A 55,072-nucleotide genomic window follows, 5' to 3' on the forward strand; every position below is an offset into this window, starting at 1 on the left:
TGGGTGGCATCCTCGGCGGCGATGGCGGCCTGCTGGGGGGCGTGCTCGGCGATGACGGCCTGGTCAACGGCCTCCTCGGCGACGAAGGCATCCTGGGCGGCGTGCTCGGCGGCGACGGCGCACTGGCCGGCCTGATCGGCAGCGAAGGCCTCACCGGTGGGCTGCTCGGCGGCGATGGTCTTGTCGACAGCCTGCTCGGCCCTGACGGCGCAGTCGGCTCCCTGCTGAACGCGACCCCGTTGGCCGGCCTGCTCGGCGGCGAGGACGGGCTGCTCGGTGGCTTGCTGGGCGATGACGGCCTCCTGGGTGGCGTGCTCGGCGACGACGGCCTGCTCGGCGGTGTCCTGGGCGACGACGGCATCCTCGGTGCCGAAGGCCCGGTCGGCAGTGTGTTGAACGGCGTTCTTGGCGGCGACGGTGGCGGCCTGCTGGGCGGTGTGCTGGGTGACGACGGCCTGCTGGGTGGCGTCCTCGGCGGCGAAGGCAATCTGCTCGGTGGCTTGCTAGGCGATGAGGGCCTGCTGGGCAGCCTGCTCGGCGGCGGCGACGGTGGCTTGCTCGGCGGCGTGCTGGGTGACGACGGCCTGCTGGGCGGTGTCCTCGGCGGCGAAGGCGGTTTGCTCGGCGGCGTGCTGGGTGATGACGGCCTGCTGGGTGGCGTCCTCGGCGGCGACGGCGGCCTGCTCGGCGGCGTGCTGGGTGACGATGGCCTGCTTGGCGGCGTTCTCGGCGGCGATGGTGGCTTGCTCGGCGGTGTGCTGGGTGAAGACGGTCTCCTCGGCGGCGACGGCGGTCTGCTTGGCGGCGTGCTGGGTGAAGACGGTCTCCTGGGTGGCGTCCTCGGCGGCGACGGCGGTTTGCTGGGCGGCGTGCTCGGTGACGATGGCCTGCTGGGCGGCGTCCTCGGTGGCGACGGCGGCCTGCTGGGCGGCGTGCTCGGTGACGACGGCCTGCTGGGCGGCGACGGCGGTTTGCTCGGCGGCATCGTCGGCGAAGACGGCCTCGTGGGCAGCCTGCTCGGTGGGCTGCTGGGAGGCTCGGGTCCGGCTGCGGCCATCCTGGAGCCGGTGTCGTCGGTGCTCGGCGATGTGACCGGTGCCGCCGAACCCGTCGCGGCCGAAGCAACGCAGGCCGCCTCCAGCGCCACCGCGCCCGCAAGCGACATCCTGGCCGGCGCAGGCGCAGCGGTCGCGCCGGTGGTCACGGAGGTGGTGAGCACTGTCGAACATGCCGTGAGCGAGGTCGTGGCCCCGATCACCAGCCTGCTCGACCATGGCACCAGCGGCTCGCCGCTGGCGCCCGTGACGAACATCCTGCACGGCCTGCTGGGCTGATCCAGGACGACAGGGGCCCGCGACGGCCCCTGCCCGTTGTTCCTTGTCACGCACGTGAAGGCGCGGCGCACCGACCCCGGTGCGCCGCGCCTTCGCACGCTCGCCATGCACAATCGGCGCTCCCCGCGTCTTGAGAAGGTGTGAACGAACCCGTCATGTCCGCTCATGCCGCCCAGACACGCCCCCTCTGCGTTGCAAATGCTCGCCATAGCCCGGCTATGGCTGTGCCTTGCGCCCTGATGGGGGGCGCCTGAGCGGGCTGCTCGGCCACGCCGGATTCATTCACACCTTCTGAACCCTTTTGCCCCACGCCGCGCATGCGAATCCACGAACTGAAACGACGACTCCGCGAGGCCGGGGCCGGCCCGAGCCACGAGCAGCGCATCCTGCGGCTGTGGTCGCATGCACTGCCGCGCAACAGCGGCCGGCGCCTGCCAGCCACCTTCTTCCCGTCGTCGCTGATGGACGCGTTGCCGGCCATCGAAGCCGAGCTCGCGGGGCTGGCGCGCATCCACGCGGTTCATCCGGGCGCCGACGGGTCCGAGCGGCTGCTCGTCGCGCTGGCCGACGGCCAGACGGTGGAAAGCGTGCTGCTGCCGCGCGACGGCCTGTGCGTCTCGTCGCAGGTCGGTTGCGCGGTCGGCTGCCAGTTCTGCATGACGGGCCGCGACGGCCTGCTGCGGCAGGTCGAAAGCGCCGAGATCATTGCGCAGGTCGCGCTCGCGCGCCTGCGCCGGCCTGTGCGCAAGGTGGTGTTCATGGGCATGGGCGAGCCGGCCCACAACCTGGACAACGTGATCGAGGCGATCGAGTTGCTCGGCACGGTCGGCAACATCGGCCACAAGAACCTGGTGTTCTCCACCGTCGGCGATCCGCGCGTGTTCGAGCGCCTGCTGCAGGCGCGCGTGCGGCCCGCGCTGGCGCTCTCGCTGCACACGACCGACGCGGCGCTGCGCCGCAAGCTCCTGCCGCGCGCACCGAACCTGACGCCCGAAGCCCTCATTGACGCGGGCGAGCACTACGCCCGCACGACCGGCTACCCGATCCAGTACCAATGGACGCTGCTCGAAGGCGTGAACGACGGGCCTGAAGAAATCGAAGGCATCGTGCGGCTGCTCTCCGGCAAGTACGGGGTGCTGAACATGATCCCGTTCAACACGGTGGAGGGCGTGGACTTCGGCCGCCCCTCGCGCGAGCGCTGCGAGCAGATGGCCCGCACGCTGCACGAACGCGGCATCCTCACGAAGCTGCGCTATTCGGCCGGCCAGGACGTCGACGGCGGCTGCGGCCAGCTGCGGGCACGCGCGGCCCAGGTGCGGGTGACGGTACCGATCCGCCGCGCCGACGATCTGCTCAGCTGAGCGACATCACCCAGTCCCACACTGCGTCGGGCGCCTCGACCATCACGTTGTGGCCACGCGCGCCGAGGTCACGGGCTTCGGGGTCGAGGGAGCGGGTCTGCGCGAGGGTGACCAGTGCATCGTGGCGACCTTGGCCGAGGTGGATCGGGCAGCGCGCCAACCCGATGAGTTCGGACAGCGGCGGCTTGCCCACGGCATTGGCGTGCGGGTCCATCGCGAGGCGCCAGCCCTCGACGTCTTGCGCCACGCCGCGCGCCACGACGGGCGACGTCGCGTCGACGATTCCCGCCAGGCCCGAGACCTTCAGGTAGCGGTCCCGCGCCTCTTCTTCGGTCGCGAAACGCTTGGCGGACTGCGTCGCCAGCGTCTCCATGCGGCGGACCTCGTCATCGCTCCATGCGATCTTGATGCCCGCCGCGAACACCACATGCGGCACGACACCGAACCATCCCGTCGCCAGCGCAAGACCGATCACGCCGCCCAGCGAATGCCCGAGCACCACGAGCCGGCCTTCAGGCTTCAGATGCGGCAGCACCGCACGCGCCACGCTGGCCGCATGCTGGCCGATGGCATACGAGGCCTGCCGGTCCGATGCGCCATGCCCGGGCAGGTCGAGTGCCAGCCAACGGCCATGCCAGCGCGCACCCGCCTCGCCGCACAGCGGCGACCACACCGCGCCCGTCGCGCCCATGCCGTGCAGCAGCACCAGCAGGTCCGGGCCTTCGCCGCCTTGTTCCGTGTACATGTCCGTCGTCTCCAGGCACTTTCGATGGCGCGAGAATACCCGGCGACGCCCCTAAAAGGGCCTGATCGGCATGCACTGCCGCAACACCGCGGGGCCTTGTCCGGCCCCGTTTGCGCGGAATGGCTGACGCGTCGTACCCTGTGGCCCGGGGCATGCTTGACATTTTTCCGCGCCTCTCGCCCGCGCCTCTTTTCCCTTCTCCTTCAAAGGCTTTCGCCCCTCTCAAGAACCCATGCTTGATCGCCGATCCTTCCTCGCCGCCGGCAGTGCCGCCGCCGCACTCGCCGCCCTGGGACTGCCCGAAGAGGCGCTGGCCGCCAACGGCCTGCAACTGAGCCAGCCGGCGCCCTTCTCCTTCGATGCGCTCGTCGCGCAGGCCAAGCGCCTCGCGGCCCGCCCCTACACCGCCGCCGCGCCGCTGGCGCCGCAGGTGCTGGAACGCATCGACTACGACGCGCACGGCAAGATCCGCTTCGACCCCGCCAATGCCCTCTTCCGCGACGGGCCCGGCGCGTTTCCGGTCACCTTCTTCCACCTCGGCCGTTTCTTCCAGACGCCGGTGCGCATGCACGTGCTGGAGACCGCCGGTGGCGACAGCTTTGCGCGCGAAGTGCTCTACAGCCCTTCCTACTTTTCGATGCCCGCCGACAGCCCCGCGCGCGCGCTGCCCGAAGGCGCTGGCTTCGCAGGCTTTCGCCTGCAGGAAAGCCGCCTGGGCGACCAGGGCAAGCTCGACTGGCAGAAGAACGACTGGGTCGCTTTTCTCGGCGCCTCGTACTTCCGCGCCATCGGCGAGCTCTACCAGTACGGCCTGTCCGCGCGCGGCATCGCGCTGGACGTCGCGGTGCCCGACAAGCCCGAGGAGTTTCCGACCTTCACGCGCTTCTATTTCGAGACGCCCGCCGCGGGCAATACCACCTCGATGACCGTCTACGCGCTGCTCGAAGGACCGAGCGTCACGGGCGTGTTCAAGTTCATCATGCAGCGCGGCAAGGCCGTGATCATGGACATCGACGCGCGCGTGTTCCTGCGCCGCGACGTGACACGCCTGGGCCTGGTGCCTCTCACATCGATGTACTGGTACTCGGAAACCATCAAGCCCACCGCCATCGACTGGCGCCCCGAAGTGCATGACTCCGACGGCCTCGCGATCTGGAATGGTGCGGGCGAACGCATCTGGCGCCCGATCAACAACCCCACGCAGACGCGCGCCTCCGCGTTCGCCGACACGAAGCCGCGCGGCTTCGGCCTGCTGCAGCGCGACCGCAACTTCGACCACTACCAGGACGGCGTCAACTACGAGAAGCGCCCGAGCCTGTGGATCGAACCGCTGGGTGACTGGGGCGAGGGCTCGGTGCAGCTCATCGAGATTCCGACCGACGACGAGATCCACGACAACACCGTCGCCTTCTGGGTGCCCAAGGCGGATGCCAAGGCCGGTTCGAGCTACAGCCTGCAATACCGGCTGCACTGGACCGACCAGGAGCCTTTTCCGTCACCGCTCGCACGCTGCGTCGCCACCCGCATCGGCCGCGGCGGCCAACCGGGCCAGCCGCGCCCGCAAGGCGTGCGCAAGTTCATGGTGGAGTTCATCGGGCAGCCGCTCACCACGGTGCCCTTCGGCGTGAAACCGCAACTGGTGCTCACCGCGCCGCGCGGCAAGTTCTCCTACGTCTTCGCCGAGGCCGTCCCCAACGGCGTACCAGGCCACTGGCGTGCCCAGTTCGACTTCACGCCCGAAGGCACGGAACCGGTCGACATGCGGCTGTACCTGAAGAACGGAGACCAGACGTTGACGGAGACCTGGCTGTACCAGTACCAGCCAGGTTGAATTTCACGAAGCCTCAGCGCTTCGTGACCGACACCAGCTCAACCTCGAAATTCAGCGTTGCGTTCGGCGGAATCACACCGCCTGCGCCGCGCGCGCCATAAGCGATCGACGGCGGGCAGGTCAGCTTGGCCTTGCCGCCCGGCTTCATCTTTTGCACGCCTTCGGTCCAGCACGGGATCACGCCATTGAGCGGGAACTCGGTGGGCTCGCCGCGCTTGTAGGAGCTGTCGAATTCCTTGCCGCTGTCGGGGAAGGTGCCGCGGTAGTGGACCTTGACCACGTCGGTGGCGGCGGGCGATGCACCGGTGCCGTCCTTGAGCGACTGGTAGATCAGGCCGCTGGGCGTGGTCACGGGCGCGGATTGGGCCCACGCGGTGGACACGGCACAGATCGACACGAGCGCGGCACAAAAATAAGACTTCACGAAACACCTCGGTGGTTGAAAGCGCCCGATTATGGACAGCGCCCGCGACACCTTTGTAGGTCGATGTATCCGGCGGTGGCCCTTCTCTTGATCTGGCCGGTATGCACTGTCACCATTGTCTTGTCCGCATCCCGCACAGCCGCCGCCTCTTCCGGAAGACGATGTCCTACCGCACCACCATCGCCGCCCAGGTGTTCGCCTTCGACGACCTGCGCCAGGTGCTCGCCTGCGCCAGCCCTGCGCGCTCAGGCGACTACCTCGCGGGCCTCGGCGCGGCCACCGCGCAGCAGCGCATGGCCGCACGCCACGTGCTGGCCGACACGCCGCTCAAGCAGTTCCTCACCGAGGCGCTGATTCCCTACGAGCAGGACAACATCACGCGGCTCATCATCGACACGCACGACGCGCAGGCCTTCGCGCCGGTCGCGCACCTCACGGTCGGCGACTTCCGCAACTGGCTGCTGTCCGAGCAGGCCACCACCGAAGCACTCGGCGCGCTCGCACCCGGCCTCACGCCCGAGATGGTCGCGGCCGTGTCCAAGCTCATGCGCAACCAGGACCTCGTGGCGGTCGCGAAGAAATGCCATGTGGTCACGCGCTTTCGCGACACCATCGGCCTGCCCGGCCACCTGGCCGTGCGCCTTCAACCCAACCACCCCACCGACGACCTGCGCGGCGTGGCCGCCTCCACGCTCGACGGCCTGCTCTATGGCGCGGGCGACGCGGTGATCGGCATCAACCCCGTGTCCGACAGCCTGCCCGTTCTCGGGCGCCTGCTGCACATGCTCGACGAGGTCATCCAGCGCTTCGAGATCCCCACGCAGAGCTGCGTGCTCACGCACGTCACGAACACGCTGAAGCTCGCCGAGGCCGGCGCGCCGGTGGACCTCGTGTTCCAGTCGATCGCGGGCACCGAGCAGGCGAACCTGTCCTTCGGCGTGACGCCCGCGCTGCTCGACGAGGCCCACGCCGCTGCGCAATCACTCGCGCGCGGCACCGTCGGCAACAACCTCATGTACTTCGAGACCGGCCAGGGCAGCGCGCTCTCGGCCAACGCCAACTTCGGCGTCGACCAGCAGACCTGCGAGGTGCGCGCCTATGCGCTCGCGCGGCGCTACCAGCCGCTGCTCATCAACACGGTCGTCGGTTTCATTGGCCCCGAGTATTTGTACGACGGCAAGCAGATCATTCGCGCCGGCCTCGAGGATCACTTCAGCGGCAAGCTGATGGGCCTGCCGATCGGTTGCGACATCTGCTACACCAACCACGCCGAGGCCGACCAGGACGACATGGACACGCTGCTCGTGCTGCTGGGCACCGCGGGCATCAACTTCATCATGGGCATTCCGGGCGCCGACGACGTGATGCTCAACTACCAGAGCACCTCGTTCCACGACGCGCTGTTCCTGCGCGAGACGCTGGGCCTGAAGCGCGCGCCCGAGTTCGAGGCCTGGCTGCAACGCATGCAGATCACCGACGCCACCGGGCGCCTCGCACCGCCCTCGGCCAACCGGCTGCTGAGCGACATGGGCGGGTTGTCCGCGCTGGCACCATGAGCGATTCACCCGTCACGCCCAACCCCTGGGCACCATGGCGCGCTGCCACGCCCGCGCGGCTCGCCCTCGGCCGCGCGGGCGCCGGCATGCCCACCGACGAAACGCTGCGCTTCGGCTGGGCGCATGCGATGGCGCGCGACGCGATCCATGCGGCACTCGATGTCGACACGCTCGACGCTTCACTGCGCGCCGGCCAATGGGACGTGAACCGCGTGCGCAGCCAGGCCTCCGACCGCACCACCTACCTGCGCCGGCCCGACCTCGGTCGCCAGCTCGACACCGAAGACGCCGCGCGCCTGCGCGACGACCGGTCGGCGGGCGGCTGCGACGTCTGCCTCGTGATCGGCGACGGCCTTTCCTCCCTTGCGGTGGCGCGCCACGCGGTGCCGCTGCTCGCCGCGCTGCGCCCGCAGCTGCCGCCCGGCACGCGCCTGTCGCCCGTGTTCATTGCCACGCAGGCGCGCGTGGCACTGGCCGACGAACTGGGCGAAGCGGTCGGTGCCGCACTGTCGGTCATGCTGATCGGCGAACGCCCGGGCCTCAGCTCGCCCGACAGCCTCGGCATCTATCTGACCTACGCGCCACGGCGCGGCCGGCACGACGCCGAACGCAACTGCATCTCGAACGTGCGGCCCGAGGGGCTGTCCTATGCGCAGGCCGCCTTCAAGCTCGCGTGGCTGGTGCGCGAATCGCTGCGCCGGGGGCTGAGCGGCGTGGGGCTCAAGGACGAGAGCGATCTGGCGGTGCTGGAGCCACCCGAAGCAAAGCCGCCAGGCCTGACCGGACAAGACAGGCTTCCCGAATTCAAAAATACGCAATAAAATGACTTTTAACCAGCTTAAAAGTCACTTTATTGATGCCGAAGAGCAGCCGAAGCCTCTCAGCCCTGCCCTCGCAGACCGTCAAGCCCCTTGAGGGCCTGGGCCTGCGCCTGCGCGCGCACCGGGTGCACCGCGCATGGACGGTGGCCGAAATGGCCGAGCGGCTCATGTGCTCCCCCAACACGCTGCGGGCCCTCGAATCGGGCAAGCCCGGCACCAGCATCGGCCTGCTCGCCCATGCGCTGTGGCTGCTGGGCCAGATCGATTCGCTCGACAGCGTGGCCCCGGCTCCCGCGGAACTGGCGGCGAAGCGCCGCGTGCGTCGATCGGCCGCACAAGGCACTGCGGGTGTGATCGCGGAGGGTGAACGTGACTTCTGATCCGCTCGACGCCGAGCGCCGCATCTATGTCGGCCTCGCACACCGCACGGGCGCACCGGTGCAGCCCGCAGGCCTGATGAAGGTGGTTCGTCGCGGGGTTGTCGAGTCCGGCGAATTCGCCTATGGCCGGCGTTATCTCGAAAACCCGGCGGCCGTGCCGCTGAACCCCGAAACCCTGCCGCTGCGCGACGCCGCGTTCGTGCTGTCCGAGCAGCGCATCCGCGATGGCGGCGCGATGCCACTCACGCTGCGCGACGCGCTGCCCGACAGCTGGGGGCGCAAGGTGCTCGAAATACGCCAGGGCCGGCCGCTGTCCGACATCGACGCGCTGCTGCTGACCAACGAGGACCGCGTCGGCGCGATGGTGTTCTCCGAAGCGCTGCCCATCCGCACCGACGAACCGCCCGTCACGCTCTGGTCGCTGCAGGAACTTGCCGAGGCCTCCCGCCGGATCGAGGACGGCCTGGACATCGGCCCCGACATGCACCTGCTGCTGCGCGGCGGGAGCCTGGGCGGCGCACGCCCCAAGGCGGCCTTCGTGCACGAGGGCCGGCGCTGCATCGCCAAGTTCGCATCGCGCGGCGACGACCATGACGTGGAGGTGATCGAAGCGGCCACGCTTTGGCTCGCCGATGCCTGCGGCATCGCAGTGCCCCCGTTTCTGCTGCAGCCTCTGGCCGCGGGGCACGCCTTGCTGGTCGAGCGCTTCGACCGGTCCGGTCCGGTGACCGACGAGCGACGCTTTCACTACCTCTCGGCTTCGGCACTGCTCAACGTTCCCTACGAATCCAGCCGGGGCAGCTACATCGAGCTGGCACAACTGCTGCGGCGCATCTCGCGACAGCCGCAGGAAGACCTGTCCGAGCTGTTCCGGCGCCTGGTGTTCAACCTGGTGGTGGGCAACAGCGACGACCACGTCAAGAACCATGGCGCCGTGCAAGACGAAGACGGCCTCTGGCACCTGGCCCCGGCCTTCGATCTCGTCATGCAGCTGGGCGGCCACACCGGCTACCAGGAACTCGCCATCCTTCCGGGGCAACACGCGTCGAGTCTCGAATTGGCGCGCGCCGCAGCGCCCCATTTCGGCCTGTCGGCTGCGCAGGCGGACGATGTCATCCGCACCATCGAAGAAACCGTCGGCGTGCAAGCTGCGGCAAGTGTCGAGGCTGCCGGAGGCCATCACGACCTGGTGCGCCGTGTGGCAACGTTCATTGCGCAGCAGCACGAACGCATCCGCGCTTAGGCGCAGGGGCCGGCGCTTGCCTATGATCTTGTCATTCCATCCAGGAGACAAACAGATGTCCGCCCCCCGCTACCCCCTCGCCGAACTCAAGGACCTGCCCGACGACATCCGCACCGCGATCCTCGCCGTGCAGGAGAAGGCCGGCTTCGTGCCCAACGTGTTCCTCGGCCTTGCACGCCGTCCCGCCGAGTGGCGCGCGTTCTTCGCGTACCACGACGCGCTGATGCTGAAGGAAGAAGGCTCGCTCACCAAGGGCGACCGCGAGATGATCGTCACGGTCACCAGCGCGGCCAACCAATGCCTGTACTGCGTGGTGGCGCACGGCGCGCTGCTGCGCATCTACGAGAAGAAACCGCTGGTGGCCGACCAGGTGGCGGTGAACTACCGCAAGGCGGACATCACGCAGCGCCAGCGCGCGATGCTCGACTTTGCGATGAAGGTCTGCGAACGCTCGCACGAGATCGACGACCGCGACTTCGCGCCGCTGCACGCGCATGGCTTCGACGACGAGGACATCTGGGACATCGCAGCCATCACCGCCTTCTTCGGCCTGAGCAACCGGCTGGCCAGCTTCAGCGGCATGCAGCCGAACCCGGAGTTCTTCCTGATGGGCCGGCTGCCGCGCGAAAAGAAGTAAGCAGACGCGGCTATCGGCAACAGGCTCAGGCCTTGCCGCGGCACGAGGCCAGCGCGTCGAGCGCCGGCTTGTAGGTGGGCGTGGTCACGTCCATCAGGCCCAGCACCGTGTGGTACAGGTTGTCGTGGGTGAGCGGCGCATCCAGCCCCGCTTCCATGCACGAACGCGAGAGCTTGCGGCGCTCGCTCATGCCGTCGCCGAACCACGTGACCAGGGGCACGTGCTTTTGTGCATCGGGCGCGAAGCTGTAGGGCACGCCGTGCAGGAAGAGCCCGTATTCGCCCAGCGACTCGCCGTGGTCGCTCACGTAGAGCAGCGCCGGGTCGTACTGCTTCGATTGCGTCTTGAGCCAGTCGATGGTCTGGCCGAGGAAATGGTCGGTCTGGGCGATCGAGTTGTCGTAGACGTTCATCAGCTCGGCGTGCGCGCATTCGGCCAACGCGTTGGTCTTGCATTCGGGCGTGAAGCGCTTCAGTTCGGACGCCGAGCGCTTGTAGTAGGCCGGGCCGTGGCTGCCCATCTGGTGCATCACGAGCACGATGCCCTTGGCGCGGCGCTCGGCAGGCAGCGCGGCGATGCGTTCGTCGAGGCCCTTGAGCATCACGTTGTCCAGGCACTCCTCGCCATCGCACAGCGCCTTCTTGGTGGCGGCGTCGAGGCTGTCGAAGGCCGAGGCGTTCGGGATGCGCGCGCACACGCCCTTGCAGCCGGCCTGGTTGTCGAGCCAGAACACCGCCAGGCCCGAGGCCTGCAGCACGTCCATCAGGTTCTCGTACTCGTCCTTGCGCGACTCGTAGCCGCCCTTGCCCAGGGGCGAGAACATGCAGGGCACCGAGGCCAGCGTGTTGGTGCCGCACGAGCGCACCTCGCGGTAGCTCAACACGTCGCGTTTGGCGAGCTCGGGCGTGGTGTTGCGGGCATAGCCGTTCAGTCCGAAGTGATCGGCGCGCGCGGTCTCGCCCACCACCACCACGAACAGCGGCGGCCGCTTCTGCGCCGCGTAGCTCGCGCCCAGCGCGGTGCCGGCGGTGATCGGGATCAGCTTGCTGCTGCGCTTGAACATCGGCTTGAGCACCACGGCGCCGGCCGAGTAGAGGCTGGCGATGGGGTTCATCATGTAGCGCAGGTGCACGTTGTTGCGCATCAGCGGCGCCAGCTGCCGGTTCATCGCCACGCCCGTGACCACCGCCACGACGGCGGCCAGCACCAGCAGCAGCGCGTTGCGCCACGCGTGCGACAGCAGCCCCCTCGGCACGATGCGCACGCGCCAGATTGCCCAGGCCGCCGGCACCACCACCACGAGCACATTGAAGACCATGCGCCAGCTCAGCAGGTCGCGCGCCTCGTTGGGGTCGGTCTGGAACGCGTTCGCGATCATGCTCGGGTCCATCACCACGCGGTACTGGAGCATGTAGTGCTGCGCCACCGCGGCGATCACCACCACGAGCAGCCACAGCGGCTTCATCCAGCGCGACCAGGCCGTGAGCGACAGCATCGCGACGGTGCCGCAGAAGGTGAGCAATCCCAGCGCGACGATCGTCGGGAGGTAGGTGCTGGGCGCGCCGCCCAGGCGGGCCAGTTCGTTCAGCAACGGCCAGTTGGCCGTGAGGCCGAGGTACAGGCTGAGCCAGACGATCACCTGCCGGGTCGAGCGGGGCCGCGAGATCCGGCGGTCGATGCGTTGCCAGAGGCTGCCGGCGGCGCCTGAATCCGCCAGCGGCGCGGGACCGGATTCAGAGCGGGTGGCGGCGCGCGCTACCAGCGCGGATTCGAGACGCGAAACAGACATGCAGCCACTGTAGGCAGCGCGCCTGAAGAGAGCCTGAACAGTTCATTCAGCGCGCATTCAGGCTCGGCCGATGCGCGCCCGGCGCAGCAGCCGCAAATGCGGGCTGCGCGACACCGCGCGGCCGGCCGGACGGCTGATGCCGCGCTCCACCATGATCGAGACCAGCGCCGCCAGGATCGCGGCGGCCGTCACGTCGGTCGGGAAGTGCAGGCCCAGGTACAAGCGGCTCCACGCCACCACCACCGCCGCCACCAGCGCCAGCCGCATAGGCGTGCGCCACGGCAGGCACCACAGCGAAAAGGCCGCGGCAAAGGTGCCGGCCGCATGCAGGCTGGGAAATCCCGGCCGCACGCCCTGCGGCACCCACTGGATGCCCAGTCCGTAGAACGCGGGCCTCGGGAACGGCAGCAGCGAGCGGAAGGTGTTCACCACCAGCCACACCACGAGCACGCTGACCAGGGCCGTGAAGAAGGCATGGCGCCAGCGGCGGTCGACGGCTGCCGCGGCCGCGATCGACAGCGCCAGCAGCGTCGGCAAGACGTCGGACGCGAAGACCGCGAAGCGGATGCTCCACGCCGGCGCAGAGGCGGAGGCGTTGATCCAGCTGAACAGGGCGAAATCAAGGGCGTGCATGCAGGGGCGCAGTGCGTTGGGTGGGAAAAGGTTTCTGGCGGCGCGTCACTGCCAGATCGATGACGAAGCCCACCGTCCAGCAGACCCAGGCGGTCCACAGCGTGTGGCTCATGTAGTGCGCGCCGCGCATCTGCTGCGCCACGCCCAGCACAAGGCCGGCGAGCAGCGCCACGCCAAGCCAGAGGGCAGCCGCGCGCGGCGACACATGCCGCAGCACGAAATACCCGCCGAGGTAGGCGAACGCGGCCGAGGCATGGCCGGCCGGGAAGCAGCCCCCGGGCCCGCCGTCGCCCTGGCCCCAGGCCCAATGCGACACGTAGCGCGCCACGCCGCCGAACTCCTTCAGGTCCCACGGGCAGCTGGTGTCGCTCGCATGCTTGATCAGGCTCACGGCCAGCACCGAGGCCAGCACGGTCAGGGCGAGCTGCACGCGGGCACCCGTGCCCAGGCGCCGCAGCATGCCCACGGGCCAGCGGATGGCGGCAAACAGGCCGATCATCAGCAGCCAGCTGAGGTTTTTCGCGCCCTCGTGCATCACGTGGACCAGGAAGGGGTTGTCGCGCCACGGAAAGCCCATCGGCGTGCCGGCCAGGCGGGCCAGCGGCAGATCGCCGCCGAGTGCATCCCAGATCATCAACAAGGCCAGAGCAAGCAAGGTCAGGATTCCGGGACGGAGGTTCGGGGAACGGCGGGTCATGAAGAAAGCAGGCCTCGGAACAGACTGGGCGTGAGCCTACGCACGCAGGATGAACCCCGTCTGAAGCAACCTGAACGATTCCTGACGCAACGGCCAGGGGGCGACGCTAGACTTCGAGTTTTTGTAAGGGCACCGCGTGCGGATCTTGCTGGTCGAAGATGACAGTTCCTTGGCAGACGCGGTCTGCAGCTACCTGGTCGCCAAGGCGTTCGTCGTCGACGTGGCCCCCAGCCTGGCCGAGGCGCGCGGCGCCCTCCTTTCAGTTCAGTACGCGGCGGTGCTGCTCGACCTGCACCTGGGCGACGGCGACGGCCTCTCTTTGCTGCCGCAGGTGCGCGCGCTGCGCGAGCCGCCCATCGTCATCGTGCTCACGGCGCGCGACCAGGTCACCGACCGCATCCGCGGCCTCGACGCCGGCGCCGACGACTACCTCATCAAGCCCTACGACCCGGCCGAGCTGCTCGCGCGGCTGCGCGCCGTGGAGCGCCGGCGCAGCGCCAATACGTCGCCGGTGCTGCAGCTGGGCACGCTGGAGATCGACCTGGCGCACGACCGCGTGCGCAAGGACGGCATACCTGTCGTGCTCACGCAGAAGGAATGGGCGCTGCTGCGCGTGATGGCGACGCGGCCCGAACGCATCCACACGCGCGACAACCTGGCCGACGCGCTCTACGGCTTCGGCGACGAGGCCGACAGCAACACGCTCGAGGTGTTCATCAGCCGGCTGCGCCGCAAGCTCGGGCGCAGCCACATCCAGACGCTGCGCGGCCTGGGCTACCGGCTGTCGTTCTCGGCGGACGACGAGGAATGAGCGGCGCCCTCCTTGGCGACCGCCGCGACTCTCTCGCGGGGCGCCTCACGCGCACGCTGATCCTGTGGGTCGGCGGTGTCTGGCTCGTGTGCGTGTTCGCCGTGGTCTGGTACGTGGACCGCGAGATCAACCACAACTTCGACAACGAGCTGGTGGAGGTGTCGCACCGCATGTTCGACATGGCGGTGCAAGAGCTCGACAAGCTGAAGCGGCATCGCGAGAGCAGCACGCAGGACGCACCGCTGATCGCGCCCAAGCAGCTGTTCTCCGAAGACGCCGTGATGTACCAGGTGGTCGATGTCCACGAACATGTGCTGCTGCGCTCGGCCGAAGCGCCCGACGACGCCTTCGACGTGCCGCTGGCCGCCGGCTTCGCCAACAACCAGACCTGGCGCATCTACACCGTGCGCCACCCGACGCTGGGCCTGTACTTCCAGGTGGCCGATCCGCTCGACGAGCGCCGCCACGCGCTGAACCGCACATTGTTCGGCCTGATCATCCCGCTGGGCGCGGTGCTGCCGCTGCTGGCGCTGGTGCTGCGCCGCGTGGCGCGCACCGAGCTGCGCGTGCTGCAGCAACTCGCCGCCGAGATCGAAAAGCGCAGCGGCACCGACCTGCGCCCGATCACCCTGCCCGGCCTGCCGCAGGAGCTGCGCGCCGTGGGCGACCATGTCAACCGGCTGCTGGAGCGGCTGTCGCAGTCGCTCGACGTGGAACGCGCATTGGCCGCCAACGCCGCGCACGAGCTGCGCACGCCGCTGGCCGCCGCGCGCCTGCGGCTGCAGACCGCGCTCGACCACGACCTGAAACGCACCGACGTCGAAGGCGCGCTGCAGGCGCTGCAGATGCTGAGCCACCGCGCTGAAAAGCTGCTGCAGCTGTCGCGCGCCGAATCGGGTGCGTCGCTCACGCGGGCGCGGGTCGACCTGGTGCAGCTGGCGGGCACGGTGGCGCAGGAGTTCTGGCAAGACCCGCAGACCAACGAACGCCTGAAGCTCAAGGTGCCCGACAGCGCGGCGCCCGTGGCCTTCGGCGACGTCGACGCTCTGGCGATCGCGCTGCGCAACCTCGTCGAGAACGCGCTGCGCTACAGCGGCGACGGCCGCGTGACGGTCGAAGTCGCGGCGCCGTGTGTGCTCGTGGTGCGCGATGTCGGCCCCGGCGTCAGCGCCGAACAGCTTCAGTCGCTGCACCAGCGCCATGTGCGCCACGGCTCGGACCGCGCGGGCTATGGCCTGGGCATGTCGATCGTGGGCACGATCGTCGAGAAGCACAACGCGACGCTGGAACTGGCCTCGCCGCCGCCTGGCATGGCGCGCGGCTTCGAGGCGCGCATCGTGCTGCAGCCGGCCTGAGCCTTTTGCGCCGACGCGCCAGCGCGCCTTCAGTCGCTGACGATCTCACGCAGCCAGTCGGGCAACGCCAGCGCCTTCTGCTTCGGGAAGTCGACCCAGATGGTGGTGGCGCCGCCGGCCGCGCAGACCACGTCGGGCGCGTCTTCACGGACCATCGTGGCCCAGCTTTCGAAGGTGGTGCGGCCCGGGTCGCTCACGTACATCCTGATCCGCACGTTGCCCGGGTACTCGATCTGCCGGTAGAAGTTGCAGAAGGCGTTGACGATGACCATGCCCTCGCCGCCCGGCGTGGGCTCGACGCCGAGCGAACGGATCCAGTCGATGCGCGCAGTTTCCAGGTAGCGAAAGTAGGTGCCGTTGTTCAGGTGGCCCATGGCGTCCATGTCGCCCCAGCGGATGGGGATCGACATTTCATACACGAGCTTCTTCTTTTCGGGGATTTCAATTCTCATCGGTGGGCCTTGATGGATGCGAGGATGCCCAGGACGAACAGCATCGCCGCCAGCCATTCGGTGGCCTGCGGCCAGCGGCCGTCCCAGAGGAAGGAATAGAGCAAGGCGAACAGCGTCTCGCTCACGATCAGTTGGCCGCACAGGCTGGCCGACAGCCGCTGGCTGGCGACGTTCCAGAGGATGGTTGCGAGCCACGACGAGCCGAAACCGCTCGCCAACGCGATCCAGATGAACAGCATGCCGTCGGGCTGCGACTGCAGCGTGGCGACGTCGCTGCCCGCCACCGCCCACAGCAGCAAGGCGCCAAGGCCTGTGGCAATGCCGAGCCAGTTGGCCCAATCGGCGGCGTGCACCTCGCGGTGCCGTTGCAGCCAGGCGGCGTTGAGCAGGCCGTAGACCGTCCAGCTCACCATCGAACACAGCGCCAGCGCAATGCCCCAGCCAAAGCGCGCGCCACCGCCATGCTGCGCCGACCACTCGCCCCAGATCATCAGCGCGATGCCCGCGCCCGTCAGCAACAGGCCGGGCAGCAAAGCCCGCATGTGCAGGCCCGCCGGTCGGCCCAGCAGCATCATCCAGACGGGGATGGTGCCGATGATGAGGCTGGGCACCTCGGTGCCCGCCGCCGCGATGCCGAAGGCCAGCAGCAGGTAGTAGCCGCTGAAGCCCAGCACGCTGAGGCCGAGCGCTGCCAGCGCCTGCCGGCCGGTGGGCCAGCGCACGGCCGCGGGCCGCGCGAACACCGCCAGCGCCGACACGGCGCCGAACACCGCGAAACGCGCCGCCGTGATGTCGACCATGCCGAAGTGGCCGACCATGCGCGGGGCCACGAACACCAGGCCCCAGAGCGCGCCCGCGCCCAGGCCGGCGGCAATGCCGATCCAGGCCCGGGGGCTCAGATCGCGAACCCGTCGTCGGCCGCGATGACGGCGCCGTTCACGAAATGGCTCTGCCCGCTGGCCAGCAGCACGATCAGGCCGTCGAGGTCTTCGGGCTTGCCCACGCGCTTGCGCGGCAGCATGCTGACCAGCTTGGCGCCACCCTCGGTGCGCCAGTGTTCCTCGTTGAGCTCGGTCGAGATGTAGCCCGGGCACAGCGCGTTCACGTTGATGCCGAAGCGGCCCCATTCGAGCGCCATGGCCCTGGTCATCTGCACCACCGCGGCCTTGCTCATGCAATAAGCGCCGATCTGCGGCATGACCTTGAGCGCCGCTGACGACGCGATGTTGATGATGCGTCCGCCGATGTAGGTGCCCGGCGCCGTGCCCTGGGCGCGCGCCAGCATGCGCTTGCCGACCTCTTGCGCCACGAAGAAGGAACCCTTCACGTTGGTGTCGAAGATGTAGTCGTAGTCGTCGGGCGTGACGTCCTGCAGACGCTGCGTGGTGCTCACGCCCGAGTTGTTGACCAGAACGTCGATGGGCCCCACTTCGGTTTCGGCGCGCGCCACGGCAGCCTTGATGCTGCCGAAGTCGGTCACGTCGAGCTCGACCACGTGGGCGTCGCCGCCTTCGCCTTCGATGCGCGCACGCAATTCCTTGAGCTTGTCGACGCGGCGGCTGGCCAGCACCACGGCGGCACCGGCACGGGCCAGCGTTTTCGCGAACTGGGCGCCCAGTCCGCTGGAGGCGCCGGTGACGAAGGCCACGCGGCCGGAGAGATCGATGCTGTAAGCCATGGGCAGAATCCTGTGGAGTCGCGCAGGTGACGCAGGGCGCCTCGCCTGCAGGCGACAAGGCCACGGCCGGACGCCGCATAAAATGCCCGGCGAACCGGGACGCCCCCGCGCCTCTAAAAATCATTATCGACCCAACCCACATGACGCACGACGAAATCCTCGCCCAGTTCGGCCCTCGCGAAGCCATGGAATACGACGTGGTCGTGGTCGGCGGCGGCCCCGCCGGCCTCTCGACCGCGATCCGCCTCAAGCAGCTCGCCGCCCAGCAGGAGAAAGAGATCTCCGTCGTCGTGCTCGAGAAAGGTTCCGAGCCCGGCGCGCACATCCTGTCGGGCGCCATCATGGACCCGCGCGCGCTCAACGAACTGCTGCCCGACTGGCAGGAACTCGGCGCGCCGCTGAACCAGCCCGTGACCGACGACGCCATGGTGTTCCTCGGCGAGAAGTCAGGCCTGCGCACGCCCAACGCGTTCCTGCCGGCCTGTTTCCAGAACCACGGCAACTACATCATCAGCCTGGGCGCCTTCACCAAGTGGCTGGCGCAACAGGCCGAGAACCTCGGCGTGGAAATCTTCCCCGGCTTCCCGGCCGCCGAAGTGCTCTACAACGAGAACGGCTCGGTGCGCGGCGTGGCCACCGGCAACATGGGCGTCGGCAAGGACGGCGAACCCACCGAGAACTTCCAGCTGGGCATGGAGCTGCTGGGCAAGTACACGGTGTTCGCCGAAGGCGCGCGCGGCCACCTGGGCCGCCAGCTCATCGCCAAGTTCAAGCTCGACGAAGGCCGCGACCCGCAGACCTACGGCCTGGGCGTCAAGGAAGTCTGGGAAATCGATCCCAAGCGCCACCAGCCCGGCTTCGTGCTGCACACAGCCGGCTGGCCAATGAAGAGCGACACCTACGGCGGCGCGTTCCTCTATCACATGGAGGACAACAAGGTCACGATGGGCTTCATCACGGGCCTGGACTACAGCAACCCGTACCTGAGCCCGTTCGAGGAAATGCAGCGCTGGAAGCTGCACCCCAACATCCGCTGGTACCTCGAGGGTGACGAAGCCAAGGGCATCAAGCCCGCCAAGCGCATCGGCTACGGCGCGCGCGCGATCACGGCCGGCGGCCTGATGTCGCTGCCCAAGACGGTGTTCCCGGGCGGCGCACTGGTCGGCTGCGAGGCCGGCTACCTCAACGTGAGCCGCATCAAGGGCAGCCACGCCGCCATCAAGACCGGCATGCTGTGCGCCGAGGCCGCATTCGACGCGGTCATGGCCGGCCGCCAGCACGACGAACTCACGGCCTACCCGGCCGCGTTCGAGAAGAGCTGGCTCTACACCGAGCTGAACAAGGCCCGCAACTTCAAGGCCTGGTTCAAGAAGGGCCTGGGCATCGCGACGGTCATGAACGGCGTCGAGCAGTGGCTGCTCAAGGGCCACATCCCATGGACCCTGCGCCGCAACAAGCCTGACCACCAGTACCTGAAGCCGGCGGCCGAGTGCAAGCCCATCGCCTACCCGAAGCCGGACGGCAAGCTCACCTTCGACCGCCTGTCGAGCGTGTTCATCAGCAACACGAACCATGAAGAGCAGCAGCCCGCCCACCTGACGCTGAAAGACGCGTCGGTGCCGGTCAACGTCAACCTTGCCAAGTTCGCCGGCCCCGAGAGCCGCTACTGCCCGGCCGGCGTGTACGAGTTCGTGCCCGACGAAACCGGCGCCGGCAAGGAGCGCCTGCAGATCAACGCGCAGAACTGCGTGCACTGCAAGACCTGCGACATCAAGGACCCGACGCAGAACATCGTCTGGGTCACGCCCGAAGGCGGCGGCGGTCCGAACTACGTGGGCATGTAAGACGCCCGCCGCATCGATGCATGGAAGCCCTCTTCGGAGGGCTTTTTTCATGGCGCTTCAGGCGAGGTACGCGGCGACCTCGTCGGGCGTGAGGAAATGCACCAGCGACACCTGCGGGTTCTGCTCGGCGTGCAGCACGTGGGTGAACCCGTTCCAGCCGCGTGCGGGCTTGTCGTCCGTTTCCAGCGCAACGAGCACCAGCCGCCCCTGCCTGCGCGCGTTCTCGCGCAGCGTGCCTTCGCCCCAGGACCACGCCATGCGGTCCACCAGCTCGCCCTGGGCGTAGGCGGTCGCCTGCAGCCAGAGGAACGAGGCGGCATCACTGTCGCCGTCGCGGCGCGCGCGCGGCGGCTGCCGTATGCCCAGCGTCTGGGCGTGCGTTTCCATCAGGTCCTGCAGCAGGGAGAACGCGTGGAAGTTGTTGTTGAGGCCCTGGGCGCGAACGACCATGCCGGCGCCCGACGCCGGCAGCAGCACCACCAGCTCGTCCTCGTACGACAGCTGGGCCGCCGCGCGCAGGAAATGCAGCGCCTCGAAGGGCAGCGAGTCGTTGGCATACATGGCCTCGATGTGCGCGAGCAGGCCTTCGTCCGCCACCAGCGACTGGTGGTTGCGCACATCGCGCACCACCATGGTCATGAGCGGCAGCGCCAGCAGATCGACCGCGCGCTGGCGCGCATCGACCTCGAAGCGGGCCAGCGGCGACAGCGACGCGAGCGCGGCTTCGGCGGCCTGCCAGACGGCGAGTTCCTTCTCGTCCTGCGGTTCGTCGTCATCCTCGTCCGGCTCATGCGGCTGCGCCGCGCAGTACGGTGCCAACGACGCCAGCAGGCGCCCCGCCAGTTGCCGCACGGCGTCGAACATGAGCTGCGGATCGGCCCCGTTTTCCACCAGCGCGCCGCAGAACACCGCCAGCAAGGCGGCCCGATGCGGATGCACGTCGCCGAGCTGCGCGATGGCGGCGCGCAGCACCTCGTCCTTCGCAGAACTTTCCACGACCTCGAAGTAGAACGCGCGGACCTCGGGCCGCTGGAAGAAGGAAGCCTGGGTGTCGAGGTCGGCGTCCTGCAGCACAGGCAATCCCAGGGTGGCGAGGAGATCGGGAGGCAGCATGGGCATGCGCAAATTGTGCGATACCCGCCGACGCTATCCTCGCGACACACGGACACAAGGAGACAGGACTTCATGCACATCGTCATCACCGGCGGCGCCGGCTTCCTCGGCGCGCGCCTGGCGCGCACCCTGCTGGCGCGCGGCCGGCTTTCGCTCGCGGGCGCGCCCGAACGGGACATCGAACGCATCACCCTCGCGGACCGCGTGGCACCGCCCGCCGACCTGGCGGCCGACGCGCGCATCGCATCCGCCGTGGGCGACCTCAACGACCAGCTGCGCGGCGACGGCGCCGCCTTCTGGCGCGAGGCCGACGCGGTGTTCCACCTCGCGGCGGCCGTCAGCGGCGAATGCGAGGCCGACTTCGACCTCGGCATGCGCAGCAACTTCGCGGCCACGCACGGCCTGCTCGAAACGCTGCGCGCGCTCGGCACGCGCCCCGTGCTGGTGTTCTCCAGCTCGCTCGCCGTGTTCGGCGATTCGCCCGAGCAGCCGCTGCCCGCGCTCATCGACGACCACACGCTGCCCACGCCGCAGACCAGCTACGGCATCCAGAAATTCATCGGCGAGCAGCTGGTGGCCGACTACACGCGCAGGGGTTTCGTGCAGGGGCGCAGCGTGCGTCTCATGACGGTGAGCGTGCGCCCCGGCCAACCGAACGGCGCGGCCTCGGGCTTCTTCAGCGGCATGATCCGCGAGCCGCTCGCCGGCCTGCGCGCGGCCTGCCCGGTGCCCGACGAGACACCCGTGGCCATCGCCTCGCCGGCACGCACCATCGAAGGCATCGTGCGTGCCGCCGAGGCCGGCAATGCGGACTGGGGCGCGCGCACCGCGCTCAACCTGCCCTCGCTGGCCACCACCGTGGGCGAGATGGCCGCCGCGCTCGAACGCGTGGCCGGCCGCGCCGCCACCGACCTGCTCGACCGCACGCCCGACGCCACCATCGGCCGCATCGTGAAGACCTGGCCGGGCCGCTTCGACACGCCGCGCGCGCGGGCCCTGGGCCTCGTGGCCGACGAGCGATTCGACGACGTGATTCGCGCCTACGTCCGTGAAAGTCCCGACGCGGTGAAACTGGTTATTCGTGCATAGTCACCTCTTTGCGTGAAACCGGTCTCAGGCTGTTTTGCGCGCCCCTTTTTTCCAACCGAGGAGACAGACAAATGAAGTTGACCCGACTGGCCGCCGGCCTGGTTCTGGGCATGGGCATGGCCTGCGCCGCTTTTGCGCAGACGACCATGAAGATCAGCATTTCCACCGCGCAGAACTCGCACCAGGGCGTGGCCATCGACACCTTCGCCAAGGAAGTCGAAAAGCGCACGGGCGGCCGCTACAAGGTCCAGACCTTCTACAACGGCGCACTCGGCGGCGAACGCGAGTCGATCGAAGCGGTGCAGCTGGGCACGCAGGAACTGGCCTTTTCCTCGACCGGCCCGATCCCGAACTTCGTGCCCGAGACCAAAATCCTCGACGTGCCGTTCCTGTTCCGCGACAAGGCCCATGCGCGCGCCGTGCTCGACGGTCCCATCGGCCAGGAAATGCTGACCAAGTTCGACGCCAAGGGCTTCAAGGCGCTGGCGTGGGCCGAGAACGGCTTTCGCCACATGACCAACAGCAAGCGCGACGTGAAGGCCCCTGAAGATCTCAAGGGCCTGAAGATGCGCACGATGGAAAACCCGGTGCACATCGCCGCCTACAAGGGCTTCGGCATCGTGACCACGCCGATGGCCTTCCCCGAAGTGTTCACGGCGCTGCAGCAAGGCACGGTCGATGGCCAGGAGAACCCGCTGCCGGTGATCATCTCGGCCAAGTTCGACCAGGTGCAAAAGCACCTCTCGCTGACCGGCCACGTCTACTCGCCCTGCATCTTCGTGATGAACAAGGCCACCTTCGACAAGCTGAGCGCGGCCGACAAGCAGGCCTTCCTCGACGCCGCCAAGGAAGGCACCAAGGCCAACCGTGCACGCGTGGACGAAGACGACGCTAAGGGCGTCGCCGACCTGCGCGCCAAGGGCATGACCGTGATCGACAACGTCGACAAGGCCAAGTTCGTGGCGGCGCTGGCGCCGGTGAATGCCCAGTTCGAAAAGGACTTCGGCAAGGCCAACCTCGACAAGATCCGCAACTTCAAGTGATCACCCGGCGGCTGTCTCCTGACAGCGTCGATGCCCGCCCAGCTTTGTCTGGCGGGCTTTTTTCGTTCAGAACCCGAAGAAACCGAACCATGCGAGCTGTTGTGTATGAAAGATAAATTCCTCGGCATCGAGCGCTGGACCACCGGCGTGTCGATGGTCGCCGCCTGCCTGATGCTGGTGATCGCCTCGGCGCTGGGCGTGTTCCAGATCGTCACCCGCTTCGTGCTGGAGCAGCCCGCCGAATGGAGCGAGATCCTGATCCGCGTGAGCCTGATCTGGATGGTGTTCCTGGGCATCCCGATGGCCTTCCGCCAGGGTGCGATGGTCAGCGTCGACGTGCTCTACCGCTGGAGTTCGCCGCGCGTGCGCCGCGTACTCGACGCCGTGGTGGCACTGGCCGCGCTGGCGCTGATGCTGGTCATTCTCTGGTGGGGCTGGGACTATGCGATGCGCGGGCGCGTGCAGTCGATGGCCGGCCTCGAAAGCCTGTCGATGGTGTGGGCCTACCTGGCGCTGCCCGTCGGCTCCGTGTTCTGTCTGTTCGGCATTGCCGGCAATTTTCTCGATCCCAAGCGGCTTGAGCTGGAGACCGCGCAATGAGCGCCGCGCCGGGCCGCCCCAAGCAAGCGAACGGCCCCCTCGGGGGGCAGCGAGGACACGAAGTGCCGAGCGTGGGGGTCACACCATGAGCGTCGTGATGGTTGCAACGATGGTGCTGTGTTTTGCACTGTCGGTGTCGGTGGCCGTGTCCATCGGTCTGGCGTCGATCCTGGGCATCCAGGTGACCAACGCCAACATGCTGATCTCCGTGAAGGAGATGTTCAATTCGATCAACAAGTTTCCGCTGGCGGCCATTCCGTTCTTCATCCTGGCCGGCAACCTGATGGAAACCGGCGGCATCTCGCGCCGGCTGGTCGAGTTTGCCAAGAGCATCGTGGGCGGCGTGCAGGGCGGCCTGCCGATGACTTGCGTGCTCACCTGCATGATCTTCGCAGCGGTGTCGGGCTCGTCGGTGGCCACCACCTTCGCCATTGGCGCCATTCTGATCCCGGCGCTCATCAAGCACGGCTACCCGACGTCGTACGCGGCGGCGCTGCAGGCCACGAGCGCCGAGCTGGGCGTGATCATTCCGCCGTCGATCCCGATGATCCTGTACGGCGTGAGCGCCGAGGTGTCCATCGGCGAGCTGTTCATCGCAGGCTTCGGCCCCGGCATCCTGATCAGCGGGGCGCTCATGCTCTTCGTCTGGGTCTACTGCAAATGGAAGGGCTGGGGCAAGACCGACGGCGACGGCCGCATGCCTTTCGGGCGCGCGCTGTGGCAGGCCGGCTGGGCACTGCTGATGCCGGTGATCATCCTGGGTGGCATCTACGGCGGCATCTTCACGCCGACCGAGGCCTCTGCGGTGGCGGTGTTCTATGCGCTGGTCGTGGGCATGGTGATCTACCGCGAGATCAAGATCACCGACCTGTTCGTGATCCTGCGCAAGTCGGTGCTGTCGTCGGCGGTGATCATGTTCATCATCGCCAACGCCGGCCTGTTCGCGTTCCTGATCACGCGCGCCGGTGTGCCCGACGCCATCGGCCACTGGCTGCAGGACGTGCTGAAGTCGCCCACGATGTTCCTGCTGGGCGTGAACGCGGCGCTGTTCGTGATCGGCATGTTCATCGAGACCAGCGCGGCGATCATCGTGCTGGCCCCGATCCTCGCGCCGGTGGCGGTGCATTTCGGCGTCGACCCGGTGCACTTCGGCCTGATCATGGTGGTGAACCTGGCGCTGGGCATGATCACTCCGCCCTTCGGCGTGAACCTGTTCGCGGCCTGTACGGTGGCGCGCATCTCGCTCGACCGGATCGTGAGGCACCTGATCCCGTTCGTGCTGGTGATCCTGGGCTGCCTGCTCATCATCACGTACGTGCCCTGGGTCTCGCTGTCGCTGCGCGACCTGGTCTACAGCCGGTAGCCGCAGGCACCACGCCCACCCGCACACGGCGGGCGGCCTTCGCGGGCCGCCCGCCGTGTCGTTTCAGCGCTTCGGTTCGTGCTGCAGGTACTGGCTCGGCGGCACGCCCAGCGTGCGGCGGAACATCGCGGTGAAGGCGCTCGGGCTCTCGTAGCCGTGCGCCAGCGCCACCTCGAGGATCGACGCGCCCGCGGCCAAGCGCGGCAGGCTCAGCAGCAGCCGCGCCTGGCGGCACCATGCACCGAAAGTCATGCCGGTCTCGCGCTCGAACAGCCGCGCCAGCGTGCGCGCGTTCATGTGCAGCCGCGCGGCCCAACCATCGAGCGTGGCGGGCTGCGCGGGGTCGCGGATGAGCGCCTCGCACAGCGCGGCCAGGCGCGCGTGGCGCGGCATCGGCACATGCAGCGACAGCGCGGGCGCGGCCTCGATTTCGTCGAGGATCAGTTCCATCACGCGTTCGTCGCGGCCACCCGGCGCGTAGTCCAGCGGCAGCGACACGGCCGCGACGATCAGTTCACGTAACAGCGCCCCCACATGGATCACACGGCAGTCGGTGCCCAGGTCGGCGCGCGTGCCGGGCTCGACGAAGACGGTGCGCATCTTCACCTCTCCCGCCATGCGCAGCTGGTGCGTCATGCCGGGCGGCACCCAGACGCCGCGCCCCGGCGGCACCACCCAGCTGCCGGACGCGGCGCTGACCATCATCACGCCCGAGATCGCGTGGATGAGCTGGCCCCGACGGTGCGTGTGTGGCGGAATGAAGGCGTCGCCCGCCGGATCGGTGGCCAGCACGGCGACGACGCGCGGGGTCGATTCGCCTTCTTCGGGGCGCAGATTCAGTTTGTCCATTTCACGACGATGTTTGCACATTCGTAGCGAGAACATCTTTCCTTGTCTTCCTACGATGGCTTTTCCTCCCTTTTTCTCCCATCGGACATCGAAGAAAGAAGCCATCGCATGAACACGCGCCGACTCGGGCTGCTCACGGGCACCCATGCCGTCAACGACCTCTACCAGGGCCTCGTGCCCGCGCTGCTGCCCTTCATGGTGCTGGAGCGCGGCTACAGCTACACGGCCGTGAGCGGCCTGATGCTGGCGGCCACCGGGCTGTCGAGCGTGGTGCAGCCGCTGTTCGGCCTGTACGCCGACCGCCACCCGCGCGCCTGGCTGGTGCCCGTGGGCTTCCTGGTGGCGGCGCTGGGCGTGGTGCTGGCAGGCCTGAGCCAGAGCTACCTGCTGACCTGGATCGCGGTCGCGCTGTGCGGACTGGGCATCGCGGCCTACCACCCGCCCGCCACCGTGGCCGCGCGCACCGCCGGTGGAGCCTCGCAGAAGGCGATGAGCGTGTTCTCGGTGGGCGGCACCATCGGCGCCTCGTTCGCGCCCGTGCTGGCGGCCACGGTGGTCGGCGGCGGCAGCCTGTCGCGCAGCTACCTGCTGGGCATTCCCGCGGTGGCGATGGGCGTGGTGTGGGTCGCGGTGAACGCGCAGCGCGGTGCCGTCGCCAGCCACGCGGCAGCCGCGGCGGCGCGCGCCGCGCGGGCCCGCGCCCAGGTGCTCAAACCGCACAACGACTGGCGCGCCTTCAGCCTGCTGGTCGCGACCATCGTGGGCTGGTCGATCCCGTACGTCACCGTGCTGTCGATGCTCTCGCTGCGCATCACGCGCGACCTGCACGGCTCGACCTTCCAGGGCGCCGCGGCGCTCACCGCCTTCACCGCCGCCGGGGCCGTGGGCACACTGGCCGGCGGCTGGCTCGGCGACCGCATCGGGCGCATGGGCACGATCCGCTGCGGCTACGTGCTCGCGCTGCCGGCCATGGCGGGCCTCGTGCTCTCCGCCACGCCCGGCGCGGCGCTGGCCTGCACCGCGTGGCTCGGCATGAGCATGTTCCTGCCCTTCGCCGCGCAGGTGACGCTCGCGCAGGACTACCTGCCGCGCAACCCGGCCACCGCCAGCGGCATCACGCTCGGGCTCGCGCTCTCGGTCGGCGGGCTGGTGTCGCCGCTGTTCGGCCTGCTGTCGGATGCACGCGGGCTCGGCGTGACGCTCACGGTGGTACTGTGCGTGCTGTGCGTCGCGACCGTGCTGGCCTTGCGGCTGCGCAACCGCACGGTGCAGGTGATGGCGGGCGAGGCTGCGGCGGCCTGAGTTGAGTTCCGTTCCCGCGCAACGGCAGCGCCCACCGTGCACAGGGCACTGGGCGCTTCCCGCAGCGAAATCAAGGAGGAGCCGAAGGCGGGGGACATTCGCGGAGGGAAGCACCCGGTGTCCTGTGCACACGCCCTGATCCAAGAACCACCAAAATCCGTGGGCGATTCAACGCCACGCGCCCTCTCTTTCACTGCCAGAATCGACGCAAGCTTCGACGTCGAGCCTGACAGACAAGAAGAAGGAAAGAGAAGGACGCCATGCACCGAATCGTCGCCCAGGGCAGCAGCCTTGTCGCTGCCGGCTTGCTGGCCACCGCCGGTATCGCGGCCACGCCGGCCACCGCACCCGTTGCGCCCGTTGCAACCGTTGCACCAGCAGCAGCCGCCCCCGCCAACCCCACCAATCCCGTCACCCACCTCGCCGAAGTGGAAACCGCCGTGCGTGCCTGGGCCGCCGCCTGGTCCGCGCGCGACGTCGAGCGCTACCTCGCCGCCTACGCGAGCGACTTCACCCCCGCGCGCGGCCAGACCCGCGAGCGCTGGGAGGCCGACCGGCGCACCCGCATCACGGGCAAGTCGCGCATCAGCGTGGGCATCGAAGGGCTGGTGATCAGCATCCAGGGCACGTCGGCCAACGCACAGTTCCGGCAGATCTACAGCGCCGACGCGCTGACCGAAACCGACCGCAAGACCCTCGAACTGCAGCGCGTGGGCACGCGCTGGCTGATCCGCAAGGAAAGCAGCGCGGGCAACTGACGTGCACCAACGTGCCCGATGTAGGCCAATGGTTCACGAAAGTGTCACCACTTGCAACGATGCTGCAGCCTTCGACCTCCGAAAGCTGTGGCTGCCATGTTCCCCACCAAGACCGAGAAGGCACGCGACGAACTCCAGGCCGGGCAGCGCACGCTCAGCCAGCGTGAGCGCGCCCTGCTGCTCATGGCCGACGGCCGGCGCTCGCTGACCGACTTCAGCCCGCTGTTCCCGAGCCGCGTCGAGGCCGAGCAGGCGATCCAGGGGTTGATGCAGCGGGGCTATCTGCAAGACGCGCGGCCGGTCGTCGTGCAACCCGTTGCAGGCCCGTCTACCGAGCCGGTCTCGGTCGCCACGTCGGCCGACAGCTTCGACGGCAAGCGCTCGCTGGCCACCACGCGCATGTTCCTGTTCGACATCTGCGAGCGCATGTTCGTGCGCCGCGACCCGCGCTTCGCCAACCAGATGCGCGACGCCCTGCGCCAGGCGCGCGACCGCGAGGCCATGCTCACCATCGCCGCGCTGATGCTGTCTGAAGTCGAGAAGGCCGCCGGCCCCGAGCGCGCCGATTCGCTGCGCGAGCGCATCGACAAGCTGCTGCCGCCGGCCGAAACCGTGCACTGAGCCGCCAGCCCCGGCTTCGCGATCCACTACACTCGCCGGGTCAGGAGAGAGCCCCGCATGACGGGGCCGCCGAAGGCGCAGGGGTTCCCCGAACGCTCAGGCAAAAGGACTGACAAGACGCCGGCCACCACCGGCGTTTCCTTGCTGGAGAGAGGCCACTGCACCCCGGTGCAACGATGGCCCACCGAAGGAGCAAACCCCGATCGTGGGGCGAATCTCTCAGGTAAAGCGGACAGCAGGGGTGGCCCGTGGCGTTGCAGCCATGGATTTCGACTGCCCCTTTGGAGTGCCCCGTGGCTGCTTCCTCCGCTTCCGACGCCCAACTTCTCAAGACCCCGCTGTACGACCTCCACGTGGAGCTCGGCGCCCGCATGGTGCCCTTCGCCGGCTACTCCATGCCCGTGCAGTACCCCGCCGGCCTCATGGCCGAGCACAAGCACACGCGCGACGCGGCCGGCCTGTTCGACATCTCGCACATGGGCCAGTTGCGCCTGGTCGGCCCCGATGCCGCCGCCGCCTTCGAAACCCTGATGCCCGTCGACGTGATCGATCTGCCCGCCGGCAAGCAGCGCTACGGCCTGCTGCTGAACGACGAGGGCGGCATCCTCGACGACCTGATGTTCTTCAACGAAGGCCACGGTTCGCTCTTCGTGATCGTGAACGGCGCCTGCAAGGTGGCCGACATCGCCCACATCCAGGACAAGATCGGCGGGCGCTGCGAAGTGCAGCCCCTGCCCGACCACGCCTTGCTCGCACTGCAAGGCCCGCAGGCCGCGGCCACACTGGCGCGCCTGTCGCCCGGCATCGAGCGCTTCGTGTTCATGACCGGCGGCGCGGTGCAGATCGGCGGCATCGCGGCCTTCGTCACGCGCAGCGGCTACACCGGTGAAGACGGCTTCGAGATCTCGGTGGCCGCAAAAGACGCCGACGCCCTTGCCCGCCTGCTGCTCGCACAGCCCGAAGTGAAGCCCGTCGGCCTGGGCGCGCGCAATTCGCTGCGGCTGGAAGCCGGCCTGTGCCTGTACGGCAACGACATCGACACCACCACCACGCCGGTCGAAGCCTCGCTCAACTGGGCGATCCAGAAGGTGCGCCGCGCCGGTGGCGCCCGCGAGGGCGGCTTTCCGGGCGCGGCCAAGGTGCTGGCCCAGCTGGCCGCCGTCGCCTCGGGCGCGGCCGGCCACACCGACCACGACACGCTCACGCGCAAGCGCGTCGGCCTCGTCGCGCTGGAACGCATTCCGGTGCGCGACGGTACGCTGCTGCAGTCGCTCGAAGGCCAGGACATCGGCACCGTGACCAGCGGCCTGCTCGGCCCCACGGCCGACCGCTGCGTGGCCATGGGCTACGTGGCCGCCGCCTTTGCCGAGCCGGGCACGCGCGTGCAGGCCATCGTGCGCGGCAAGCCGGTGCCGATGGAGGTCTCGACGATGCCGTTCGTGCCGACACGCTACTACCGCGGCTGAACACCGCAGACCCGGCTAGGCTCTGCACCCCGATTCATTTTTTCCACGAGGAGTTTTTTCATGAGCATCAAATACACCAAGGACCATGAATGGGTGGCGGCCGAAGGCGGCGCCGCCACCGTCGGCATCACCGTGCACGCGCAGGACGCGCTGGGCGACGTGGTGTTCGTCGACCTGCCCGAAGTCGGCAAGACCTTCGCGCAGGGCGAAGTCGCCGGTGTGGTCGAGTCGGTGAAGGCCGCCGCCGATGTGTTCATGCCCGTGTCGGGCGAGATCACCGAAGTGAACGAAGCGCTGCGCGCCGACCCGTCGCTGGCCAACAGCGACCCGCTGGCCACCGGCTGGTTCTTCAAGGTCAAGCTGAGCGAACCCGCGCAGCTCGACGCCCTGCTCGACGCAGCCACGTACGACAAGTTCGCCGCCGAGTCCTGATCCGCTGAGTTCTTCAGCACCTTTGTCTTTTCCCCCCGAGCCCTCACCGCCATGCCGACGCCCGCCCTTCCCTCTTTGCAAGAACTAGAGAACGCCGAAGAATTTCTCGCCCGCCACATCGGCATCGATGCGGCGGACGAGGCGCGCATGCTGCCGGTGATCGGCTCGGAAACGCGCGCAGAACTCATCGACGGCATCGTGCCGGCGGCCATCCGCCGCGCGAAGCCGATGCGCCTGCCCGCGCCGGTCACCGAGGCCGACGCGCTGGCCGAGCTGAAGACGCTGGCGTCGAAGAACAAGGTGTTCAAGAGCTTCATCGGCCAGGGCTACTACGGCACGCACACGCCGGGCGTGATCCTGCGCAACATCCTGGAGAACCCCGCCTGGTACACCGCCTACACGCCCTACCAGGCCGAGATCTCGCAGGGCCGCATGGAAGCCCTGCTCAACTTCCAGACGATGGTGTGCGACCTCACGGGCATGGCCATTGCCAACGCCTCGATGCTCGACGAGGCCACCGCCGCCGCCGAGGCGATGACGCTGGCCAAGCGCAGCGTGAAGAGCAAGAGCAACGTGTTCCTCGTGTCCGGTGACTGCCACCCGCAGACCATCGAGGTCATCAAGACGCGCGCCGCGCCGCTGGGCATCGAGGTCAAGGTGAGCACGGTGTCGGAAACGCTGCCGCACCTGATGGTGAGCGGCGAGTTCTTCGGCGTGCTCGCGCAGTACCCGGCTACCACCGGCCACGTGCACGACCTGCGCCCGCTCGCGGGCCACGCGCACCAGTGCGACGCCGCCTTCATCGTCGCGGCCGACCTGCTGGCACTCACGCTGCTGGTCGCCCCCGGCGAGTTCGATGCCGACATCGTCTGCGGCACCACGCAGCGCCTGGGCATGCCGCTGTGCAACGGCGGCCCGCACGCCGCCTACCTGGCCTGCCGCGATTCGTTCAAGCGCTCGCTGCCCGGCCGCCTCGTCGGCGTGAGCGTCGACACGCACGGCCAGCCCGCCTACCGCCTCGCGCTGCAGACGCGCGAGCAGCACATCCGCCGCGAGAAGGCCACCTCGAACATCTGCACCGCGCAGGTGCTGCCGGCCGTGGTCGCCAGCATGTACGCCGTGTACCACGGCCCCGACGGCCTCACGCGCATCGCGCAGCGCGTGGCCGTGCTCACGGCCATCCTCGCCAAGGGCCTGTCGCAGATGGGCCGCGAGCCGGTCAACGCCACCGCCTTCGATTCGCTGACGATCCGCACCGGCGACGACACCGCCGCGATCCTCGAGCGCGCGCTGGCCGGCGGCGTCAACCTGCGCCAGCGCCTGCAGCAGCACCTGGGTATCTCGTTGGACGAAACCACCACGCGCGCCGACATCGAAACCCTGTGGGCGCTGTTCGTGCCCGCCGGCACTGCGATGCCGCGCTTCGACGACCTGGCCGCCAGCACCACGCCGCTCATCCCGGACGACCTGCGCCGCACCAGCGCCTTCCTCACACACCCGGTGTTCAACACCCACAAGAGCGAAACCGCGATGCTGCGCTACATCCGCAGCCTCTCGGACAAGGACCTCGCGCTCGACCGCAGCATGATCCCGCTGGGCAGCTGCACCATGAAGCTCAACGCGACCAGCGAGATGATCCCCGTCACCTGGCCCGAGTTCGCCAACATCCATCCCTTCGCGCCCGCCGACCAGCTGCAGGGCTACGCCCAGCTCGACGCGCAGCTGCGCGCCTGGCTGTGCGAGGCGACCGGCTACGCGGGCATCAGCCTGCAGCCCAACGCGGGCTCGCAGGGCGAGTACGCAGGCCTGCTGGCCATCAAGTCCTTCCATGAAGCCAAGGGCCAGGGCCACCGCAACATCTGCCTGATTCCGTCGTCGGCCCACGGCACCAACCCGGCCAGCGCCCAGATGGTGGGCCTGCAGGTGGTGGTGACGGCCTGCGACGCGCAGGGCAACGTCGACATGGACGACCTCAAGCGCGCCTGCGAAAAGCACAGCGAGCACCTGGCCGCCGTGATGATCACCTACCCCAGCACGCACGGCGTGTTCGAGACCCGCGTGAAGGAACTGTGCGAGCTCGTGCATGAACACGGCGGCCGCGTGTACGTGGACGGCGCCAACATGAACGCGCTGGTCGGCGTGGCCGCGCCGGGCGAGTTCGGCGGCGACGTGAGCCACCTGAACCTGCACAAGACCTTCTGCATTCCGCACGGCGGCGGCGGCCCGGGCGTCGGCCCGGTCTGCGTGGTCGAAGACCTCGTGCCCTACCTGCCGGGCCATGCCACGGCCGGCGTGCCGTCGAACGGCGTGGGCGCCGTGTCGGCGGCACCGCTGGGCAACGCGGCCGTGCTGCCGATCAGCTGGATGTACTGCCGCATGATGGGCGCCAAGGGACTGCAGGCCGCGACCGAAACGGCCATCCTGAGCGCCAACTACATCAGCGCCCGCCTGAAGGACCACTACCCCACGCTGTACGCGAGCCAAACACCTGAAGGACGGGGCCACGTCGCCCACGAGTGCATCCTGGACCTGCGTCCGCTCAAGGACACCAGCGGCGTCACCGCCGAAGACGTGGCCAAGCGCCTCATCGACTACGGCTTCCACGCGCCCACGCTGAGCTTCCCCGTGCCCGGCACGCTGATGGTCGAGCCGACTGAAAGCGAACCGCTGGCCGAGCTCGATCGTTTCGTCGACGCGATGATCGCCATCCGCGGCGAGATCCGCCGCGTGGAAGAAGGCGTCTGGTCGAAGGACGACAACCCGCTCAAGCACGCGCCGCACACCGCCGCCAGCCTGCTCGGCACGGAGTGGAGCCACCCCTACTCGCGCGAACTCGGCGCGTTCCCGCTGGCCGAACTCAAGCAGGCCAAGTACTGGCCGCCGATCGGTCGCGTCGACAACGTCTACGGCGACCGCAACCTGTTCTGCAGCTGCGTGCCGGTGGGCGAATACCAGGAAGCGGAAGAGGCCTGACGAAGGTTCGGGCGGCGGCGAGGCGCAGCCGAGCCGTTGCTCAGCCTTCGCGACGGTACATCGCCCACTTCACGGTGAGCAGGTCCGCCGCGATCTTCGCGGCGTTCACGCCGGCGTAGGCTTCGGATGGATCGAACTCGAAGCCCGTCTGGTAGCGCCTGATGTGCGCGTAGTCCCGGTCGAAGGTCATCGGGCCCATGAGTTCGGTGGGATCGGTGCCGGCGGGAAGCGCCAGAAATTTTTCAGGGTCGGTGGTGCTCTGGTAGAGATCGACGCTCATCAGGTTCATGGCTTGCCCTCGAAGTCTGAAGCGCGAATCATCTCGGCCCTTTGCTGCGCATGCAATCGGCCTGCGCCTACACGGCGTGCAGGTGCGCAGCACGCGCCTGCACGCCCTCTCGCGTCAGGGCTGCTTCTTCTTCGCGATGTCGCCCGTGGCGATCCGCTCGCGAAAGCCGCGCAGGCTGGCCTTCATCTTGCGCTCGTTGTCAGGGCCCATGCGCACCAGGATCTTCTGGCCGGCCGAGAGCGATTCGAGCTTCGGATCGGCGTATTCGTAGCGCACCCAGGGCCGCTGCGAGGGAATGTCGCCTTTCACCTCGACCAGCTTCACCTGCACCGGCCCGGTGGGCTCGGGCGCCTGCAGCAGGTGGTCGATCACGGCGATGAAGCGATCGTTGAAGTAGCGGCCCGGATAGCCCAGCTCTTCGTACGCCTGCTGGAACAGCGGGTACAACCGCGCATACACCGCCGCCGCCCTGGCCGGATCGACCGACCCGGCCAGCATCACGATGCCGTTGTAGCGCGCCGCGTTGTTGGCCGCGATGGTCTGCACGCCGCCCTGGGGCGGCCCTTCGGTGATGAAGCGCTGCGGCGCGGGCCGCACCGGCCACTTGCTGGCGGGCGCCTGCTCGCGCGGCAGGTTGTCGACCGTGGCAACGAAGCGCCGCACGACGCCGTCAGGCTGCAGGTAGGCCGCGACGGCCTTGCCGCCCAGCAGTTCGGTGATTGCCTTCATCACGCGCGCATCGGAACTGGCCAGCGCGGGCAATGCAGCTTCGGGCGGAGCCAGCGCCTCGACCGGGTTCTGCGGGCCGGTCGGCTCTTCGGCCTTGGGCGGTTCGGGGGGCGCGTCGTTCGGCGCGACGGCGACGGGCGCGGTCGGCAGCGGGGCCAGTTGTTGCTGCTGGTACCAGCGCCAGCCGAAGTAGGCGGCGGCCAGCACCACGAGCACGAGGCCGATGATGGTGCCCATCGGTGTCTCGCGGCGGGGTCTGAATTCGGGGGCGTCGCGGGGAGTGTCGGCGTCGGACATGGGCGGTTTCCTTTTGCGGGACGGCAGTGGGGAGACGAAGGGCAATGGTGCATCAGGATGGCCTGCAAGGGCCGCACGATCGCCACGTTCTCGTAACCCCCTGTGACGCCCCGACCGCGCCGAAGTTCAGTCGGTCAGCACGCCTGCATCACGCTGCGCACACGCGCGGCGCGGGTCAGCGCGCCGCGGCATGCGGGGCTTCCCCCGCGCTGAGCGCCTGCAGCCACGCCAGCGTGCCCTGCAGCTCGGCTGGGCGGATTTCGTGCGCGCCCGGAAAGTCCGAGCCCGACAGTGCCAGCGGCAGCCCGCGCGCCAGCTCGCGCGTGGCCTGCGCGGCGCTCGGTGGAATCACGTTGTCGGCGCTGCCATGGCTCACCCACAGCGCCTTGCCTGCGAAGGCCTCGGGCGGCGCGATGTGCGGCACCACCTCGGGCAGCAGCCGGCTGTGCCACACCAGCGCGGCACGCAGCTTCTCGGGCTGCGTGAACAGCAGCGACAGCGACATGATCCCGCCCTGGCTGAAACCTCCGACCACCACGCGCTCGGGCGGAATGCCCAATTGCTGCGACGCCGACGTGACCATCTCGCCGATGAGGAAGCGGCTCTCGCGCTCCTGTTCCTCGTCGATGCGGCGCCCGCCATCGGCCAGCACCTGGAACTCGAACCATGCGTAGGAACCGGGCGACAGCACGTACGGCGCGCGCAGGCTCAGCACATGGAACTGCGGCGGCATCATGTGCGCGAGGCCGAACAGGTCTTGTTCATTGCTGCCCACGCCGTGCATCAGCACGAGCAGCCAGGGCTCAGGGCCGCCCGAAGGGGCGGGATGGTGCAGGAACTGCAAGGGCAGATGGAGCGATGTCATGGGTCGAAAGTGCCTCGAAAGCCTCGAAAAAACAATGGGCGGCGCGGCTCAGCGAAAGCCCTGGGCCAGCGCCCGCGTGACCTCGGCCGACGACACCTCGCGGCAGCCGGTGGCGTTCTGCCCTGACCACAGCGGGGAAAAGTCGCCACGGCCCTGCGCCTCGGCCTTGGCGCGCAGCGGCGCGATGCCCGAGGTGGCAAGCGGAAATTCCGGCGCCGGGCCGATGGGCCCCAGCTCGCGCATCACACGATTGACGATGCCGCGTGCGGGCCGCCCAGTGAACAGGTTGGTGAGCGCCGTGTGGCGCGCCGCCTCGCTCTTCAGCGTCGCGCGGTGCAGCGCGCTGGTCGTGGCCTCGGGCGTCAGCAGGTAGGCCGTGCCGATCTGCACGCCGGCCGCGCCCAACGCCATGGCCGCGGCCACGCCGTCGGCATCCGCGATGCCACCGGCCGCGATCACCGGCACCTTCAGCGCGCGCACCAGTTGCGGCAGCAGTGCAAAAGTGCCGAGCTGCTTCGTCAGGTCGTGCGACAGGAAATGGCCACGGTGACCGCCGGCCTCGAGGCCCTGCGCGATGACCGCGTCGACGCCCTTGGCTTCGAGCCACAGTGCCTCCTCGACAGTGGTGGCCGAGGCCAGCACCTTCGCGCCCCAGCCGCACACCTGCGCCAGCAGCGCCTCGGAAGGCAGGCCGAAATGGAAGCTCACCACCGGCGGCTTGAACTCGGCCAGCAGATCGGCCACCTCGGCGCTGAACGGGTTGCGCCCCGGCCCGGCCGGAATCGTGGCGGGGTCGATGCCGAACTCCGTGTAGTACGGTGCGAGCGCGCCGCGCCACGTGGCCTCGCGTTCGTCACTCGGCACCGGCGGCGTGTGGCAGAAGAAGTTGACGTTGTAGGGCTTGTCGGTGCCGGCGCGGATCGCCGCGAGCTCGCTGCGCATCGCGTCGGGGCTGAGCATCGCGCCCGGCAGCGACCCCAGCGCGCCTTCGTTGCACACCGCGATCGCCATCGCGCTGCCCTGCGCGCCGGCCATCGGCGCCTGGATCAATGGAAGTTCGGTGCCGAGGATCTGTTGCAGCGTGGTCATTCGGGATGCGCTCCTGTGTCCGTGTGTCGAATGACGGCATTCTCCAGCCAAGCCGGAGAACGCTGCGGCTGCGGGGTCATCATGGGCGCGGCCGCCCGCACACTCAACGCGCCTTGCCGAAATCCTTCAGCTTGAAATCGGTGTCGTCCTTGTAGCCGTACAGGCGACACACCGCGCGGAAGTCGTCCACCGGGAAGCCGGTCCAGGCGTAGTTGCGGGCACGGCGACCCGTCTTGCGGTTCTGCACGTCGAAGGACAGCGAGGCCTTCGGCTCCGGCAGGTTGATCGTCTTGTGCAGGCTGGGTACGAACTGGAAGTCTTGCGTCTCGAAGCGCTTGGAGAAGCCGAGCGCCGTGCGCACGACGATGGCCTCGGGCATGAACTCGTAAGCCGACACGAAAAGATAGTCGCGCCGCACCGCGACGATGGTCGCCAGCGCCAGCAGCAGCGTCACCGCGTAGAACATCGGCGTGTTGATCGTGCGGTCGACCGTGAAACGGTAGGCGTAGTTGAACACCAGCGAGGTCAAGCCGACCATCAGCACGAGCTGTCCGACCTGCTGCAGCAGCCACTTCGCCCGGTTCGAAACGGAAACGATCACGGCGCGCTCACTCCTCGCTGGTCCACTCCACCTGCACGCCCAGGCTGCGCAGGTTTTCCACGAAGCGCGGGTGCGCGCGCCGGATCGGCGTGGCGTTGCGGATCTCGGACTTGCCTTCGATGCTCGCAGCCACCATGAACAGCGCGATCGCCACGCGGATGATGTAGGGGCTTTCGACCACTGCCGGCGACAGCGCATGGCCGCCGAAGGTGATGAGCCGGTGCGGGTCGGACGAGAACACGTGCGCGCCAAACTTCGACAGCTCGCCGGTCCAGCCGAGCGCACCGTCGTACACCTTGTTCCAGAACATCGCGTTGCCCTGCGCGCGCACGCCCAGTGCAATGAAGATCGGCAGCAGGTCGACCGGAAAGTATGGCCACGGCGCAGCCTCGACCTTGGTGAGCACGTTGCTGGTGAACGGCGTCTGCACCTTCAACGGACCGCTGCGGATGGCGCGCGACCAGCCGTCTGCATGCTCGATCTGCACGCCGAACTTGGCGAAGGTGCGGTCGATCAGCGGAAAGTTGCCAGGCGCGCTGTTGCGCACCACGACGTCGCCATCGGTGATCGCGCCCAGCGCCAGGAAGGTCGTGATCTCGTGGAAGTCTTCATCGAAGCGGAACTCGCCGCCGCCCAGCGTGGTGCCGCCATGCACCGTGAGCCGCGAGGTGCCCATGCCCTCGATGCGCACGCCGATCAACGCCATGAAGCGGCAGAACTCCTGCACGTGCGGCTCCGAGGCGGCGTTGGTGAGCGTCGAGGTGCCGCCCGCGGTGGCCGCGCACAGCACGAAATTCTCGGTGGTCGTCACCGAGGCGTAGTCGAGCCAGTGGTCGGTGGGCGTGAGCCGGCCGGGTGCATACACCAGCAGCGAGCCCTCGGTGCGTTCCACTTCGCCGCCGAAACGCTGGAACACCTCGACGTGCGGATCGATCTCGCGCACGCCCAGCGTGCAGCCCTTGACGTTGTCCTCCAGCCGCGCCACGCCGAAGCGCGCCAGCAGCGGCGGCACCAGCATGATCGACGAGCGCATTTCCTCGGGCAGGCGGTGGCGGGCCGCGTCGAAGGCAGTTTCGCGGTGGTGCAGTTCGAGCGTGCCGCTCTCGTGGTCCATGCGGACCTCGCTGCCCAGCGTTCGGAAGATGTCCAGGATCTTGCGCACGTCGGTGATGTCGGGCACCCCGTGCAGCCGCAGCGGTTCGCCGGTGAGCAAGGTGGCGCAGAGCACCGGCAGCACCGCGTTCTTGTTGGCGGAGGGGATGATGCGGCCGCGAAGGGGCGTACCGCCGTGCACGATGAGGTTGGACATGAAGGGGGCGAACAGAGGGCGAAGGCACGAACTGTTCGCGCCGGACGGCGGAACTTTACCGTTGGAAACGACAGGTTTCCGGGGGCTCAGTTGTAAGAATTTGGAAACGCACGCGGCGCGCAGGGGCGGCCACGTCGTTGCCTGGGAGGACCGTCAGGCCTTGCGCTGGAAGCCCGGCGCCTGGTCGACTTCGGTCGGCTTGTAGATCTTGTGCGCTGCCGTCGCGGTGCCCGCGTCCGCCACCACCAGCAGGCGCCACAGCGGCTCGCGCACGGCGCACAGGCTTTCCTCGGGCGTGAGCGCGAAGGTCGGCAGCGCCGGGGCGGTGCCCTTCACGACCACCTTGAGCAGCATCGCGCCCTTGGCGTTCGACACCTCGATGTCGTAGCCCAGCGCCTTGCTCGTCACGTCTTCCGCGTTGTAGCCATAGCCCTTGAAGTGGCCCACGACATAGGCCATGGCAGCGGCCTGGAGCGCGTCGGGCGTGGTGGGGCCGGCCGGCGCGGCGTCGGCTTCCTCGTCCGGCGCCACGCCGCCACGGGCCTTCGCGGCCGCGATGTCGGCTTCGGTCGGCACCCAGCCGCGCGCACCGCGCACCAGCACTGCGAGCTGTTGTTCGGGTTCCCAGCTCGCCACGTGCCATTCGGCGTCGTCGCGCACGCGGGTCGACACCTTGGCGCTCTTGTTGCTCTCGAGCTCGGCGATGGCCACGCGGTTGGTCTGCAGCACGGCACGGAAACCCTGGCCGGCGTCGAAGGTGCGCTTGAGCAGCGCCAGCCGGTCCTTGGCTCGCTGCGCCTGCTGGGCGCTTCGCACGCCGCCGCCGGGGCGACGCTGGGCGTCGAGCGATTCCAGGTAGAACCAGCGGCCACCGGCCGCCACGCTCACGTACTCGCCCCAGATGGTGGCGATGACGTTGTCGCCCGTGGCGAGCCAGGCGTGCTCGAACGGCTTGTCGCGTGCGTCGAACACCCCCATCTTGGCGACGATTTCGACCGGCGTGAGGCGCGGTCCGGAGAGCCGCATCTCATCGATGGCGGCGAGCACGGAGGGGTCGACTTCCTTGTCCATTCAGCGAAATTCTGGCGAGTTGGGAGGGGGTGGGAGTATGCCGCATCGGCCGTCGCTCCCCGGCCCCTGGCGCCCCGCCGCGTGTACCCTCCGTGCCTTGAAAGCCCCCGCATGCACGACCTGCTGACCTCCTATTTCTGGCACGGCGACACCCTGCGCAGCCGCAGCGTGGGCGGCGTCGTGCACGCGGCCCTGCTCGACGTGCCCGAGCCCCCGGCCCGCCTCCTGGCCGACTGGCAGCGGGAGATCGCCACGAACGTGCCGCTCGAACCCGGCGATGTCGAACCCATGCCCCTGGCCCGCGCGCGCGCGCGCTGGCCCGACTACGCACAGTGCGTGCAGGCGATGTCCGGCTGGCTGGGCACGCTGGGCCTGCCTGCCGCCCTGCTCCCCGCCAGCGACGTCGCCCTGATGGCCTGCCGCGGCGCCCGCTACCACCACGACGGCGCGCAGTACGGCGGCGCGGCCTTCTGCAACCTCTTCCTCAGCGACGACAAGGGCCTGGACGTGCATTTCCCCGTCACAGGCCAGCGCATTGCGCTCACGCGGGGCACGGCCCTGCTGTTCGACACGGGGCAGCCTCACGCCGTCGTGCCGCGCGGCAGCGACCATGGCTTCGACACCGCAGACTTCCCAGCTGACGAGGACCGCACGCAGCTGTTCCTGACCTGGGAGCTGTCGATCGAAGACGCGCAGGTGGCGCGCCTGCTCGGCATCGACTTCGACGTCGATCCGGCCACCGCGTCGCGGCTCGATGAAGAACAGGTCCGGGTGAACGGCGAACAAGCCGAGGTCTGCGCACGCTCGGGCCGCTGGCGCAACGCCCCGTAGCAGTCAATCGCCCTGGCGATAGTGAGTCCCCGGCCGCGCCGCAGAATCGATGATGTCCCGCCACGACTTTCCCGCGCTTCGCAGTTGCGCGATCGACGGGCCCAGCGTGTTGCCGTAGCGATTGTGCGATCTGGCTTCGAGGGCCTGCAGTTCGGCTGACGGCGTCAGCGCGCGGTAGTGCAGCTTGAGGTCGTCCCGCTGAGCGAAGATCCACCGCGCCACCTGTTCCTCATCCACACCATCGGCCAGCATCCGCTCGGCAGCGGGCCCGAGCGCGGCCACGGCCGCTTCGTAGGTCTTGCGTACGTTGGGGTCTGCCATGCGGATTTGGGGATGGATGTAGTGGGCGATTCGACCCATTGTGCATACGACGAGGGCGCTACAGTGGCCGGTCCCTCCTCCCTTTTCGTGCCTGCCCGGAGCCCGACGATGCGCTACCTCTTCAATGTGTTCGGCCACACCCTGCGCGTCGAAATGACCGATGCCCGCTGGCGCAGCCACTGGGTCGGCGCCGATGGAAAACTGGGCCCCGCCCAGCTCGCGATTCCGCCCGACGTGGCACCCGCCGACCTCGCGCAGTACCTCTATGACATCTATCACGAGAACGCGACGCCGACGAACGGCGATGTCTTCGAGATCGTGGCGAAGTGAGCGTGGCAACGCGGCCGGCGTGACAGAGGCCACGTCGATCTGCTACACCTTGTGCTACCCGTCCACAGCGCGTGCGCAAGGAGATTCGAGAGATGGCCACAGGCAAGAAGCGCGTCGTCGCGAAGAAGCAATCGCCCGCTGATACGAAAGTCCCCAAGATGCCGCACGGCGTGCTGACGCCGGCGCTGTCGTCCGCCAGCGTGCGGCTTCATGTGACCGGGCAGATCAAGCTCCTCAACAGCTGGGTCGAGATGCCGCCCGAGATGGCCGCGGCGATGGTGGCGCCGCTGACCGCAGGCCCAGTGCCAGGCCAAGCCTCCGCCGCGCTTGCCGGCACCGCCGATGCGCTGTGCACGCGGCTCTCGCCGGTGTCGACCTTCGGGCTTGCGCAACTCCAGCGCCTGCCGCTTGACGTGGAAACGTCGATGGACCCGCGGCTGCAACTGGCGGTGGTGAACCGCCGTGCAGGCAAGCAGAGCATGCGGGTCTCTTCCGCTGACGGCGACTCGGTGCCTGTCGTGGCACGCGTGACCAGCCATGCCGCGTGGGTGGACATTCCCGATGTCGATGCAGGCGCCGCCATCGGCAGCGCGGACGATGGCACGGTGCTCGTCACGGGGCGCATTCCGCTGGGCAAGGCCGAGGCCATCCACCAGCATCCGGCCGTGCTCAGCATGAAAGCCTCGCAGCCCGTGCGGCCGGCCCTGGACCACACGCTCGCCTCGATGGGCGTGCAAGCCGACAGCCCTGCGCTTGCCGGCACGGCCGGCGGCAGCGGCGTGGTGATCGGCATCGTCGATTCGGGCGGCGACTTCGCGCACCAGAACTTCCTGAAGGCCAACGGCAAGACGCGCCTGCTCGCGCTGTGGCAACAGGGCGCGCCGGCCCGGGCCAACAGCCCCTACGGCTACGGCCGGCTCTTCGAGGCGGCAGACATCGACAAGGCGCTGGCGAAGGCCGACCCGTACAAGGCGCTGGGCTACGACCCCGGCCCCAGCGCGCACGGCACGCACGTCATGGACATTGCGGGCGGCAACGGCCAGGGCTCGCTGCAACCCGGCGTGGCGCCCAAGGCCGACCTGATCTTCGTCGAGATGTCGGCCCGCGACATCGCCTGGACCGGCCACAACGCGGTGTTCAGCTCCTTCGGCGATTCGGTGCAGATGCTTGAAGCGGTGAAGTTCATCTTCGACCGCGCCGGCGACAAGCCCTGCGTCGTCAACCTGAGCCTGGGCACGAACGGCGGTCCGCACGACGGCACCTCGCTGGTCGAGCAGGGCTTCGACGCGCTCGTCTCGCAAAAGCCCAACCGCGCAATCGTTCTCGCCGCCGGCAATGCGCAGGAAGACAACACGCACACGGCGGGCACCGCGCCCGGCAACGGGCAGCTCGATGTGCCGTGGACGCTGGTCAACGGCCGGGGCGGCGAGTTCGAACTCTGGTACGGCGGCAGCCATCGCCTGCGCGCCGAACTGCTGGGGCCTGACGGCCAGGTGCTCGCGAGCGTGGCGCCGGGCGAGAACTTCCCGCTCGGCGCGGGCAACGGCGAGATCGCCGCGTTCCTCAGCAGCCGCATCACGGACCCGAACAACAAGGACAACGTGATCGGCATCTGGCTGGCGCCCAACTGGCCCGATGGCCAGCTCACGGTGCGGCTGCACGCCCTGACGGCCGACGACGTGCCGTTCCATGCCTGGCTCGAGCGCCTGGACAGCGGTCAGTCGTACTTCGGCCATCCGGTGCCATCGCACCTGCTGGGATCGCTGTCGACAGGCAAGCTGTCGATCGTGGTCGGCGCTTACGACGCACGCAAGACAGGCGAGCCCGCCGCCAGTTTCTCGAGCGCGGGACCGACGCGCGACGGCCGGCCCAAGCCCGAGGTCTGCGCACCGGGCGTGCAGGTGAAGGCCGCGCAGTCGCGCACGAAGGACGGCATGGTGAAGATGTCGGGCACCAGCATGGCGGCGCCGGCGGTGACCGGGCTGGTCGCGCTGATGCTGGGCAAGGCCCACAAGGAGGGAAAGAAGCTGACCATCGCCGACATCCGTACCAGGCTCAAGGCGGGCGTCAAGCCCGGCGCGGGGCCGGCCGGCTGGGACCCGCAGCGCGGCGATGGCCGCGCCGGCAGCGGCGCGATCTGACGACCTGCCGATGTCCCCCACACCCGGTGCGGTTGTGCCGCACCTGAACGGGGGGTGTAATCTGTGCTTCGGCCCCCACCTTTCCTGTCATGCCCATCGACCTGCGCTCGCTCAAGAAGCTCGACTTTTCGGCCGCCCCCGCGCCGGTGTCGGGCGAGTGGGTGGTCGTGCTGGTCAAGCTGTGCGAGGGCGCCGAGCGGCCGGACTACATCGCCGCGCGCGCCGACATCTCGCCGGGCCTGTTCTCGGCAGAGATTCCGCTCGACAAGCTGCAGCAGCTCGAAGCCGACCCGGCCGTCGAATCGGTCGAGCTGTCGCGCCGGCTGCCGCGCATTTCCTGAGGCGCGAAGCCAGTTCCTGCCGCCGTCACGGCTGAGCCGGGCGGCCGCCCGGCCGCTCCTCGACCCACCATTTCGATTCCGCGGCATTCATCGCACGGGCGTTGGCGATCATTTCGTTGATCTGCGCGCGCGTGGCAGGCGAATCCACCATCCAGGCGGTCTGCACGGCATGCGACGGGCCGTCGGCGGCGAGCCTGTATTCCAGGCAAAAGCGAACCTCGTTGTTCATCGGTGATCGAACCCTCTCTCTGGCGTCGATTCTGTCTGAGTCAAGTGCAACAGAACGCGTCATGTGCATCCGCCCCGAACGAATCGATGGCTTTCGCAAACCATTCGTTCACAATGATTGCACCGTTGTCGCAACGGAAAGGAGTGTGAAACCATGTTCGACTTCTTGTTTCGGCCCACCCACACGGCCTACCTGAAACGCGCTTCGGCGCTGCTCGAAGAGGCCCAGATGGCGCGCATCGAGCACCAGGCCGCCGCAGAGCATCACAGCGCGCTCGCCCGCATGTACGCGGAACGTGCGCGGCGGCTCGAGAACGAGCTGTACCGGCAACCGCGCGCCGCGGAGCACGGGCCCGATACGGTCGCGGTGGAAGATCGCCCGCAGCTGTATTCGCTGGATGGCAGCCGCAAGGCGACGACGCACCCGGCCGGCAGCTGACGGCGGCCCGCGCGATCGCTTCGACGTCGCGCCTGGCGGCAAGGGAGCGGCTGCGCCAGCGCGGTGATGTAATCCGGCTTCCCGGCCATCACCGCGAGAACCTCATGCGCACTGTCGTTGCCCCGCTGCTCGCCGCCTGCGCGGCCCTGGTCCTTTCCCACGCCCACGGCCAGGCCGCTGCGCCCTACGACGGCCCGCTGTTCGACACCCACCTGCACTACAACCAGGAAGCCTGGGACGGCAACACCGGCCCGTTCCCGCCCACCGAGGCGCTCGCGCGCATGCAGCGCAACCAGGTGAAGGCGATCATCGCGAACTCGCGGCCCAATGCGGGCACGCAAACGCTGGCCGCCGCGCGCGAGACACGCGCCGCCGGCGTCACCGTGGTGCCTTTCGTGCGCCTGTACCGCAACCGCGACGACTACAGCAACTGGTTCCGCGACGAGACCATCCACGAGATGGTGCTGAGCGAACTGGCGCGCGGCACGGCCAGCGGACCCTACCGCGGCCTCGGCGAATTCCACCTGTACGAAAGCGCCAACGCCAACGGACCCGTGGCAAAGAAACTCATCGCGCTGGCCGAAGAGAAAAAGCTCGCGGTGCTCGCGCACGTGGACGACGTGGCCGTCGACCTGCTGATGGCGAACGCGCCGTCGAAAGGCCGCGCGCTGCGCCTCATCTGGGCCCACACCGGCATCGGCGGCACGCCGGTCGAGCGCGTGCAGGCGATGCTGGAGCGCTACCCGCTGCTGATGGGCGAACTCTCGTACCGGCCCGGCCTGACCTGCGAGGGCGGGCGCCTGTGTCCCGAATGGCGTGCGCTGATCCTCAAGCACCCCGATCGCTTCATGGTCGGCTCGGACACCTGGGTCAACCAACGCTGGAGCGCCTATGACGAGATCATGCGCGGCTACCGCACCTGGCTCGGCGACCTGCCGCCCGCGGTGGCGCAGCGCATCGCGTGGGGCAATGCGGCGGCGCTGTTCGACTTGCGCTGAGGCGAACCTGCACGGGATTTTTCAGGCCGCCTGATTGCGCAGCGCAGACACCTCGCGCAGCCGCTGGTGCGCGGCACCCTCCCACGCCACAGGCTGCTGGTTCTTCGCGCACAGGTAGTGGTGCGTGAACACGCCGAGGTACGCGTCGAGCGTCTGCTGCGCCGCGTGCTCGCCGGCCAGGTCCATGCACATCGCGGCCACCTCGCTGGTGCAGAAGTGGTCCTCGCGGCCGGAGTTGCGCAGCTTGTACTGCGTGATCTGCTCCGGTTGCAGGCTCAGCACCGGCAGCCGGTCGAGGTAGGGGCTGCGGCGAAACATCTTGCGCGCCTCGCCCCAGGTGGCGTCGAACAGGATGAACAATGGGCGTTTCGCGGCGCCGCCATCGGCCGGGCCAGTCGACGAAGGAACGACGCCCAGCACCACGCGCTCGGGCGCCGCGTACTGCCCCGGGAACACCACGTAGGGCTGCCACTGCGGGTCGTTCAACAGCGCCAGCAGCGCGGGATCGGCCTGCGTGCGGGCCCAGCCGAAGGCAAAAGTGTCGGCCACCACGTCGGCCACCAGCCATCCCGTGTTGGTGGGCTTGAGCGGCTCGATGTCGGCCATCAGCAGGCACACCCCCGCGCGCGTGGCCACGGGCGGGCGCACGGCGCACATGCAATGGCTGGGCACCAGCCGGCAGCCCGCGCAGCGCTCGCGCTTGAAACCGCCGCGGGCGAGAAAAGGCTTGGCACTGCGCGCCAGGCGCGCGGCGCGAAGGAGGGAGACGGCATGAGGCATGCGGCGATTCTCGGTGGACCGCATGCGCGGCTGAATCGCTAGACCAGCCGCAGGTCCTTCGCCGCCGCGCCGTCGAACACCTTCGCCACCTGCGCAGGCGACAGCCCGTACATGCGCTGGAACAACCCGCCCAGCACCGCGCGGTATTCGTTGAGCACCGGGTAGTCGCGGTTCTGGAACAGCGTGGCCTGCGTCAGCGGCTGCTGCTCGCCGACGATGCGCCCGCCCGCCTGCGCAGCGAGACCGCCGCCGAGCACCCAGTACACGGTGCCGTGCCCGTGGTCGGTGCCGCGGCTGCCGTTCTCGCGGAAGGTGCGGCCGAACTCGCTGACAACGACCACCACGGTCTGGCGCCAGGCGGGCTCGCCCATCTCCTGCGCGAAGCCGGCCACGCCACGGCCGAGTTCTTCAAAGCGGTTGGCGAGGTAGCCCTTGGCCGCGCCCTGCCCCACGTGGGTGTCCCAGCCGCCGACATCGACGAAGCCGATGTCGAAGCGATCGCGCATCAACAGCGCCATGCGGCGCGCGACCTGTTCGAAGCCCTTGGGGCTCATGGCGTTGCGGCTGGCGGCTTCCATCTCGGCCTGCATGGCGCGCACCACCTCGTCGCGCACCTGAAAGCCCTCGGCCACGGGCTGGGCGAGCGCCGTGTTGCGGTACATCGTCGCGATGATCTGGCTCTGCCGCGCATCGACGCCGGGCCGCGCGACGCCCGCGAGCGCCATGTTGGCGGCCTTGGCGTCGTCGCCGCGCAGCACGATGGGCAACTGATCGGTGAAGGCGATGGGCGACACGTCGGCCAGCGGCCCGGCGCCGAGCACGCCGGCCAGGCGGTTGAGAAAGCCCGAACGGTAGTCGCGCTGCGCGCTGTCGGGCGCCACGCCGAGTTCGATCGCATCCTGCGTCTCGAAGTGACTGCGCGTAAGGTCATTGGTGCCGGCAAAGGCGACGAAGGCCGCCTGCTTCTGCTGGAACAGCGGCAGCACGCTCTGCGCGAGCGCGGGGTGCAGGCCCCAGTCGGTGTCGAGCGGCAATGCACCGTCGACCGCGCCGGGCCGGGGGATGGCGATGTTCGGGCGCGAGGCGTAGTAGAAGTCGGCGTTGCCGGTCGGCACCAGCAGGCTGGTGCAGTCGTAGGCGCCGCGCAGGAAAACGACCAGCAGCTTGGTGCCCTCGGCAGCAGGCGCGGCGGCCACGCGCGCAGCGGTGCCGGCGAAGGGCGTGGCGGCGAGGAGTTGCAGCAGGTGTCGGCGTTGCATGAATGAGCCTTTCAACGGCGCATCAGCTCGGGCGATGCGAGCAGGAAGGTGTTCCACTCCGGCGGGTTCTTCGCCTGCGCGAGCGCCTGTTGCGTGTCGGCGCTCAGGCCGGGCTGCAGCACGCGCACGGCGCGCGACTCGGCCAGCGGCGGAAACGGCGGCTTCTCGAGCGGTGCCTTGTCGTCGGTGCGGAACAGCACAGCGCCGCTCATGCCGATGGCGCGCGCAACTTCGAACCGCGTGTTCATCTGCCCCGCGCTGGCCCAGGCGGCCTCGTTGAGCGGGTAGCCGTCGGGCGTTTCGTGGGCGTACAGCGTCTGGCCCATGCGGTTGACCCAGCCGATCATCGGCGTGGTGTTGAGCACCACGCGATCGTCGTAGGCCAGCCGCACGCCCGCCACCACGTAGTGCACCGGGTCGCGGAACTTGCGGCCCAGCGAGGCCGCGAACTCTCGCGACTCGAACATGGTCTGCAAAACCGCGGCGATGTCGCCATCGCTGCGCGTGAAGGTGGCGGCCATGCGATCGACCAGCGCGGGCGGTGGCTCGTCGGCCACGAAGTAGATGGCGAGCTTGCGCGAGATGAAGCGCGCCGTGGCCGGCGCGTGCGCCAGGCGGTCGAGCGCCTCGTCGGCTTCGGCCAGGCCACGCGCCTTGATCGGCTGGCCCAGGAAGGTCTTGGGCCCGTAGTCGTGCCGGTTCGGGTGGAACTCGAAGAGGCCCTGGCGCACGTAGTCGGCGCGCACGGCCGCACGCACCGCGGGCGGTGGCACATCGGGCGGCTGCACGCTGACGCCCACGCCGGTCAGCACGCGCGCCAGCTCCTGCACGTCGGCCTGCGTGTAGCCGCCGCCGACGCCGAGCGTGTGCAGCTCCATGAGTTCGCGCGCGTAGTTCTCGTTGATCCGGTTGGCGGCGTTCTGCGCGTTGTCGAGGTAGCGCAGCATGGCCGGGTGCCGCGCGGTAGCGCCCAGCAGGTCGCGGAACTTGCCAAGCGCGTGCGGGCGAATCGCGTTCTCCTCGTAGTCGCCGACCATCGCGCGCACCAGGTCCTTGCGGATGCTGACGTTGAAATGGTTCATCCAGAACCAGGTCATCTGCTCCTGCAGCTGGTTGGGCGCGTACAGCGCGCGCAGCAGGAAGCGCTGCTGAGCCTCGCGTGCGAGGGTGTTGAGTTCCTGCTGGTAGGCCGTGAGTGCAGCCGTCTTTTCTGCGTCATCGGTCAGCGCGACGGCGGCCTTGCGCCGCGCGTCGAGTGCGAAGACGAGCGTGTCCAGCGGCGTGCGCGAAATGGCCATGGCGTCGATCTGCGCCTGCGCCGCCGCGGGCAGCGCACGGGGTGCCGGCCGCAGTTGGCGGCCCATCCAGCGCGGCAGGCCATCGCGCGCCAGTTCGGCCTGGCTGCTGGCATTGGCACCCCAGCTCACGCGGTCGAGCCAGCGCAGCTGCGCGGCGGGCGTGTCGGCCGCATGGCCCAGCGCGGTGAGTGGCGGGCCCTCGGGGCGCAGCAGGCCGGTGGAACAAGCGGTGAACGACAGCACGGCGGCCAGCGCGACGGCGATCGTGCGCGAACGGTGCAGCTTCGGGAACAACGGCATGCGACTCATCATGAACCGATCAACCGCCGCGCGATGTAGGCGGTTGACCGACCTCGGCCGCGCGCAGGTAAAGCTGAAGGTCAGCTTCGTTTCAAGGCGAAACGAGCGCGTCTGTCAGGCCGTGGCGATGCGGCTCGGCTCCGCGCCCGCGATCTGCCGCAGCGCACGCTCGAACACCTCGACGGGCTGGCCGCCCGAGATCAGGTGCTGGTCGTTGATGATGATCGCGGGGACCGAGTGGATGCCCGCGTCGGTGTACAGGCGCTCGCGTTCGCGGGTTTCCTGCGCAAACGCCTCGCTGGCCAGAATCTCGCGGGCCCGCGTGGCGTCGAGCCCCGCCTCGGTCGCCGCGCGCACGAGCACGTCAGGGTCCGAGGGATTCTGGCTGTCGGTGAAGTAGGCCTTCAGCAGCAGCTTCTTGAGCGCCACCTGCTTGGCCGTGTCTTCCAGCTCGGCCCAGTGCAGCAGCCGGTGGGCATCGAAGGTGTTGTACACGCGGGGCCGGCCTTCGGCGCTGAACTCGAAGCCGACGGCCGCGCCGCGCTGGCGGATCGCTTCGCGGGCCTGCGCCTGCTGCTCGCGCGAGGAGCCGTACTTCTGGTTCAGGTGCTCGAAGGTGTCCTGGCCTTCGGGCGGCATCTGCGGATTCAGCTCGAAGGGCTGGAAGTGCAGGTCGGCCGTGACCTCCGGCGCCACCCGTTTCAGGGCGGCCTCGAGCGCGCCAAGGCCCACGGCGCACCAGGGGCAGGAGACATCGGAAACGAAATCGATCTTGAGATGGGCGGTCATGGCGCCATTCTTCATGGCGCCACAACCCCTTTGTGCGCGCGGGGTCTTCAGGCCATGGCCTTGCGGCGCTCGCGCTCCATGCGGGCGCTGGCCAGCGTTTCTTCGCGCAGCCGGTCGTACTCGGCCTTGTCGACCGGCACGGCATTCGGGTTGCCCAGGTCGCGCATGTGGACGCGGTAGGTCTCGCGGGCGCTCATGGCGGCCAGCGCGGCCAGCACGGTCACGGCGAAGGTGATGGCACCCACGGTGAACCAGATGTTGGTCGAGCCCGGAGGCGCCACGGCGGCGAACAGCGCGGGCAGCAGCGCGGTGAAGGTGGTGCCGATGTTCTGCGAGATGGCCATGGCCGACACGCGGTTGCGGGTGCGGAACAGCTCCGGGTAGAAGCTCGGGAAGGTCGCGTTGTAGCCTTGGTACACGATGCCCCACATCAAGAGCGACATGCAGATGGCCAGCGGCACGTTCTTGATGCTGATGGCGTACAGGTACACGAAGGACAGCAGGCCCGAAGCCAGCGCGCCCACGATGATCGGCGGCTTGCGGCCGATGCGGTCCGACAGGTTGCCCACGAACGGAATCACCAGCACGGCCAGGATGTTGCCCAGCACGGGAATCCACAGGTACACGTCTTTCTGGAAGCCGATGCCGTAGGCGGCCTGTACCGCGTAGGCCGCGCCGAACACGGTGGCGACCACGGGAATCACGTTCATCAGCGCCATGCAGATCACGCGCAGCATGTCGCCCCAGCTGTCGGTCAGCGCCTGGACGATCGGCGCCTTGGCCACTTCGCCCTTCTGGTCGACCTCGGCAAACGCCGGTGTCTCGTCGACCTCGCGGCGGATGATGTAGCCGGCCACGATCACGACGAAGCTCAGTAAAAACGGAATGCGCCAGCCCCACGAGTTGAAGGCGTCTTCAGGCATGTAGTGCGCCAGCGGCAGGAACACGGCGGCCGCCAAAATCTGGCCGGCCTGCACGCCCTGCAAGGTGAAGCTCGCGAAGAAGCCGCGGCGCCCGAACGGCGCGTGCTCCAAAATCATCGAGCTGGCGCCCGAGATCTCGCCGGCCACCGCGAAGCCCTGCACCAGGCGCAGCAGCACCAGCAGCACGGGGGCCAGCAGGCCGACCTGGTCGTAGGTCGGCAGCAGGCCCACGGCCACGGTCGAGAAACCCATCAGGAACATGCACAGCACCAGCACCTGCTTGCGCCCGTGCGTATCGCCCCAGTGGCCCAGCACGAAGGCGCCGATGGGGCGCGCCACATAGCCCACGCCGTAGGTCGCGAGCGACGCAATGATCGCCGTCGTCGGGTCGCCCTTGGGGAAGAAGATCTGCGGAAAGATCAGCGCCGCGGCGGTGGCGTAGATGAAGAAGTCGTAGTACTCCAGCGCCGAGCCGATCCAGCCGCTGGCGGCGGCTTTCCTCGACTGGTGCTTGCCTTGCGGCTCTTTGGCTGACGGGTGGGCCATGGTTGTCTCCAGTGATATGACTTGAGGTGACGTGAGGTGACGGATGCGGAAAAAATCAGTCCTGCTGCGCCTGCGACGCCATGCGCGCGGGGGCATTGAGCGCGCCGTAAGCGTCGTAGCCGCCCACGCGCTGGGCGACCTCGAAGAACAGGCCGCCTTCGACACTCTCGGTGTAGATGTGCAGGTAGTCGCCGGCCGCCGAGCGGTCGAACAGCACGCCCGCTGCGCGCATGCGCGCGAGCAGTTCGGGCGCGATGTCGATGCGCGTGGCCAGGTCGTCGTAGTAGTTGTCCGAGATCGGCACGAAGCGCGTGCCGTTGGCGCGCAGCCGGGCCACGGTGGCGAAGATGTCGTCGCAGTCGAGCGCGATGTGGTGCACCGCGCCGCCGCCGGTCACGCTCAGCGTGCGCGCAGTGCGCGTGCGCTGGCTCAACGACACGTTCAGCACCAGGCGCAGGCTGCGGTCGGCATTGGCCACGCCGCGGCTGCGAATCAGCCCGAAGGGGTCGGCCAGCTCCAGGCTCTCGCCGGGCTCCAGGCCGAGCACGGCGCGCGTGAACAGCACCCAGGTGTCGAGCTGGTCGAGCGCCAGTCCCAGCGCGACGTGGTCGATGCGCGTGAGGCCGGCATCGGTGTTGTCGGGGCTCGCGTCTTCGAGGATGAAGTCGGTCTCGTACAGCCCGCTGTCGCCCAATGCCTCGGGCACGAAATGGATCAGGTTGCCGCCCGGCGCCACGATGGCCGGCACGCGCAGCTCGTTCGGCCCGACCGGGCTGTCGTGGCGCAGCGAGCGCATGGCGGTCGCGCGGCCCACGGCCGCGAGTGGGTCGGCACAGCGCACGCCCAGCGCGCACACCGAGGTGCCGTGCGCCTCGAACCGCTGGCGCGCGAACGAATCGGGCTGCGCGTTGACGATGAAGTGGATGCCGCCCTGGCGGTACAGCGTGACGGCCTTGGAGCGATGCCGCCCGACACGGCGAAAGCCCAGCTGCCCGAGCAGCGCGCCCAGCGTGACGGCCGAGGCCTGGTCAGCCGCGAACTCGATGAACGACAGCCCCGAGAGCACCGGTGCGGGCGGCGGGTTGAACAGCTCCACACGCTGCGGCTGCACGGGCGCATCGCTGGCGGCCAGCCGCTCGCGCGTTTCGCTTTCGAGGTACAGCAGCGAGCGCATCGCATCGACGGCGGTGCGGCGGTTCGGCGTCTCACGGAAGATGTCGTTGAAGATCTCCAGCGACAGCGGCCCGGTGTAGCCCGCGCGCAGCACCTGCTCGAAGAAGCCGGTCACGTCGAAATCGCCCTGCCCCGGAAACGAGCGGTGGTGGCGCGCCCACTGCAGCACGTCCATCGACAGCAGCGGCGCATCGGCCATCTGCACGAAGAAGATCTTCTCGCCCGGAATCGCGGCGATGCCCGCCGGGTCGTCCTTCAGCGACAGCGTGTGGAAGCTGTCGAGGATCAGCCCGAGGTGCGGGTGGTCGGCGCGCTGCACGATGTCCCAGGCCTGGGCGTAGCGCGAGGTGTGGCGGCCCCAGGCCAGCGCCTCGAAGCCCACGCGCAGGTTGCGGCGCGCGGCGCGCTCGGCCAGTTCGTGCAGCTGGGCGGCGGCACGCGCCGGGTCGTTCACCGACAGCGGCGAGGTGTTGGAGCAGCACAGCACCATCGGCGCGCCCATGGCCTCCATGAGGTCGAACTTGCGTTCGGCGCGCTCCAGGCTGCGCTGGAACTGCGGCTCGGGCATGCCTTCGAAATCGCGGAAGGGCTGGTACAGGTCGATCGACAGGCCCAGGTCGAACGCGATGCGGCGCAGCTCGGCGGCGGTGCCGCGGAAGTTGACGAAGTCGGCTTCGAACAGCTCGATGCCGTCGAAGCCCGCCGCTGCGATGGCTTCGAGTTTCTGACGGAGGGTGCCGCTCAGCGAGACGGTGGCAATGGCGCGGTGCATGGGGATGGACTGTAGAAAGAGCCCGGGCGCGCCACAACGCAAATCAGCCCCTTCTGATCGATGATCGCACGTCGTCGATCATCATTCGCACGAAATAGGGGTTACACCTAGCCCGTACGGGGGTGCGGGCCGGGCGCTTTTTCAGAGACTGCGCCAGTAATCGATCAGCATCTGCGCGAACTCGGCCGGCCGCTCGACCGCGCTGAGGTGCGCGGCGTCGATGGTCGCCAGCCGCGCGCCCGGGATCTGCGCCACCATGGCCTCGGACATCGCCATCGGCGTGGCCTCGTCCTGCAGCCCGCCGATCACCAGCGTGGGGGTGGCAATGCGGCGGTTGCTGTCGCGAAAGTCGATGGCGGCGACGGCGTTGCAGCTCTCGATGTAGCCCTGCGCGTCGGTGCGCACCAGCGTGTCGTGCAAGGTGCGCGCGGCCAGCGCGCCTTCGGGCGTGGCGGCATAGGCCGGCGTGAGCCAGCGCGCCACGGCGCCGGGGGCGATGGCGGCCACGCCCTTGGCGGCCACGGTTTCCGCGCGCAGGCGCCACGGGGCCTGGTCGGGGTAGTGGGCGGCCGAGTTGGCGATGACCACGGACTTCAGCAACCCGGGATGCCGCACCGCCAGCGCCTGCGCGGTCATGCCGCCCATCGACAGGCCCACGAAGTGCACGGGCTCGCCGCCCGTCTCGCGCGCGATCAGCTCGGCCGCGTCCTGCGCCAGCGTCTCCACGCGCAGCACGCCGGGCACCACCTCGGAGCCGCCGTGGTTGCGGTGGTCGTAGCGGATCACCGTGTGGGCGCGCGCGAGCTGCGCGGCCACGCCGTCCCACATGTGCAGGTCGCAGCCGAGCGCATGGCTGAGCACGACAAAGGGGCCGTCGCCTTCGCGCACGACGTTCAGGCGGGGGGAGGAAGTGGTCATGGTGTGGAGTCCTTCTGCAGTGAGGATGGAGAGGATGGGGAAGCAGGTTGCGCAAGGCGCGGCAGCCACAGGAACGCGATCGCCAGCAGCACCGTGCCGGCGATCAGCATGGGCACGACCATGGGCCAGGCGCCGTAGGAAAAATGCGTGTCGACGAACAGCGCGGCGACCTGCCCCACGCAGAACGCGACCATCATCATGCCGAACCCGGACCACGACACGGCCCGTCCCGCCAGGTGCGGCAGGTCGCCCACGGCACCGGCCTGCCCGCAGGGCTGGTGGATGCCGTGACCGAGGCAGTACACGGCGTGCCCCGCCAGCAGCGGCACCGCGCTGTGCGGCATCAGCCAGCAGCCCAGCGCCTGGATGGCGGCGCCCGTGATGCTCAGCACCGCGCCCAGCCGCACGGTGCGCATCGGCCCGAAACGGCGCAGCAGGCTGCGGCACATCGTGGTGCTGAAGATGTAGACCAGCGAGCCACCGGCCGGAATCCAGCCATACCACGCGGGCGACCAGCCAAGGTAGCCGATGTAGACCATCGGCGAGAGCAGCAGGAAGCAGAACAGCCCGCCATACGTGGTCGCCGCCACCGAGGCCCAGGCGCGGAAGGCGCGGCTCGCGAACACCGCACGCGTGCTGCCGCGCGGCGCGGACGATTCGCCCGTCATCGGCCGTCGCGTTTCGCCGAACGAACGCCAGCACAGCGCGAACAGCACCGCCGCATAGAGCGCCATCGCCACCATCACCCAGCGCCAGCCCGCGCCCTGCACCAGCCAGGCACCGAGCAGCGGCGCCATCAGCCCGACCACGCCCAGCCCCGTGAGGCCGCGCGCCATCACATGTGGGCCTTCGTGCGCGGGGTACAGGTCGCGCACCGCGGCGCGCGCACACACGAGGATCGCCGCCATCGAGAAGCCCTGCAGCGTGCGCCACCCCGCGAGCACCGCAACGCTGCCCGCGAAGGCGCCGCCGAAGGCCGCGATGGCGTAGCAGCCCAGGCCCGCGAGCAGCACCGGGCGGCGGCCGAAGCGGTCGGCCAGCGGGCCGCACAGCAGCTGCGCAAAGCCGAAGGCCAGCACGAACAGCGTGAGGCTGGTGCTGGCCGAGCCGAGTTCGCCCGCGATGGCGGGCAGCGCCGGCAGGTAGCTGTCGGTCGCCACGGGCTGCGCCGCGAGCAACAGCGGCAGCAGCAAGGTGAAGCCGACGTCGAAGCGGCCCTTGCTGCCTTTTCCGCC

Annotated in this window: 53 protein-coding genes, 1 pseudogene and 2 riboswitches (1 of these 56 only partly in view); of the genes and pseudogenes, 27 read left to right on the top strand and 27 right to left on the bottom strand. The window is 68.9% G+C overall.

What is annotated here, in order from left to right:
• Both ASD34_RS28070 and ASD34_RS05355 read left to right on the top strand, forming a co-directional pair.
• A pseudogene (locus tag ASD34_RS28070) lies at window positions 1–1,334 on the top strand (hypothetical protein); the annotation flags it as partial.
• A gap of 317 nt (window positions 1,335–1,651) precedes the next feature.
• Window positions 1,652–2,695 carry an RNA methyltransferase gene (locus ASD34_RS05355; RefSeq protein ID WP_056573821.1) on the top strand — a complete coding sequence of 348 codons (1,044 nt, stop codon included), beginning with the start codon at window positions 1,652–1,654 and terminating at the stop codon, window positions 2,693–2,695.
• Here the strand turns inward: ASD34_RS05355 and ASD34_RS05360 are convergent.
• Window positions 2,688–3,440, bottom strand: a complete 753-nt coding sequence (locus tag ASD34_RS05360) for an alpha/beta fold hydrolase (protein ID WP_056573824.1) — start codon at window positions 3,438–3,440, stop codon at window positions 2,688–2,690. The genes ASD34_RS05355 and ASD34_RS05360 overlap by 8 nt on opposite strands.
• A gap of 232 nt (window positions 3,441–3,672) precedes the next feature.
• Between ASD34_RS05360 and ASD34_RS05365 the strand changes: the two genes are divergently transcribed.
• Window positions 3,673–5,271 (top strand): glucan biosynthesis protein, encoded by a 1,599-nt coding sequence (locus tag ASD34_RS05365; RefSeq protein ID WP_056573827.1) that lies wholly within the window; start codon window positions 3,673–3,675, stop codon window positions 5,269–5,271.
• 13 nt (window positions 5,272–5,284) lie between these two features.
• On the opposite strand, the gene ASD34_RS05370 is transcribed toward ASD34_RS05365, so the two are convergent.
• Window positions 5,285–5,695: an FKBP-type peptidyl-prolyl cis-trans isomerase gene (locus ASD34_RS05370; protein WP_056573831.1), complete on the bottom strand. Its 411-nt coding sequence runs from the start codon at window positions 5,693–5,695 to the stop codon at window positions 5,285–5,287.
• A gap of 161 nt (window positions 5,696–5,856) precedes the next feature.
• On the opposite strand from ASD34_RS05370, the gene ASD34_RS05375 reads away from it, so the two are divergent.
• From ASD34_RS05375 to ASD34_RS05395, 5 genes are read left to right on the top strand one after another with little or no spacing between them, the layout of a single operon-like run.
• Window positions 5,857–7,251, top strand: coding sequence for an ethanolamine ammonia-lyase subunit EutB (locus tag ASD34_RS05375; RefSeq protein WP_056573835.1), 1,395 nt, complete (start codon window positions 5,857–5,859; stop codon window positions 7,249–7,251).
• Window positions 7,248–8,072, top strand: a complete 825-nt coding sequence (gene eutC / locus ASD34_RS05380) for an ethanolamine ammonia-lyase subunit EutC (RefSeq protein WP_056573838.1) — start codon at window positions 7,248–7,250, stop codon at window positions 8,070–8,072. Before ASD34_RS05375 ends, eutC begins: the two co-directional genes overlap by 4 nt.
• 35 nt (window positions 8,073–8,107) lie before the next feature.
• Window positions 8,108–8,452, top strand: coding sequence for a helix-turn-helix domain-containing protein (locus tag ASD34_RS05385; protein WP_056573841.1), 345 nt, complete (start codon window positions 8,108–8,110; stop codon window positions 8,450–8,452).
• Complete coding sequence (locus tag ASD34_RS05390) at window positions 8,442–9,695, top strand: type II toxin-antitoxin system HipA family toxin (RefSeq protein ID WP_056574003.1); 1,254 nt, start codon at window positions 8,442–8,444, stop codon at window positions 9,693–9,695. Before ASD34_RS05385 ends, ASD34_RS05390 begins: the two co-directional genes overlap by 11 nt.
• A gap of 55 nt (window positions 9,696–9,750) precedes the next feature.
• Window positions 9,751–10,332 (top strand): peroxidase-related enzyme, encoded by a 582-nt coding sequence (locus tag ASD34_RS05395; RefSeq protein ID WP_056573844.1) that lies wholly within the window; start codon window positions 9,751–9,753, stop codon window positions 10,330–10,332.
• Window positions 10,333–10,357: 25 nt separating this feature from the next.
• Here the strand turns inward: ASD34_RS05395 and ASD34_RS05400 are convergent, their stop codons facing one another.
• Genes ASD34_RS05400 through ASD34_RS05410 form a run of 3 tightly spaced genes read right to left on the bottom strand, consistent with a single transcriptional unit; the run spans window position 10,358 to window position 13,451 of the window.
• Window positions 10,358–12,121, bottom strand: coding sequence for a phosphoethanolamine transferase (locus ASD34_RS05400; protein ID WP_056573847.1), 1,764 nt, complete (start codon window positions 12,119–12,121; stop codon window positions 10,358–10,360).
• A gap of 57 nt (window positions 12,122–12,178) precedes the next feature.
• Window positions 12,179–12,754 carry a phosphatase PAP2 family protein gene (locus ASD34_RS05405; protein WP_056573849.1) on the bottom strand — a complete coding sequence of 192 codons (576 nt, stop codon included), beginning with the start codon at window positions 12,752–12,754 and terminating at the stop codon, window positions 12,179–12,181.
• Entirely contained in the window at window positions 12,741–13,451 is a 711-nt protein-coding gene (locus ASD34_RS05410; protein ID WP_056573852.1) for a phosphatase PAP2 family protein, read from the bottom strand. Before ASD34_RS05410 ends, ASD34_RS05405 begins: the two co-directional genes overlap by 14 nt.
• A gap of 136 nt (window positions 13,452–13,587) precedes the next feature.
• Between ASD34_RS05410 and ASD34_RS05415 the strand changes: the two genes are divergently transcribed.
• The gene (locus tag ASD34_RS05415; protein WP_056573854.1) at window positions 13,588–14,262 is read left to right on the top strand and encodes a response regulator transcription factor; all 675 of its coding nucleotides are present in this window, start codon (window positions 13,588–13,590) and stop codon (window positions 14,260–14,262) included.
• Window positions 14,259–15,617 (top strand): sensor histidine kinase, encoded by a 1,359-nt coding sequence (locus ASD34_RS05420; protein WP_056573857.1) that lies wholly within the window; start codon window positions 14,259–14,261, stop codon window positions 15,615–15,617. The genes ASD34_RS05415 and ASD34_RS05420 overlap by 4 nt, the downstream gene beginning before the upstream one ends.
• Before the next feature lie 29 nt (window positions 15,618–15,646).
• Here ASD34_RS05420 and ASD34_RS05425 read toward each other — a convergent pair whose 3' ends face one another.
• The 3 genes from ASD34_RS05425 to ASD34_RS05435 form a co-directional block, all read right to left on the bottom strand.
• The gene (locus ASD34_RS05425; protein WP_056573861.1) at window positions 15,647–16,069 is read right to left on the bottom strand and encodes an acyl-CoA thioesterase; all 423 of its coding nucleotides are present in this window, start codon (window positions 16,067–16,069) and stop codon (window positions 15,647–15,649) included.
• The gene (locus tag ASD34_RS05430; protein ID WP_235509982.1) at window positions 16,066–16,887 is read right to left on the bottom strand and encodes a DMT family transporter; all 822 of its coding nucleotides are present in this window, start codon (window positions 16,885–16,887) and stop codon (window positions 16,066–16,068) included. The genes ASD34_RS05425 and ASD34_RS05430 overlap by 4 nt, the downstream gene beginning before the upstream one ends.
• A gap of 77 nt (window positions 16,888–16,964) precedes the next feature.
• Window positions 16,965–17,747, bottom strand: a complete 783-nt coding sequence (locus tag ASD34_RS05435) for an SDR family oxidoreductase (protein WP_056573867.1) — start codon at window positions 17,745–17,747, stop codon at window positions 16,965–16,967.
• Between the two features lie 140 nt (window positions 17,748–17,887).
• On the opposite strand from ASD34_RS05435, the gene ASD34_RS05440 reads away from it, so the two are divergent.
• The gene (locus tag ASD34_RS05440) at window positions 17,888–19,591 is read left to right on the top strand and encodes an electron transfer flavoprotein-ubiquinone oxidoreductase (protein WP_056573870.1); all 1,704 of its coding nucleotides are present in this window, start codon (window positions 17,888–17,890) and stop codon (window positions 19,589–19,591) included.
• Window positions 19,592–19,648: 57 nt separating this feature from the next.
• Here ASD34_RS05440 and ASD34_RS05445 read toward each other — a convergent pair whose 3' ends face one another.
• Entirely contained in the window at window positions 19,649–20,710 is a 1,062-nt protein-coding gene (locus tag ASD34_RS05445) for a hypothetical protein (RefSeq protein ID WP_056573873.1), read from the bottom strand.
• A 66-nt stretch (window positions 20,711–20,776) separates the two neighbouring features.
• Here ASD34_RS05445 and denD point away from each other — a divergent pair, with 66 nt between their 5' ends.
• The 4 genes from denD to ASD34_RS05465 all read left to right on the top strand — a co-directional run bounded on the left by denD (window position 20,777) and on the right by ASD34_RS05465 (window position 24,799).
• On the top strand, window positions 20,777–21,793 hold the full coding sequence (gene denD / locus ASD34_RS05450) for a D-erythronate dehydrogenase (RefSeq protein WP_056573876.1): 1,017 nt from the start codon (window positions 20,777–20,779) through the stop codon (window positions 21,791–21,793).
• A 71-nt stretch (window positions 21,794–21,864) separates the two neighbouring features.
• Window positions 21,865–22,836 carry a TRAP transporter substrate-binding protein gene (locus ASD34_RS05455; protein WP_056573879.1) on the top strand — a complete coding sequence of 324 codons (972 nt, stop codon included), beginning with the start codon at window positions 21,865–21,867 and terminating at the stop codon, window positions 22,834–22,836.
• A gap of 105 nt (window positions 22,837–22,941) precedes the next feature.
• The gene (locus tag ASD34_RS05460; protein WP_056573882.1) at window positions 22,942–23,436 is read left to right on the top strand and encodes a TRAP transporter small permease; all 495 of its coding nucleotides are present in this window, start codon (window positions 22,942–22,944) and stop codon (window positions 23,434–23,436) included.
• Between the two features lie 85 nt (window positions 23,437–23,521).
• Complete coding sequence (locus ASD34_RS05465; RefSeq protein ID WP_056573885.1) at window positions 23,522–24,799, top strand: TRAP transporter large permease; 1,278 nt, start codon at window positions 23,522–23,524, stop codon at window positions 24,797–24,799.
• A gap of 63 nt (window positions 24,800–24,862) precedes the next feature.
• On the opposite strand, the gene ASD34_RS05470 is transcribed toward ASD34_RS05465, so the two are convergent.
• Window positions 24,863–25,648, bottom strand: coding sequence for an AraC family transcriptional regulator (locus tag ASD34_RS05470; protein ID WP_056573889.1), 786 nt, complete (start codon window positions 25,646–25,648; stop codon window positions 24,863–24,865).
• Window positions 25,649–25,756: 108 nt separating this feature from the next.
• Between ASD34_RS05470 and ASD34_RS05475 the strand changes: the two genes are divergently transcribed.
• From ASD34_RS05475 to gcvP, 6 genes are all read left to right on the top strand, one after another.
• Complete coding sequence (locus ASD34_RS05475) at window positions 25,757–26,950, top strand: MFS transporter (protein WP_056573891.1); 1,194 nt, start codon at window positions 25,757–25,759, stop codon at window positions 26,948–26,950.
• A gap of 260 nt (window positions 26,951–27,210) precedes the next feature.
• Window positions 27,211–27,708, top strand: a complete 498-nt coding sequence (locus tag ASD34_RS05480; protein WP_056573894.1) for a hypothetical protein — start codon at window positions 27,211–27,213, stop codon at window positions 27,706–27,708.
• Between the two features lie 96 nt (window positions 27,709–27,804).
• Window positions 27,805–28,329, top strand: a complete 525-nt coding sequence (locus ASD34_RS05485; protein ID WP_056573897.1) for a hypothetical protein — start codon at window positions 27,805–27,807, stop codon at window positions 28,327–28,329.
• A 31-nt stretch (window positions 28,330–28,360) separates the two neighbouring features.
• A riboswitch (glycine riboswitch) is annotated at window positions 28,361–28,451 on the top strand.
• A gap of 12 nt (window positions 28,452–28,463) precedes the next feature.
• Window positions 28,464–28,575, top strand: a riboswitch (glycine riboswitch).
• Window positions 28,576–28,622: 47 nt separating this feature from the next.
• A complete protein-coding gene (gene gcvT / locus ASD34_RS05490; RefSeq protein ID WP_056573900.1) occupies window positions 28,623–29,795 on the top strand; it encodes a glycine cleavage system aminomethyltransferase GcvT in 1,173 nt (390 codons plus the stop codon).
• Between the two features lie 60 nt (window positions 29,796–29,855).
• Window positions 29,856–30,227, top strand: coding sequence for a glycine cleavage system protein GcvH (gcvH, locus tag ASD34_RS05495; protein WP_056573903.1), 372 nt, complete (start codon window positions 29,856–29,858; stop codon window positions 30,225–30,227).
• A gap of 51 nt (window positions 30,228–30,278) precedes the next feature.
• Window positions 30,279–33,200, top strand: a complete 2,922-nt coding sequence (gene gcvP, locus ASD34_RS05500; protein ID WP_056573906.1) for an aminomethyl-transferring glycine dehydrogenase — start codon at window positions 30,279–30,281, stop codon at window positions 33,198–33,200.
• Window positions 33,201–33,240: 40 nt separating this feature from the next.
• On the opposite strand, the gene ASD34_RS05505 is transcribed toward gcvP, so the two are convergent.
• The 7 genes from ASD34_RS05505 to ASD34_RS05535 form a co-directional block, all read right to left on the bottom strand.
• Window positions 33,241–33,489, bottom strand: coding sequence for a hypothetical protein (locus ASD34_RS05505; protein ID WP_056573909.1), 249 nt, complete (start codon window positions 33,487–33,489; stop codon window positions 33,241–33,243).
• A 114-nt stretch (window positions 33,490–33,603) separates the two neighbouring features.
• Window positions 33,604–34,515 carry a DUF3014 domain-containing protein gene (locus ASD34_RS05510; protein WP_056573912.1) on the bottom strand — a complete coding sequence of 304 codons (912 nt, stop codon included), beginning with the start codon at window positions 34,513–34,515 and terminating at the stop codon, window positions 33,604–33,606.
• 175 nt (window positions 34,516–34,690) lie between these two features.
• Entirely contained in the window at window positions 34,691–35,380 is a 690-nt protein-coding gene (locus ASD34_RS05515; RefSeq protein ID WP_056573915.1) for an alpha/beta hydrolase, read from the bottom strand.
• A gap of 48 nt (window positions 35,381–35,428) precedes the next feature.
• Window positions 35,429–36,469, bottom strand: a complete 1,041-nt coding sequence (locus ASD34_RS05520) for an NAD(P)H-dependent flavin oxidoreductase (protein ID WP_056573917.1) — start codon at window positions 36,467–36,469, stop codon at window positions 35,429–35,431.
• Between the two features lie 103 nt (window positions 36,470–36,572).
• Window positions 36,573–37,070 (bottom strand): hypothetical protein, encoded by a 498-nt coding sequence (locus ASD34_RS05525; protein ID WP_056573919.1) that lies wholly within the window; start codon window positions 37,068–37,070, stop codon window positions 36,573–36,575.
• 7 nt (window positions 37,071–37,077) lie between these two features.
• Window positions 37,078–38,379, bottom strand: coding sequence for a UDP-N-acetylglucosamine 1-carboxyvinyltransferase (locus ASD34_RS05530; RefSeq protein ID WP_056573921.1), 1,302 nt, complete (start codon window positions 38,377–38,379; stop codon window positions 37,078–37,080).
• A 153-nt stretch (window positions 38,380–38,532) separates the two neighbouring features.
• Window positions 38,533–39,450, bottom strand: coding sequence for a protein NO VEIN domain-containing protein (locus ASD34_RS05535; protein ID WP_056573924.1), 918 nt, complete (start codon window positions 39,448–39,450; stop codon window positions 38,533–38,535).
• Window positions 39,451–39,561: 111 nt separating this feature from the next.
• Between ASD34_RS05535 and ASD34_RS05540 the strand changes: the two genes are divergently transcribed.
• A complete protein-coding gene (locus ASD34_RS05540; RefSeq protein WP_056573929.1) occupies window positions 39,562–40,281 on the top strand; it encodes a hypothetical protein in 720 nt (239 codons plus the stop codon).
• A gap of 3 nt (window positions 40,282–40,284) precedes the next feature.
• Here ASD34_RS05540 and ASD34_RS05545 read toward each other — a convergent pair whose 3' ends face one another.
• Window positions 40,285–40,602 carry a hypothetical protein gene (locus ASD34_RS05545; RefSeq protein ID WP_056573931.1) on the bottom strand — a complete coding sequence of 106 codons (318 nt, stop codon included), beginning with the start codon at window positions 40,600–40,602 and terminating at the stop codon, window positions 40,285–40,287.
• 108 nt (window positions 40,603–40,710) lie between these two features.
• On the opposite strand from ASD34_RS05545, the gene ASD34_RS05550 reads away from it, so the two are divergent.
• From ASD34_RS05550 to ASD34_RS05560, 3 genes are all read left to right on the top strand, one after another.
• Entirely contained in the window at window positions 40,711–40,932 is a 222-nt protein-coding gene (locus ASD34_RS05550; protein ID WP_056573934.1) for a hypothetical protein, read from the top strand.
• A gap of 92 nt (window positions 40,933–41,024) precedes the next feature.
• Window positions 41,025–43,073 carry a S8 family serine peptidase gene (locus ASD34_RS05555; RefSeq protein ID WP_056573938.1) on the top strand — a complete coding sequence of 683 codons (2,049 nt, stop codon included), beginning with the start codon at window positions 41,025–41,027 and terminating at the stop codon, window positions 43,071–43,073.
• 89 nt (window positions 43,074–43,162) lie between these two features.
• On the top strand, window positions 43,163–43,414 hold the full coding sequence (locus ASD34_RS05560; protein WP_056573941.1) for a hypothetical protein: 252 nt from the start codon (window positions 43,163–43,165) through the stop codon (window positions 43,412–43,414).
• 25 nt (window positions 43,415–43,439) lie between these two features.
• Here the strand turns inward: ASD34_RS05560 and ASD34_RS05565 are convergent, their stop codons facing one another.
• Window positions 43,440–43,706, bottom strand: coding sequence for a hypothetical protein (locus ASD34_RS05565; RefSeq protein ID WP_157609644.1), 267 nt, complete (start codon window positions 43,704–43,706; stop codon window positions 43,440–43,442).
• Between the two features lie 90 nt (window positions 43,707–43,796).
• On the opposite strand from ASD34_RS05565, the gene ASD34_RS05570 reads away from it, so the two are divergent.
• Both ASD34_RS05570 and ASD34_RS05575 read left to right on the top strand, forming a co-directional pair.
• Window positions 43,797–44,081: a hypothetical protein gene (locus ASD34_RS05570; RefSeq protein WP_056573947.1), complete on the top strand. Its 285-nt coding sequence runs from the start codon at window positions 43,797–43,799 to the stop codon at window positions 44,079–44,081.
• A gap of 104 nt (window positions 44,082–44,185) precedes the next feature.
• The gene (locus ASD34_RS05575) at window positions 44,186–45,079 is read left to right on the top strand and encodes an amidohydrolase family protein (protein ID WP_082548506.1); all 894 of its coding nucleotides are present in this window, start codon (window positions 44,186–44,188) and stop codon (window positions 45,077–45,079) included.
• A gap of 21 nt (window positions 45,080–45,100) precedes the next feature.
• On the opposite strand, the gene ASD34_RS05580 is transcribed toward ASD34_RS05575, so the two are convergent.
• The 8 genes from ASD34_RS05580 to ASD34_RS05615 all read right to left on the bottom strand — a co-directional run.
• Window positions 45,101–45,859 carry a tRNA-uridine aminocarboxypropyltransferase gene (locus ASD34_RS05580; RefSeq protein WP_056574006.1) on the bottom strand — a complete coding sequence of 253 codons (759 nt, stop codon included), beginning with the start codon at window positions 45,857–45,859 and terminating at the stop codon, window positions 45,101–45,103.
• 38 nt (window positions 45,860–45,897) lie between these two features.
• Window positions 45,898–47,118 carry a DUF1501 domain-containing protein gene (locus tag ASD34_RS05585; RefSeq protein WP_056573953.1) on the bottom strand — a complete coding sequence of 407 codons (1,221 nt, stop codon included), beginning with the start codon at window positions 47,116–47,118 and terminating at the stop codon, window positions 45,898–45,900.
• Window positions 47,119–47,129: 11 nt separating this feature from the next.
• Window positions 47,130–48,716 (bottom strand): DUF1800 domain-containing protein, encoded by a 1,587-nt coding sequence (locus tag ASD34_RS05590; RefSeq protein ID WP_056573955.1) that lies wholly within the window; start codon window positions 48,714–48,716, stop codon window positions 47,130–47,132.
• 114 nt (window positions 48,717–48,830) lie between these two features.
• Window positions 48,831–49,505 (bottom strand): DsbA family oxidoreductase, encoded by a 675-nt coding sequence (locus tag ASD34_RS05595; protein WP_056574009.1) that lies wholly within the window; start codon window positions 49,503–49,505, stop codon window positions 48,831–48,833.
• 47 nt (window positions 49,506–49,552) lie between these two features.
• Window positions 49,553–50,974 carry an MFS transporter gene (locus ASD34_RS05600; RefSeq protein WP_056573958.1) on the bottom strand — a complete coding sequence of 474 codons (1,422 nt, stop codon included), beginning with the start codon at window positions 50,972–50,974 and terminating at the stop codon, window positions 49,553–49,555.
• A gap of 55 nt (window positions 50,975–51,029) precedes the next feature.
• Window positions 51,030–52,919, bottom strand: coding sequence for a bifunctional sugar phosphate isomerase/epimerase/4-hydroxyphenylpyruvate dioxygenase family protein (locus ASD34_RS05605; RefSeq protein ID WP_056573961.1), 1,890 nt, complete (start codon window positions 52,917–52,919; stop codon window positions 51,030–51,032).
• Between the two features lie 141 nt (window positions 52,920–53,060).
• Window positions 53,061–53,837, bottom strand: a complete 777-nt coding sequence (locus tag ASD34_RS05610) for an alpha/beta fold hydrolase (RefSeq protein ID WP_056573964.1) — start codon at window positions 53,835–53,837, stop codon at window positions 53,061–53,063.
• Window positions 53,834–55,072, bottom strand: partial view of an MFS transporter gene (locus tag ASD34_RS05615; RefSeq protein ID WP_056573966.1) — the 3' portion only. The gene runs 21 nt beyond the window's last position; 1,239 of the gene's 1,260 nt are visible here — the last part of the coding sequence; its start codon lies off the right edge, out of view — the gene reads right to left on this strand; its stop codon occupies window positions 53,834–53,836. Before ASD34_RS05615 ends, ASD34_RS05610 begins: the two co-directional genes overlap by 4 nt.

It is taken from the genome of Variovorax sp. Root473, from assembly GCF_001426505.1.
In the GTDB taxonomy this organism is placed as follows: domain Bacteria; phylum Pseudomonadota; class Gammaproteobacteria; order Burkholderiales; family Burkholderiaceae_C; genus Variovorax.

Excerpts from the sequence above, each read along its gene's own strand:
- ASD34_RS05435 (WP_056573867.1), bottom strand. The coding sequence starts at position 17,747 with ATGGCTTACAGCATCGATCTCTCCGGCCGCGTGGCCTTCGTCACCGGC.
- ASD34_RS05550 (WP_056573934.1), top strand. The coding sequence starts at position 40,711 with ATGCGCTACCTCTTCAATGTGTTCGGCCACACCCTGCGCGTCGAAATG.
- ASD34_RS05385 (WP_056573841.1), top strand. The coding sequence starts at position 8,108 with ATGCCGAAGAGCAGCCGAAGCCTCTCAGCCCTGCCCTCGCAGACCGTC.
- ASD34_RS05535 (WP_056573924.1), bottom strand. The coding sequence starts at position 39,450 with ATGGACAAGGAAGTCGACCCCTCCGTGCTCGCCGCCATCGATGAGATG.
- ASD34_RS05455 (WP_056573879.1), top strand. The coding sequence starts at position 21,865 with ATGAAGTTGACCCGACTGGCCGCCGGCCTGGTTCTGGGCATGGGCATG.
- ASD34_RS05540 (WP_056573929.1), top strand. The coding sequence starts at position 39,562 with ATGCACGACCTGCTGACCTCCTATTTCTGGCACGGCGACACCCTGCGC.
- ASD34_RS05580 (WP_056574006.1), bottom strand. The coding sequence starts at position 45,859 with ATGCCTCATGCCGTCTCCCTCCTTCGCGCCGCGCGCCTGGCGCGCAGT.
- gcvH (WP_056573903.1), top strand. The coding sequence starts at position 29,856 with ATGAGCATCAAATACACCAAGGACCATGAATGGGTGGCGGCCGAAGGC.
- ASD34_RS05355 (WP_056573821.1), top strand. The coding sequence starts at position 1,652 with ATGCGAATCCACGAACTGAAACGACGACTCCGCGAGGCCGGGGCCGGC.
- ASD34_RS05475 (WP_056573891.1), top strand. The coding sequence starts at position 25,757 with ATGAACACGCGCCGACTCGGGCTGCTCACGGGCACCCATGCCGTCAAC.
- ASD34_RS05410 (WP_056573852.1), bottom strand. The coding sequence starts at position 13,451 with ATGACCCGCCGTTCCCCGAACCTCCGTCCCGGAATCCTGACCTTGCTT.
- gcvP (WP_056573906.1), top strand. The coding sequence starts at position 30,279 with ATGCCGACGCCCGCCCTTCCCTCTTTGCAAGAACTAGAGAACGCCGAA.
- ASD34_RS05610 (WP_056573964.1), bottom strand. The coding sequence starts at position 53,837 with ATGACCACTTCCTCCCCCCGCCTGAACGTCGTGCGCGAAGGCGACGGC.
- ASD34_RS05585 (WP_056573953.1), bottom strand. The coding sequence starts at position 47,118 with ATGCAACGCCGACACCTGCTGCAACTCCTCGCCGCCACGCCCTTCGCC.
- ASD34_RS05595 (WP_056574009.1), bottom strand. The coding sequence starts at position 49,505 with ATGACCGCCCATCTCAAGATCGATTTCGTTTCCGATGTCTCCTGCCCC.
- denD (WP_056573876.1), top strand. The coding sequence starts at position 20,777 with ATGCACATCGTCATCACCGGCGGCGCCGGCTTCCTCGGCGCGCGCCTG.
- ASD34_RS05530 (WP_056573921.1), bottom strand. The coding sequence starts at position 38,379 with ATGTCCAACCTCATCGTGCACGGCGGTACGCCCCTTCGCGGCCGCATC.
- ASD34_RS05510 (WP_056573912.1), bottom strand. The coding sequence starts at position 34,515 with ATGTCCGACGCCGACACTCCCCGCGACGCCCCCGAATTCAGACCCCGC.
- ASD34_RS05470 (WP_056573889.1), bottom strand. The coding sequence starts at position 25,648 with ATGGACAAACTGAATCTGCGCCCCGAAGAAGGCGAATCGACCCCGCGC.
- ASD34_RS05420 (WP_056573857.1), top strand. The coding sequence starts at position 14,259 with ATGAGCGGCGCCCTCCTTGGCGACCGCCGCGACTCTCTCGCGGGGCGC.
- ASD34_RS05360 (WP_056573824.1), bottom strand. The coding sequence starts at position 3,440 with ATGTACACGGAACAAGGCGGCGAAGGCCCGGACCTGCTGGTGCTGCTG.
- eutC (WP_056573838.1), top strand. The coding sequence starts at position 7,248 with ATGAGCGATTCACCCGTCACGCCCAACCCCTGGGCACCATGGCGCGCT.
- ASD34_RS05400 (WP_056573847.1), bottom strand. The coding sequence starts at position 12,121 with ATGTCTGTTTCGCGTCTCGAATCCGCGCTGGTAGCGCGCGCCGCCACC.
- ASD34_RS05545 (WP_056573931.1), bottom strand. The coding sequence starts at position 40,602 with ATGGCAGACCCCAACGTACGCAAGACCTACGAAGCGGCCGTGGCCGCG.
- ASD34_RS05600 (WP_056573958.1), bottom strand. The coding sequence starts at position 50,974 with ATGGCCCACCCGTCAGCCAAAGAGCCGCAAGGCAAGCACCAGTCGAGG.
- ASD34_RS05375 (WP_056573835.1), top strand. The coding sequence starts at position 5,857 with ATGTCCTACCGCACCACCATCGCCGCCCAGGTGTTCGCCTTCGACGAC.
- ASD34_RS05485 (WP_056573897.1), top strand. The coding sequence starts at position 27,805 with ATGTTCCCCACCAAGACCGAGAAGGCACGCGACGAACTCCAGGCCGGG.
- ASD34_RS05515 (WP_056573915.1), bottom strand. The coding sequence starts at position 35,380 with ATGACATCGCTCCATCTGCCCTTGCAGTTCCTGCACCATCCCGCCCCT.
- ASD34_RS05520 (WP_056573917.1), bottom strand. The coding sequence starts at position 36,469 with ATGACCACGCTGCAACAGATCCTCGGCACCGAACTTCCATTGATCCAG.
- ASD34_RS05480 (WP_056573894.1), top strand. The coding sequence starts at position 27,211 with ATGCACCGAATCGTCGCCCAGGGCAGCAGCCTTGTCGCTGCCGGCTTG.
- ASD34_RS05425 (WP_056573861.1), bottom strand. The coding sequence starts at position 16,069 with ATGAGAATTGAAATCCCCGAAAAGAAGAAGCTCGTGTATGAAATGTCG.
- ASD34_RS05440 (WP_056573870.1), top strand. The coding sequence starts at position 17,888 with ATGACGCACGACGAAATCCTCGCCCAGTTCGGCCCTCGCGAAGCCATG.
- ASD34_RS05560 (WP_056573941.1), top strand. The coding sequence starts at position 43,163 with ATGCCCATCGACCTGCGCTCGCTCAAGAAGCTCGACTTTTCGGCCGCC.
- ASD34_RS05570 (WP_056573947.1), top strand. The coding sequence starts at position 43,797 with ATGTTCGACTTCTTGTTTCGGCCCACCCACACGGCCTACCTGAAACGC.
- ASD34_RS05445 (WP_056573873.1), bottom strand. The coding sequence starts at position 20,710 with ATGCCCATGCTGCCTCCCGATCTCCTCGCCACCCTGGGATTGCCTGTG.
- ASD34_RS05590 (WP_056573955.1), bottom strand. The coding sequence starts at position 48,716 with ATGCCGTTGTTCCCGAAGCTGCACCGTTCGCGCACGATCGCCGTCGCG.
- ASD34_RS05365 (WP_056573827.1), top strand. The coding sequence starts at position 3,673 with ATGCTTGATCGCCGATCCTTCCTCGCCGCCGGCAGTGCCGCCGCCGCA.
- ASD34_RS05605 (WP_056573961.1), bottom strand. The coding sequence starts at position 52,919 with ATGCACCGCGCCATTGCCACCGTCTCGCTGAGCGGCACCCTCCGTCAG.
- ASD34_RS05555 (WP_056573938.1), top strand. The coding sequence starts at position 41,025 with ATGGCCACAGGCAAGAAGCGCGTCGTCGCGAAGAAGCAATCGCCCGCT.
- ASD34_RS05460 (WP_056573882.1), top strand. The coding sequence starts at position 22,942 with ATGAAAGATAAATTCCTCGGCATCGAGCGCTGGACCACCGGCGTGTCG.
- ASD34_RS05465 (WP_056573885.1), top strand. The coding sequence starts at position 23,522 with ATGAGCGTCGTGATGGTTGCAACGATGGTGCTGTGTTTTGCACTGTCG.
- ASD34_RS05575 (WP_082548506.1), top strand. The coding sequence starts at position 44,186 with ATGCGCACTGTCGTTGCCCCGCTGCTCGCCGCCTGCGCGGCCCTGGTC.
- ASD34_RS05505 (WP_056573909.1), bottom strand. The coding sequence starts at position 33,489 with ATGAACCTGATGAGCGTCGATCTCTACCAGAGCACCACCGACCCTGAA.
- ASD34_RS05405 (WP_056573849.1), bottom strand. The coding sequence starts at position 12,754 with ATGCACGCCCTTGATTTCGCCCTGTTCAGCTGGATCAACGCCTCCGCC.
- ASD34_RS05430 (WP_235509982.1), bottom strand. The coding sequence starts at position 16,887 with ATGGTCGGCCACTTCGGCATGGTCGACATCACGGCGGCGCGTTTCGCG.
- ASD34_RS05565 (WP_157609644.1), bottom strand. The coding sequence starts at position 43,706 with ATGACGCGTTCTGTTGCACTTGACTCAGACAGAATCGACGCCAGAGAG.
- ASD34_RS05395 (WP_056573844.1), top strand. The coding sequence starts at position 9,751 with ATGTCCGCCCCCCGCTACCCCCTCGCCGAACTCAAGGACCTGCCCGAC.